The sequence below is a fragment of the Methylobacterium sp. Leaf89 genome (genome assembly GCF_001422215.1).
Classification (GTDB): domain Bacteria; phylum Pseudomonadota; class Alphaproteobacteria; order Rhizobiales; family Beijerinckiaceae; genus Methylobacterium.
The window spans coordinates 27,771-85,441 of sequence record NZ_LMML01000004.1 but is presented as its reverse complement, the minus strand read 5'-3'; the positions used below and the strand labels follow the sequence as shown (position 1 = coordinate 85,441).

The 57,671-nt window shown below is 67.3% G+C and carries 42 protein-coding genes and 3 pseudogenes; 26 read left to right on the top strand and 19 right to left on the bottom strand.

All coding sequences use genetic code 11. The features are described 5' to 3' along the window. Positions 1-118 precede the first annotated feature (118 nt). From ASF18_RS01795 to ASF18_RS01780, 4 genes are read right to left on the bottom strand one after another with little or no spacing between them, the layout of a single operon-like run. Entirely contained in the window at positions 119-667 is a 549-nt protein-coding gene (locus ASF18_RS01795) for a cytochrome b (RefSeq protein ID WP_056348813.1), read from the bottom strand. Beyond that, positions 664-1,776: a catalase family peroxidase gene (locus ASF18_RS01790; protein WP_056348810.1), complete on the bottom strand. Its 1,113-nt coding sequence runs from the start codon at positions 1,774-1,776 to the stop codon at positions 664-666. The genes ASF18_RS01795 and ASF18_RS01790 overlap by 4 nt, the downstream gene beginning before the upstream one ends. A gap of 9 nt (positions 1,777-1,785) precedes the next feature. Further along, the gene (locus ASF18_RS01785; protein ID WP_056348807.1) at positions 1,786-2,559 is read right to left on the bottom strand and encodes an anti-sigma factor; all 774 of its coding nucleotides are present in this window, start codon (positions 2,557-2,559) and stop codon (positions 1,786-1,788) included. Further along, complete coding sequence (locus ASF18_RS01780; RefSeq protein WP_056348805.1) at positions 2,556-3,086, bottom strand: sigma-70 family RNA polymerase sigma factor; 531 nt, start codon at positions 3,084-3,086, stop codon at positions 2,556-2,558. The genes ASF18_RS01785 and ASF18_RS01780 overlap by 4 nt, the downstream gene beginning before the upstream one ends. A 290-nt stretch (positions 3,087-3,376) precedes the next feature. Between ASF18_RS01780 and ASF18_RS01775 the strand changes: the two genes are divergently transcribed. Continuing rightward, positions 3,377-3,640, top strand: a complete 264-nt coding sequence (locus tag ASF18_RS01775) for a hypothetical protein (protein ID WP_156649587.1) — start codon at positions 3,377-3,379, stop codon at positions 3,638-3,640. A gap of 88 nt (positions 3,641-3,728) precedes the next feature. On the opposite strand, the pseudogene ASF18_RS22715 reads toward ASF18_RS01775, so the two are convergent. Continuing rightward, positions 3,729-4,064: pseudogene (locus ASF18_RS22715) on the bottom strand (alpha/beta fold hydrolase); the annotation flags it as partial. 527 nt (positions 4,065-4,591) lie between these two features. Here ASF18_RS22715 and ASF18_RS01770 point away from each other — a divergent pair. Next, positions 4,592-5,626: an adenylate/guanylate cyclase domain-containing protein gene (locus ASF18_RS01770; RefSeq protein WP_056348799.1), complete on the top strand. Its 1,035-nt coding sequence runs from the start codon at positions 4,592-4,594 to the stop codon at positions 5,624-5,626. A 165-nt stretch (positions 5,627-5,791) separates the two neighbouring features. Here the strand turns inward: ASF18_RS01770 and ASF18_RS01765 are convergent, their stop codons facing one another. Then, a complete protein-coding gene (locus ASF18_RS01765; protein ID WP_056349294.1) occupies positions 5,792-6,766 on the bottom strand; it encodes a GlxA family transcriptional regulator in 975 nt (324 codons plus the stop codon). A gap of 119 nt (positions 6,767-6,885) precedes the next feature. Here ASF18_RS01765 and ASF18_RS01760 point away from each other — a divergent pair, with 119 nt between their 5' ends. The 8 genes from ASF18_RS01760 to ASF18_RS01725 all read left to right on the top strand — a co-directional run bounded on the left by ASF18_RS01760 (position 6,886) and on the right by ASF18_RS01725 (position 16,081). After that, entirely contained in the window at positions 6,886-7,680 is a 795-nt protein-coding gene (locus ASF18_RS01760) for an SDR family oxidoreductase (RefSeq protein WP_056348796.1), read from the top strand. Positions 7,681-7,870: 190 nt separating this feature from the next. Then, positions 7,871-8,818: a helix-turn-helix domain-containing protein gene (locus tag ASF18_RS01755; protein WP_056348794.1), complete on the top strand. Its 948-nt coding sequence runs from the start codon at positions 7,871-7,873 to the stop codon at positions 8,816-8,818. A gap of 104 nt (positions 8,819-8,922) precedes the next feature. Then, on the top strand, positions 8,923-9,369 hold the full coding sequence (locus tag ASF18_RS01750; protein WP_056348791.1) for a (2Fe-2S)-binding protein: 447 nt from the start codon (positions 8,923-8,925) through the stop codon (positions 9,367-9,369). 14 nt (positions 9,370-9,383) lie between these two features. Then, the gene (locus tag ASF18_RS01745) at positions 9,384-11,633 is read left to right on the top strand and encodes a xanthine dehydrogenase family protein molybdopterin-binding subunit (RefSeq protein ID WP_056348789.1); all 2,250 of its coding nucleotides are present in this window, start codon (positions 9,384-9,386) and stop codon (positions 11,631-11,633) included. Positions 11,634-11,696: 63 nt separating this feature from the next. Then, positions 11,697-12,701: an SLAC1 anion channel family protein gene (locus ASF18_RS01740; protein WP_156649583.1), complete on the top strand. Its 1,005-nt coding sequence runs from the start codon at positions 11,697-11,699 to the stop codon at positions 12,699-12,701. Positions 12,702-12,851: 150 nt separating this feature from the next. After that, positions 12,852-14,468 (top strand): FAD-dependent oxidoreductase, encoded by a 1,617-nt coding sequence (locus tag ASF18_RS01735; RefSeq protein WP_056348782.1) that lies wholly within the window; start codon positions 12,852-12,854, stop codon positions 14,466-14,468. Positions 14,469-14,952: 484 nt separating this feature from the next. Beyond that, entirely contained in the window at positions 14,953-15,687 is a 735-nt protein-coding gene (locus tag ASF18_RS01730) for a Crp/Fnr family transcriptional regulator (protein ID WP_082486924.1), read from the top strand. Between the two features lie 154 nt (positions 15,688-15,841). Continuing rightward, complete coding sequence (locus ASF18_RS01725; RefSeq protein ID WP_055954265.1) at positions 15,842-16,081, top strand: hypothetical protein; 240 nt, start codon at positions 15,842-15,844, stop codon at positions 16,079-16,081. A gap of 216 nt (positions 16,082-16,297) precedes the next feature. Here the strand turns inward: ASF18_RS01725 and ASF18_RS01720 are convergent, their stop codons facing one another. From ASF18_RS01720 to ASF18_RS01705, 4 genes are all read right to left on the bottom strand, one after another. Then, positions 16,298-18,388 carry a family 2A encapsulin nanocompartment cargo protein cysteine desulfurase gene (locus ASF18_RS01720; RefSeq protein ID WP_056348779.1) on the bottom strand — a complete coding sequence of 697 codons (2,091 nt, stop codon included), beginning with the start codon at positions 18,386-18,388 and terminating at the stop codon, positions 16,298-16,300. Further along, positions 18,375-19,763, bottom strand: coding sequence for a family 2B encapsulin nanocompartment shell protein (locus tag ASF18_RS01715; protein ID WP_056348776.1), 1,389 nt, complete (start codon positions 19,761-19,763; stop codon positions 18,375-18,377). The genes ASF18_RS01720 and ASF18_RS01715 overlap by 14 nt, the downstream gene beginning before the upstream one ends. Positions 19,764-20,222: 459 nt before the next feature. Then, positions 20,223-21,086 carry a serine O-acetyltransferase gene (cysE, locus tag ASF18_RS01710; RefSeq protein WP_056348773.1) on the bottom strand — a complete coding sequence of 288 codons (864 nt, stop codon included), beginning with the start codon at positions 21,084-21,086 and terminating at the stop codon, positions 20,223-20,225. Positions 21,087-21,140: 54 nt separating this feature from the next. Then, positions 21,141-21,332 carry a hypothetical protein gene (locus tag ASF18_RS01705; protein WP_056213034.1) on the bottom strand — a complete coding sequence of 64 codons (192 nt, stop codon included), beginning with the start codon at positions 21,330-21,332 and terminating at the stop codon, positions 21,141-21,143. Between the two features lie 956 nt (positions 21,333-22,288). On the opposite strand from ASF18_RS01705, the gene ASF18_RS01700 reads away from it, so the two are divergent. Genes ASF18_RS01700 through ASF18_RS01680 form a run of 5 tightly spaced genes read left to right on the top strand, consistent with a single transcriptional unit; the run spans position 22,289 to position 26,067 of the window. Beyond that, on the top strand, positions 22,289-23,326 hold the full coding sequence (locus ASF18_RS01700) for an ABC transporter substrate-binding protein (protein ID WP_056349291.1): 1,038 nt from the start codon (positions 22,289-22,291) through the stop codon (positions 23,324-23,326). Between the two features lie 10 nt (positions 23,327-23,336). After that, complete coding sequence (locus tag ASF18_RS01695) at positions 23,337-24,248, top strand: ABC transporter ATP-binding protein (protein ID WP_082486921.1); 912 nt, start codon at positions 23,337-23,339, stop codon at positions 24,246-24,248. Continuing rightward, complete coding sequence (locus ASF18_RS01690) at positions 24,245-25,162, top strand: ABC transporter permease (protein WP_056348770.1); 918 nt, start codon at positions 24,245-24,247, stop codon at positions 25,160-25,162. Before ASF18_RS01695 ends, ASF18_RS01690 begins: the two co-directional genes overlap by 4 nt. A gap of 51 nt (positions 25,163-25,213) precedes the next feature. Further along, a complete protein-coding gene (locus tag ASF18_RS01685) occupies positions 25,214-25,627 on the top strand; it encodes a hypothetical protein (RefSeq protein WP_056348766.1) in 414 nt (137 codons plus the stop codon). Continuing rightward, the gene (locus ASF18_RS01680) at positions 25,624-26,067 is read left to right on the top strand and encodes a YeeE/YedE family protein (RefSeq protein ID WP_056348763.1); all 444 of its coding nucleotides are present in this window, start codon (positions 25,624-25,626) and stop codon (positions 26,065-26,067) included. Before ASF18_RS01685 ends, ASF18_RS01680 begins: the two co-directional genes overlap by 4 nt. A 3-nt stretch (positions 26,068-26,070) precedes the next feature. Here the strand turns inward: ASF18_RS01680 and ASF18_RS01675 are convergent, their stop codons facing one another. Together ASF18_RS01675 and ASF18_RS01670 are read right to left on the bottom strand one after the other, a co-directional pair. Then, the gene (locus ASF18_RS01675; RefSeq protein ID WP_056348761.1) at positions 26,071-27,114 is read right to left on the bottom strand and encodes an LLM class flavin-dependent oxidoreductase; all 1,044 of its coding nucleotides are present in this window, start codon (positions 27,112-27,114) and stop codon (positions 26,071-26,073) included. 4 nt (positions 27,115-27,118) lie between these two features. Next, complete coding sequence (locus ASF18_RS01670; RefSeq protein WP_082486918.1) at positions 27,119-28,108, bottom strand: ABC transporter substrate-binding protein; 990 nt, start codon at positions 28,106-28,108, stop codon at positions 27,119-27,121. A 500-nt stretch (positions 28,109-28,608) separates the two neighbouring features. Here ASF18_RS01670 and ASF18_RS01665 point away from each other — a divergent pair, with 500 nt between their 5' ends. From ASF18_RS01665 to ASF18_RS01655, 3 genes are read left to right on the top strand one after another with little or no spacing between them, the layout of a single operon-like run. Beyond that, positions 28,609-29,706, top strand: a complete 1,098-nt coding sequence (locus ASF18_RS01665) for an ATP-binding cassette domain-containing protein (protein ID WP_056348758.1) — start codon at positions 28,609-28,611, stop codon at positions 29,704-29,706. Next, positions 29,696-30,361 (top strand): methionine ABC transporter permease, encoded by a 666-nt coding sequence (locus ASF18_RS01660; protein ID WP_056348755.1) that lies wholly within the window; start codon positions 29,696-29,698, stop codon positions 30,359-30,361. The genes ASF18_RS01665 and ASF18_RS01660 overlap by 11 nt, the downstream gene beginning before the upstream one ends. 51 nt (positions 30,362-30,412) lie before the next feature. Then, on the top strand, positions 30,413-31,207 hold the full coding sequence (locus tag ASF18_RS01655; protein WP_056348752.1) for a MetQ/NlpA family ABC transporter substrate-binding protein: 795 nt from the start codon (positions 30,413-30,415) through the stop codon (positions 31,205-31,207). A 47-nt stretch (positions 31,208-31,254) separates the two neighbouring features. On the opposite strand, the gene ASF18_RS01650 is transcribed toward ASF18_RS01655, so the two are convergent. From ASF18_RS01650 to ASF18_RS01630, 5 genes are all read right to left on the bottom strand, one after another. Further along, the gene (locus ASF18_RS01650) at positions 31,255-32,010 is read right to left on the bottom strand and encodes an ABC transporter ATP-binding protein (protein ID WP_056348748.1); all 756 of its coding nucleotides are present in this window, start codon (positions 32,008-32,010) and stop codon (positions 31,255-31,257) included. Between the two features lie 39 nt (positions 32,011-32,049). After that, entirely contained in the window at positions 32,050-32,847 is a 798-nt protein-coding gene (locus ASF18_RS01645) for an ABC transporter permease (protein ID WP_056349283.1), read from the bottom strand. A gap of 71 nt (positions 32,848-32,918) precedes the next feature. After that, positions 32,919-33,923, bottom strand: coding sequence for an aliphatic sulfonate ABC transporter substrate-binding protein (locus ASF18_RS01640; RefSeq protein WP_082486915.1), 1,005 nt, complete (start codon positions 33,921-33,923; stop codon positions 32,919-32,921). A 35-nt stretch (positions 33,924-33,958) separates the two neighbouring features. Continuing rightward, positions 33,959-35,323 (bottom strand): LLM class flavin-dependent oxidoreductase, encoded by a 1,365-nt coding sequence (locus ASF18_RS01635; RefSeq protein ID WP_056348745.1) that lies wholly within the window; start codon positions 35,321-35,323, stop codon positions 33,959-33,961. A gap of 12 nt (positions 35,324-35,335) precedes the next feature. Beyond that, the gene (locus ASF18_RS01630) at positions 35,336-36,553 is read right to left on the bottom strand and encodes an acyl-CoA dehydrogenase family protein (protein WP_056348740.1); all 1,218 of its coding nucleotides are present in this window, start codon (positions 36,551-36,553) and stop codon (positions 35,336-35,338) included. Positions 36,554-36,817: 264 nt separating this feature from the next. Here ASF18_RS01630 and ASF18_RS01625 point away from each other — a divergent pair, with 264 nt between their 5' ends. The 6 genes from ASF18_RS01625 (at position 36,818) to ASF18_RS01600 (ending at position 46,042) form a co-directional block, all read left to right on the top strand. Then, the gene (locus tag ASF18_RS01625) at positions 36,818-38,215 is read left to right on the top strand and encodes an LLM class flavin-dependent oxidoreductase (RefSeq protein ID WP_056348737.1); all 1,398 of its coding nucleotides are present in this window, start codon (positions 36,818-36,820) and stop codon (positions 38,213-38,215) included. An 835-nt stretch (positions 38,216-39,050) separates the two neighbouring features. After that, on the top strand, positions 39,051-39,920 hold the full coding sequence (locus ASF18_RS01620; RefSeq protein WP_156649545.1) for a zincin-like metallopeptidase domain-containing protein: 870 nt from the start codon (positions 39,051-39,053) through the stop codon (positions 39,918-39,920). 2,170 nt (positions 39,921-42,090) lie between these two features. Beyond that, entirely contained in the window at positions 42,091-42,324 is a 234-nt protein-coding gene (locus tag ASF18_RS01615; RefSeq protein ID WP_056271967.1) for a hypothetical protein, read from the top strand. A 140-nt stretch (positions 42,325-42,464) separates the two neighbouring features. After that, complete coding sequence (locus ASF18_RS01610; RefSeq protein ID WP_056348733.1) at positions 42,465-43,283, top strand: cytochrome b/b6 domain-containing protein; 819 nt, start codon at positions 42,465-42,467, stop codon at positions 43,281-43,283. Beyond that, positions 43,280-44,206 (top strand): molybdopterin-dependent oxidoreductase, encoded by a 927-nt coding sequence (locus ASF18_RS01605; protein ID WP_056348730.1) that lies wholly within the window; start codon positions 43,280-43,282, stop codon positions 44,204-44,206. Before ASF18_RS01610 ends, ASF18_RS01605 begins: the two co-directional genes overlap by 4 nt. A 447-nt stretch (positions 44,207-44,653) precedes the next feature. Then, positions 44,654-46,042, top strand: coding sequence for an MFS transporter (locus ASF18_RS01600; protein ID WP_082486914.1), 1,389 nt, complete (start codon positions 44,654-44,656; stop codon positions 46,040-46,042). A 33-nt stretch (positions 46,043-46,075) separates the two neighbouring features. On the opposite strand, the pseudogene ASF18_RS22710 reads toward ASF18_RS01600, so the two are convergent. Next, a pseudogene (locus ASF18_RS22710) lies at positions 46,076-46,389 on the bottom strand (IS3 family transposase); the annotation flags it as partial. 276 nt (positions 46,390-46,665) lie between these two features. Between ASF18_RS22710 and ASF18_RS22705 the strand changes: the two are divergent. Continuing rightward, positions 46,666-46,809: pseudogene (locus ASF18_RS22705) on the top strand (integrase core domain-containing protein); the annotation flags it as partial. Between the two features lie 68 nt (positions 46,810-46,877). Here ASF18_RS22705 and ASF18_RS01595 read toward each other — a convergent pair. Then, positions 46,878-48,230, bottom strand: a complete 1,353-nt coding sequence (locus ASF18_RS01595; protein WP_056216468.1) for a TAXI family TRAP transporter solute-binding subunit — start codon at positions 48,228-48,230, stop codon at positions 46,878-46,880. 625 nt (positions 48,231-48,855) lie between these two features. Between ASF18_RS01595 and ASF18_RS01590 the strand changes: the two genes are divergently transcribed. Then, positions 48,856-57,671 (top strand): peroxidase family protein (locus ASF18_RS01590; RefSeq protein WP_200917479.1); only part of this gene is annotated, 8,816 nt, incomplete at its 3' end.

Genomic DNA, 57,671 nt, shown 5'->3' with positions numbered 1-57,671 from the left:
CGACGCGAAAGTTGCAGGGGTCATAGGTTGCTTGCGATGGTTTTCGATACCCGGGCCTACGGCTCGCGTCCCCCCTGAGGTGCTCCTTGGCCCGACGTGGATCGCGGCGGCAATCGCTTCAGCGGGACCGGTATGGGATCGGGTGCGAGGCCATGCTGGAAAAGACCCCGTCCCGGCGGATCAGCCCGTGCATCAGAGCTGCGCCGAGATGGGCGAGGATGACCCCAAATAAGGCATAGGCCAGGAGGGTGTGAAGCGACCGTAGCCACGCATAGAGGCTCGGATCGAGCGGCAGGATCGGCGGAAGCACCACCGCGCCGCCGAGCCCGATCGGGTAACCGGCGGCCGACAGCATTGCCCAGCCGACCAGCGGCAGCCCAAGCATCAAGCCGTAGAGCAGGATGTGCGAGGCGTGTGCCGCCCGACGCTGCCAGGCCGGGAGGTCTGAAGGCAGCTCCGGCGGCGGATGGCGCCAGCGGTTCGCAAGGCGCAGCAGTGCGAGGACCAGGATGCCGATGCCCAGCGGTCGGTGTAGGGTGACGAGGGCATGATAGTGGGCCACGGAGGTCACCATCGCCACGCCGATAAACAGCATGGCCAGGATCATGCCCGCCATGGTCCAGTGCAGCAGCCGGGCCGGCCGGTTGAAGTGCGTGGTGTTGCTCACAATCCGGCTCCTGAAGCGGGGGCATCGTGGACGGCGCTCGGCGCCTTCGGCTCGCCGGCGCGTCGCGTGAAGGATTGCACGTAGGCCGCCGAGCGCGCGCTCAGCAGCGGATCGTCCGATCCCACGATGCCGGCGGGCAGGACCAGGGGGTCGAAGTTCACGTCGCGGCAATTGCCGCTGGCCTCCGCCTCCGTCGCGGTCACGATCACCGTCCCGAGGTCGACGCTCGTCCGCTCGGCCGGCCAGGGACGCGTCGCGTCCGCCGTGGGATCGCCTGCTTCGCCGAGGGAGGCGACGAGGTGCCACCGCACGGGCGCCCGACGGACCGCGGACTCGAACTCGTCGAACAGGTAATTCTTGTCCGCGCGTGCGGTCTGGGCCGCACTCTCGGTTGTGGCGGCCTGCTCCGGCACGAACGCCCAGCGAACGGGCGTTTCCGTGCCGTCTCCGGCAACGAACCGGAAGGCGTTCAAGCCCCGGAAGGTGTCGTCGGCGAACCCGGAGGTGATCGCGCGCGCCTTGATCAAGGCCGCCGCCGTCGTGCTCTCGGGGTTCGCGGCGAAGAAGGCTTTAAGTGCCTCCGGATCGGGCTTGCCCGTGGCCGGATCGGGCTTGGCGGCGAGAAGCTGGGCATAGAACGCCTCCGGGGTTCGCACCGGGAAGACCGGGATGTCGTTGTTGCCGGTGCGCCATTCCTCGCCGTCCGGAAGTTGGAAACGGAGTGCGAGGCTGCGGACCGTGGTCGATGCATCCGCTGCGTAGGGCTGGCCGCCTGCGAGGGCGATGCGTCCGGCGACCGGGGTAATCTGGCCCGCCGCGAACAGCGACGCCTTCGACAGGCGCGCGCCCCGGCCGGTGCTCTCGAAGCGGCCGGCGAGGCAGAGCCCCTTGGCGTGGTTGCGCCGGAACCCCGGATGTGGGCCGTTGACCCGCTCGAAGCGGTCGACGATCCGCGCCTGGGTCAGGGCGCCTGGCGAGAACCAGCCGCCGACATAGGCGAAGGCCCCGGCAGCGCCGGAAACGATCGCCCCAATGGCACCGAGGCGCAGGAGGACGGCGCGCGAGTTCAGAGCCAGACTAGCACCGGTGAGGTCGTTCAGGAGAGACATAGCGGGCCTTCAGATTCTCTTCGCGGTGGCGCGTCGGAACTCATTGGCGAGTGGGTGAAGGATTGCCGGGTCGGCCGCTCCCACGAGGCTGTAGCCGAGCCCGTCCTGAGCCCAGGCATAGCCGTTCGACGTCCCGGAGGTGTGCGGCTGCATCGGCGCGTCGCCGGGCACGGACATGGGCCGCATCAGCATCACGAAGCGCGCGCCGTGCCCGTCATCGTACATCAGCAGGCCGGCAGGCCCCTGCTGCGTCGCGACGAGGCGTCCGCCCATGAGGTGATAGCCAGAGCCACTGAGGTCCGGCACGCCCACCGGCCGTTTGAGCCGGGCCGAGAACCAGCCGGCGAGTTCGTCCCGATCGGCTGCGGCGAGCTCGACGGGCCGGGTGTGGTCTGGGGCATAGACCGCGTAGTTCATGCTCGCCGCCTGGGCCAACGCCTCGATCCCAGTCGGCACCGGCGAGACCGCATCGCGTAGGCCCCAGCCTCCGGCGCCGCCGAGGAGAAGTAGCAGCCCGGCTGCCATCGCCTGCCAGACGGGACGTTGCGGGCGACGGCGTGCCTTGACGATCCGCGTCAGGTTCAGCTGTGCAGGGACCGGCTCCGCAGCGATGGGCGCGAAGGCGGCACGCATCTCCTCGCCAAGGGCGACGAGGCGGTCGACCCGTGCTCGCGCTTCGGGATGTTCGGCGAGATAGGCTTCAACCTCGCGCCTTCGGGCGGCATCCAGCCGCTCGTCTACGAGGCCCTGGAGATCATCGTCGCTGATGGGACGCATTGTCATTTCACCCTCCGCAGGAGCGGGCGCTTGGCTGGAACGGCGGCGTCGGTGCCATCCATGAGCTGGATTATCCGATCCCGGGCGCGGGAAAGGCGGGACATCACGGTGCCCATCGGGATGGCGAGGATGTCGGCGGTTTCCGCGTAGGACAGCCCTTCCACCGTCACGAGGAGGAGGACGCTGCGCTGCTCCTCCGGGAGAGCATCGAGCGCGCTCATCAGGTCCTGGTGGCGCAGGCCGCTCTCCTGGGTCGGCGCCACCGCGAGGTTGGCCTCCGCCGTGTCCTGGATCGGCATGTGGGCGCCGCGCCGCGCGCGCTGGCGCATCTGCGTCACGGCAAGGTTGTGGAGGATGGCGAAAAGCCAGGTCCGCGCGTCGCCGTCGACTTGGCGCTGGTGCCAGCGGCCGACGGCGCGCTCAAGGCAGTCCTGAACGAGATCGTCGGCATCGGTGGGATTGCGCAGGAGTGCTCGTGCATAGCGGCGCAAGGCCGGGATCAGCGGTTCGATGAGGCGCATCATGTCCGTCATGTCCGGTCTCCTGGCATGGGCGGGACTCCTCCGTGTGCAGGCCAAACGATGCGAGCCTGCTCTGAGCTTGGCTTCGGGGGCATGGACGCTGCCAATCCGGGATTATTCCACGCACGCAGCGATCTTTTTCAGCCTCGCGTTACGTACCCATACTCGGCGATGTGGCTATGAATATGAGAGTCAAAGTTCTTGGATGCGAGGTGGAATAAGCAGCCGAAGACGTCGTCTATCCGGCATCCCTGCCTGGCGTTGGTCGATCAGGCAGGAAATACTGGAGATTGGACATGACGATGCTCAAGACTGTTTCTTCCGTCGCTTTCGCGTCTGCCTGCACTCTTGCCGCCTTTACCGGCGCCTCCCAGGCTCGGACTGTTTCGCATCCCACAGAGAGCCCGGCGATCACGGGCTCGATCCTGCCGCAGGCGCGGTCAGCCTACTGGCTCGGCGGCCCGGACACCGACAGCGGCAATGCCCGGAACCCAGCCCTGCCGGGCTACGCTCAGGCCCGCGGCCAAGAGACGGGCGGTCCCGCCCGTGAGCTGATCCTAAACTAGTTCGGCTTTCCCCGAGCGCGCATCAGCCCGCGCTCGGGGCTTCTCGGTGTTATCCAGCCCACGGACGGGGCACATGCACTGTCGCCGTCATCGGTAGTCCGCCGAGATTGGCTGGCGACTGCACCATGATCGGCGGCACGGCACTGATCAGCACGAGCTTGGCGGGTCGGCCATGCGCATGCTGTGCGACTTAGCGCAACGCTTCACAACCGCCGGTCGAATGGCCGACATGGACCGCGTTCGTCGCGCCGAGGGCTCCGACGACGGCCGCGAGATCGGCCGCGTAGGTGTCCATGTCGTGGCCCGACCACGTCTGGCTCGAGCGGCCATGCCCGCGCCGGTCAAGGGCGATGCAGCGAAAGCCTTGATCCGTAAGGGCCATAATCTGGTCTTCGAAGGCGTCCGAGGACAGCGGCCAGCCGTGGCCCTCAATCCTCGCAGAAAATGTGCTTTTCGGACAATCCAGTGTTCTTCTACCCGGCAGAGACGGAGCATTCCACGGCGTTCCGGAAAAGGATGAAAGTACAGAACCGCCTCGGCACAATAAGCGAGATCACGCCGATCATCGCATTCCTGGAAGGGCCGGGCAAAGGTTGGTAACGGCGGAGCCAGTTGATCGACGGCGGTTTCATCGCGCGTTAAGGCGCGGAAACCATCAGGTGTCGGTCCTAAACCTGCGGGCTGTTCATGATGCGTGGCTGTCGTCCCTTTTTGGTCAGGAGGATACCCATGGCTTCATGGCTCGCCGGCAAGACCGGTCTTTGAATCAGAGAAGGCCGATGTTGCGCGGATCTGACAACCGAGGCGGGGGCCAGACTTCGCGAATAGGGTGCGATTGACTTCAGGGAATTGGCAAAAATAATCAGATCCGCCTACTCTGCCTACGATTCAATTTGGGGGGGGTTCGCAGTGGGGTATGACCTAACGTCCTCGCCAATGACATTCGTTGGCATGCAGGCGAGGGTTGGCGGCCTTTTTCAAAGCCGCAAGCCTCTGGGCTACGTGGTGCTTTCAGCAGCCTCAATCTTCTTATTCGACACGTGGAGTCCGTTGCATTTCGCCGTTGCCGTCCTTTACATTGTCGTCATTGTCCTTGCGGCCCTATGGTTCAAACAAGTTGGCATACTCAGGACTGCGGCGCTTTGCGCGGCGCTGACATTCTTAAGCTTCATCATCACCCATGGCTCGGACCCGGACAGTGGCGCCGCAGCCCGTACAATGATCAGCCTCGCCGCAATCGCGATCACCACGAAACTCGCTTTGTTCAACATCGCAACTCGTGAGCGATTGATCGCAGTTGGTAAGGAAAAGGACAATCTGGCCCGCTTCTTCCCGCAGGCTATCGTCGAACAAATCGCGACGAACGACATCGCGCTATCGACGACCAGATATGAGCCTGCTGCGGTCCTGTTCGTCGATATGATTGGATTTACGAAGTTCTGTAGCGTTCTGCAGCCGCAACACGTGATCGCCATGCTTCGGGAACTGCTGTGCACTCTGAGTTCCAGTGTGTTCGAGCATCACGGCACCGTCGACAAGTTCACGGGCGACGGTTTGATCGCAGTGTTCGGCTTGCCTGTTTCGAGTGATTCGAGCGCAACGAATGCCGTACGGTGTGCACTGACAATGCAGGCGAGGCTTCAAGCATGGAACGATGAGCGTGCGGCATCGGGACAGGAAGCGGTCACAGTTGCCATCGGCATCCATTATGGCGATGTCGTGCTCGGCGATGTTGGATGCGAGAGCCGGCTCGAACTGACGGTCCTCGGCGATACCGTGAACGTTGCGAGCCGTGTCGAGAACCACTGCCGGGAAGCGAAGGCTTCGATCCTGATCACAGACGCCGTGGTCCGGCGCATGCTGAACGAGGGGAGCGAGGGGACGGTGCGCAGATTCACCGACCGTGGTTTTCACGCGATCCGTGGGCACTCAGAAGCCATACGGCTCTTTGCAATTCCAAGAGATGCGGCGCTAAGCATCGATTAGTGTCATCGGCACAGCGAAGATATCTGGTTTGCCACATAGTTTGCCGCCGGTGCAGCGCGTCTGTCGATGTCCGTCGTAGATCTTCGAAGTGCCAAAGCGGTCGGACCGCATTCCATCCAACCCGGTCGTAGAGCGGGCTGCCAGGTGTGAACCTAACTCGGCCGCTCAGTCCGTTGTCTCGGTTATCTGTAAGCGTGTATCGGACGGCTCTACGACGCGCGTGCCGCGACGCAAGCTCTGCGGCGTTTGACCGAACATGCGCAGGAAAGCTCGCCGCATCCGATTGCGATCGGCAAAGCCGGTGTCGCGGGCGACGACATCCATCGCATGGCGTCCGTCTTCGAGCATGCGTTGCGCAGCCTCCAGGCGGAGGCGCTCTACGGCCTTGGCCGGGGACTGTCCGGTCTCCTCGCGAAAGATCCGGCTGAACTGTCGGGGACTTACGCTCGCGGCGTCAGCGAGCTCCTCGACGGTCAGCGGATTGGCCAGATGCTCTCGGGCGTAAACCAGCGCGCGGCGGACGCGGTCGGAGCGGGGCTCCAATTCCAAGAGCGCCGAGAACTGGGACTGGCCGCCCGGGCGGCGGTGGTAGACGACGAGCTTGCGCGCCACCATCCGCGACAGGTCCGCGCCGTGATCGTCTTCGATCAGGGCGAGGGTCAGGTCGATGGCCGCGCTCATCCCGGCGGATGTCCAGATGTGTCCGTCGGAGACGAAGATGCGGTCGTCGTCGACGCGGACGCGGGGAAACCTGGCCTGCAAGTCCCGGGCATGGGCCCAGTGCGTGGTCGCGGTACGGCCATCGAGCAATCCCGCCTCAGCCAGCGCGAATGCCCCCGTGCATAGTCCTGCGACCCGTCGGGAAGTCTGGCCCGCCTCAGCGATATAGCTGCGCAGGGCAAGCGTGAGGGGGCGGGGAAGCAGCTCGCCGACGACCATCAAGGTGTCTGGCACGAGGGTGAGTGGAACCGTCTCAATCCGGATGCCCAGCGACGACCGGATCGTTCCACCACACTCGGACATCACTGTCAGGCGGTAGGCTTCGTATCCGAGTTCCACGTTGGTGAACTCGAAGGCCGATAGCGCGGCCAGTCCCATAACCTGGAACCCGTCCTCAAGAATGAAGCCGACCTCTGGCATCGAAACCACCACCGCTTGTGTCCCGAATTGACACTTTTACGTCATTTGAGACATTGCCGTCCAGTCCTAGTATCGCGACGTCGCAAACAGCCACCGACGTATGTCGAAGGACCAGGACCATGAATATCAAGCCAGGAACCGTGCTCATCACTGGAGCCTCCTCGGGCATCGGTGCAGTCTACGCCGACCGCTTCGCTGCGCGCGGCCACGATCTCATCCTGGTGGCACGCAACAGGACGAGGCTCGATGCGGTCGCCGAAACACTGTCGGGTCGCTATGGCGTCACGGTCCGAGCCGTCGCGGCTGATCTGGCGGGCGCCGAGGGACTCCGCGAAGTCGAAGCGATCCTGAAGACCGATGCAAGCATCACCCATCTAGTCAACAATGCCGGCTTCGGCAGCGCCGCGCCCCTGGCATCCGCCTCGGTGGACGAGATGGAGCAGATGATTGCGATCAACGTCACTGCCCCGACGCGCCTGACTTATGCGGCCGTACCACGTTTCACAGCACGCGGTAGCGGCACGATCATCAACATCGCCTCGATCGTCGCCATTGGCCCGGAGGTACTCAACGGTGTTTACGGCGGCACGAAGTCCTTCGTCCTCGCCTTCAGTCAGTCACTGCGCAAGGAACTCGCCGGCACCGGGGTGGCCGTGCAGGTCGTCCTGCCTGGGGCGACCGGCACGGAGTTCTGGGACATCGCCGGGCTTCCGGCCAGCAACCTTCCCGACGGGTGGGTCATGTCCGCTCCCGATCTCGTGGACGCAGCCCTAGTCGGCCTCGACCGGGGTGAGTTCGCCACTGTTCCGTCGCTGATGGATGGGGCCGAATGGGAGGCATGGGAGGACGCTCGCCAAGCGATGCTGCCACACCTGTCGAGCGCCGTGGCAGCGGACCGGTATCGGGCGGGTTGAGACGATTCACGCCGAGTCGCTCGCCCGGACATCGCGGTTCTGAGCGCAGCAGGTTCAGGTCGGCCCGCCAACACGGGCCTGCCGAGAACTTGGTCGCGAAGCCGGTCTCTGTCGCGAACCGGGGACCGCCTCTGTAAAATCTGTTAATCTCGCCCAATACTTCCGCGAAACCGAACGCAGGGAGAAGGCCATGGTGACCATCGGCGTTCTGGCGATCCCCGAGTTAAAGCTGATGTCGCTTTCGGCCATGGCGGTATTCCAGGTCGCGAACAACGTGGCCGGCGAACCCTTCTACGACCTGCATCTCATCTCCGAAGCGGGCGGTCCGGTTCAGACGAACGCGGGCTTTGCCGTGATGACCGAGCCACCCGGCGAGGCGGCGTTCGACACCCTCATCGTCGGAGCCACTACTAGCGCGGGGGCAGACTCGCCGGTCCTCCTCGTGTTCGTACGCCGGGTCGCTGGGCAGGCGCGGCGTGTCGCATCCTTCTGCCGGGGCAGCTTCGTACTGGCGGAGGCGGGCCTTCTCGCGGGCCGTCAGGTCACGGCCCATTGGCGCGACAACGCGGAGCTGGCGGCGCGCTTTCCCGACCTGCGGGTGAGAACCGACCAGCTCTACGTTCGGGATGGGACGATCTGGACCTCGGCCGGCATGACGGCCTCCGTCGACATGGCCTTGGCGCTGGTCGAAGACGACCTCGGGCCGGGGGCGGCCCGCGAAGTTGCCCGCCGGATGCTCCTCGATCGGCGCCGCTCCGGCGGTCAGCCGCAGGCCTCCGACCTTCTGGACCTTGAGCCGAAATCCGATCGGATTCAGCGGGCCTTCACGTTCGCGCGCGGCCATCTGCGGGAATCGCTTAGTGTGACCCGCCTCGCCGATGCCGCCCGCCTCTCGCCCCGGCAGTTCAACCGGGCAGTCCAGGCGGAATTCGGCCTGTCGCCGGCCAAGGTGATCGAGCGCCTGCGTGCCGATGCCGCCCGCGTGCTGTTGGTGCGAAGCCGGCACTCCCTCGATGTGGTCGCCATGGAATCAGGATTCGCCGACAGGGAGCGGATGCGCCGCGCCTTCCTGCGGATCTACGGGCAGACTCCGCAGGAGATCCGGCAGGGATTGCTGCGAGACAGGCACGCCGCGTGAAGCCGCCGCATGTCCGAAAACGCTGCGTTTATGACGTTTGCGACCGCGTCGGCCAGACTTATCCATAATGCAGTGCGGGGCGAACCTCTCGGAGAAACGCGGCCATGGTGAATCTGACGGTCAATGGCCGGCCACATGCTGTCGAGGCCGAAGCCGATACGCCGCTCCTTTTCGTCCTGCGCGACACCCTTGAGCTGAGCGGCACTAAGTATGGCTGCGGCATCGGACAGTGCGGTGCCTGTACGGTCCTCCTCGACGGACAAGCGACGCGCTCCTGTCAGATCCCGCTGGAGAGCGTTGGGACGCAGAGCGTCACCACCATTGAGGCGATCGAGCGGGATCCGGTGGGCGCGAGGGTCGTCGCGGCCTGGATCGGCATCGAGGTGCCACAATGCGGCTACTGCCAGTCGGGCCAGGTCATGGCGGCGACCGGCCTCTTGAAGGGAACACCGAAGCCGACCGAGGACGACATCGCCTCGGCGATGACCAATCTCTGCCGCTGCGGCACCTATAACGCGATCGCTGCCGCCGTGCGGCAGGCCGCGGTCTGAGGGGAGATGGCATCATGAACGACCTCACGCCCTCCCGGCCGACCACCGGCCGCCGCGAGCCCATCCGCAACCTGTCGCGGCGAAACTTCCTCGGTGCCGCCACCGGCGCCCTTGTGCTCGGCGTCAACCTTGGTCCCGACCCCGTCGGCGCCGGGGAGCGGCCCGAGGGCGCGGCCGCGATAGCGCCCAAGCCCGGCACGCGGGTCGCGGCCTTCCTGGAGATGCGGTCCGACGGCACGGTGCGCCTGCTGAGCCCGTTCGTGGAGGGCGGCCAGGGCATCAATACTGGTCTCGCTCAGACCATCGGTGAGGAGTTCGACCTCGACCCGGCGCGCTTTGACGTCGAATGCGCGCCGCCCGGGCCCGATTATGCCGTTGTCAACGGCCTGCGCATGACGGGGGGAAGCTTCTCGACCCGTTCCAGCTACGCGGCCATGCGGCGCCTGGGCGCCACGGCCCGCGAATTGATGCTGCGCTCCGCCGCGGCCAAGCTCGGCGTCCCTCAGGATCAGCTCACCACCGATGACGGCCGGGTGATCCACGCCACATCTGGCCGGTCGCTCGGCTATGGTGAACTCGCCTCCGCCGCGCTCGCCCTCCAGCCACGGGACGACGTGCCGCTAAAGGACCCCAAGAGCTTCCGATGGATCGGCAAGCCGGTCGCGCGGCTCGACATGCGGGATAAATCCACCGGCCGCGCGGTCTACGCGATCGACTTCCGCCTCGATGGGATGCTCCATGCGGCGATCCAGCACGCTCCGCATCTCGGCACGGAGCCCGAGACCATCGCCAACGAAGTGGACATCCGTGCGATTCCCGGGATCGACTCGGTGCATCGCCTGCCTGGCGCGGTGGCGGTCGTGGCGGATTCCTGGTGGCGGGCGCGCAAGGGCGCGGAGGCGTTGCAGGTAACCTGGACGAGCCCCGCTCAGGACGGGGTCGCCACGGTCTCCAAATCCTTCTCGTCAACCGCGATGCTCGCGGCCCTAAAATCCACGACGGAGCCGGGCATCGCCGCCGAGCAGGAGGGCGATGTCGCGGGCGCCTTCGCAATGGCGGCGAAGATCGTCGAGGCGGAATACGATGCGCCCTACCTCGCGCATGCACAGCTCGAGCCCCCCTCGGCCGTCGCCCGGTTCGAGGCGGACGGTAGCCTCGACCTCTGGCTGCCGAACCAGATGCCGGAACTGTTCCAACAGATCGCGGCCGGCACGGCGGGAATTCAGCCGGCGCAAGTGCGCATCCATTCGCCGATGCTCGGCGGCTTCTTCGGGCGCCACTTCTACTACGGACCCGCCAACCCGTTCCCACAGGCAATCCTCCTCGCGAAGGCGACCGGACGACCGGTCCGGGTGCTGTGGTCCCGCGAGGAGGAGTTCGGCATGGATGCGGTGCGTCCCCTGAGCTTCGCCCGATTCCGCGCAGCCCTCGGGAACGACGGGATGCCGGTCGCCATGCAGACGACGGCAGTGGGCGAAGGCCCCATCGGGCGCTGGTTCGGTGCTCTGTTCAAATCGCCGGTGGATTCGTCTGTCGTGGAAGGTCTCGACAAGAAACCCTACGCCATTCCGAACCGGCGCCTCGATTACGTGAAGGTGCCGCACCCGGTCACGATCGCTTTTTGGCGCTCTGTCGGACATTCGATGAACGACTTCTTCTACGAGAGCTTCCTTGACGAGGTCGCGGCCGCCGGAGCCAAGGACCCGTTCGCACTCCGCATGGCGCTTCTAAAGGACAGTCCGCGCCACCGAACCCTGCTTCGGGCCGTCGCCGATTTGGCCGGTGGCTGGAAAGGCGGGACGTTCCAGGCAGCCGACGGCACGCGTCGGGCACGCGGCGTCTCCATGGCCTCGCCCTTTGGTTCCGAGACGGCGACCATTGCCGAAGTCTCGCTGAAGGACGGCGAGGCGCGGGTGCATGACCTCTGGATCGCCATCGATCCGGGCAGCGTGGTCAACCCCGCCATCGTCAAGCGGCAGGTGGAGGGCGCAGCCGCCCTAGGGCTCTCCTCGACGCTACTGGAGCAGGTCGTCTACGAGGACGGGCAGCGTCAAGCGCGCAACTTCGACGCCTATCCTATCCTCGACCGCGAGCGCATGCCGCGCGTGCACGTCGCCATCGTCGAGAGCGGGGCGCCCATGGGTGGAATTGGCGAACCGGGGCTGCCCGGCGTACCCCCGGCCGTGGTCAACGCCGTTGCGACGCTGACTGGGCAGCGCATCCGCAGCCTGCCACTCGCAAAGACCCGGCTGTCTGGTGCCTGATCCTGATCACTTCGCCTCGGTTGTCCCCCCGGGTGCCTGCATGGAGAAAGCCCGGCGATGACGATGCCTGCGGCCGTCGACGAGATACAGCTTGCCTCCGCGGCGCGCAAACCCCTGTTCGATTACCTGCCGGTGAGCTTGTTCGGTTCCGTGATGGGACTGACGGGGCTCAGCATCGGATGGCGGCTGGCGAGCGCCCGGTATGGTCTGCCCGCGGTCATCGGCGATGGGATAGGCTGGAGCGCGCTCGCCGTATTCGGTCTCCTGGCAGTGGCTTACGGCGCCAAGGCGGTGACCGCGTGGACGAGCGTCCAGAGCGAGTTCCGGCATCCGATCGCCGGGAACCTCTTCGGGACGGTGCTCATCAGCCTGCTCCTGCTGCCTTTCGTGCTTCAGCCACTCAGCCCGTTCCTGGCGGCGGCGGCCTGGATGCTCGGCGCCGGCGGGATGATCCTGTTCGCCTTCTTGATCGTCAGCCGCTGGATGGGTAGCCGGCACCAGCTTGCCCACGCAACGCCGGCCTGGATCGTGCCGGTGGTTGGCCTTCTCGACGTGCCACTGGCGGGGCCGGCGCTCGGACTGCCGCACACCCAGACCCTGATGATGTTCTCATTGAGCATCGGGTTGTTCTTTGCGGTCCCCCTCTTCACGCTGGTTTTTGCCCGGCTCGTGTTCGAGGAGCCCTTGGTCCCGGCCCAGCGGCCGACCCTGATGATCCTCGTGGCCCCCTTCGCGGTCGGTTTCTCCAGCTACGTCGCGACGTTCGGCCGGGTCGACGCCTTCGCGGAGGCACTTTTCCTCATCGCCCTGTTCGTCTTCGCTGTGCTTATAGGCCGACTGTGCGATCTCCCGCGGTGCTGCCCGTTCCGGATCTCGTGGTGGGCTGTGAGCTTCCCGATCGCCGCCATGGCGGTCGCAGCGTTGCGTTATGCCGGGCATGCTCAGGCCATCGCCGCGGATGCGGTGGCCCTGCTGTTGCTCGGCCTTGCCACGGTGATCGTCGTCGGCCTCGCGATGCGCACGCTCGTCGGCATTGCCCGGGGCGAACTCCGTCAACTCGCCGGTTAGTCCACGTACTCCGTCGGCCGGCGAACGCGGAGAAGACTGTTCGAGCGCCGGTGCGCAGGCGGACCAGTGTGGTACCCGTTGCAAGACCGCGCGCCTGCTCGACTGAGACGCGCGCTCGATGCTGCTTCTGATCGTACGATGGGGGAACACATGGAAACCATCGGCCGCGACCTGAGCGAGATGCAGCGCGTACCCCTGGCCGCCGCGCATGTCGCCGCGCTCCGAGCCGCCGGTACCCAGCGGCTCTATCCGGCCGGGACGTTCCTCGCCCGCGCCGGCGAACCGGCCGACCGCTTCGTCTACGTCGTCGCGGGCGAGGTCGAAGTGGTGAACCCGTTCACCGACGAGCGCCACCTTCCGTCCACCCTCGGGCCGACGCAGTTCATGGGCGAAATCTCGATCCTGAACGGCGGCACCTGGTCGATGCCCATGCGGGCGGTCACCGAGACCTGCGTCATCGAGGTGCCGCGGGCCGACATGCTGCGGCTGATGTCCGAGATTCCCGAAATGTCGGACATCGTCATCACGGTGCTGGCGGCACGGCGGCGGCGGCAGCTCGATTCGCGCGACGGCACGCTGGTCCTCATCGGCGAGGATGACGACCGGGCCGTCCGGCGGATCGCGGAATTCGCGAGCCGCAACCGCTTCCCCTATCGATCCTACGCGCTCGGCACCCCGGAGGCGGGGGCCATCGCGAAGAGCTGCGCGATCTCCTCCGCTCGGCCGGCCGTGATCTTCGGCCGGGACGTCGTGGTGACGGACCCGACCCCGGACAAGGTCGCGCAGCTGCTCGGCCTGAACTACGACCTCGTCGACGACGAGGCCTTCGACGTGCTCATCGTCGGCGGCGGCCCCGCCGGCGTGGCGGCCGGCGTCTATGCCGGGGCGGAGGGGCTGCGCGCCCTGGTGATCGAGGATCTCGCGATCGGCGGCCAGGCCGGCACGTCCAGCCGCATCGAGAACTACATGGGCTTCCCGACCGGCATCTCAGGCGCCGACCTCGTCTGGCGCGGCGAGGTCCAGGCGATGAAGTTCGGGACGCGGTTCGCGATGCCACGCCGGGTGGTGAAGCTGGAGCGGCTCGAAGACGACGCCTTCTGCGCGACCTTCGACAACGACCAGCGGGTTCGCGGGCGCGCGGTCATCGCCGCGACGGGCGTGCAGTACCGGCGATTGCCGATCGACCGCCTCGAAGCCTTCGAGGGCGCGGGCATCTATTACGCCGCGACGGAAATCGAGGCGCGCTACTGCAGGAACACCGAGACGATCATCATCGGCGGCGGCAACTCGGCCGGTCAGGCGGCGATGTTCCTCAGCCGCTCGGCGGGCCACGTGCGCCTCCTCGTGCGCGGACGGTCCCTCGCCACCTCGATGTCGAGCTACCTGTCCAACCGCCTGGAGGCGGAGCCCGCGATCACGATCGAATACGGCGCCGAGGTGACCGCCCTGCAGGGTGCGGATCACCTCGAAGCGGTGACGATCCGCAACGTCGCCGACGGCACCCTGCGCACGGTCTCGACCTGCGCCCTGTTCGTGATGGTGGGTGCCGCGCCCAACACCGGCTGGCTTTCCGGCCTCGCCAAGCTCGATGCCCACGGGTTCGTGCTAACCGGGGAGGCGATCGGCGAGACCTCGCCCTACGCGACGTCGCAGCCCGGCCTCTTCGCGGTGGGCGATGTGCGCGCCAACTCGGTCAAGCGCGTCGCATCCTCGGTGGGCGAGGGGTCGGTCGTCATCTCCAAGGTTTGGGACTACGTCCACGCCTGATCGCATCGCATTCCCCCGTTAATGAACGTCGGTTTTGCGGATTTTTCATCCGAAAGCGGACTGGAAACAATCCACCCGACCAAGTCGTAGAGCAGACCGGCGGTTGACGAACCGGACCTGTCCGTCCGCTCTACGACCCTGACGGGTGGAATTCGGCTGGTCCGCTCCAAAGCGACGTGGCAGCGAATCGGACGTAGCCGCCGGAGCCGCTCCCGACCTTTCTCGGAAACTCGGAAGGTCTGCTTCGAGGTAGGTTGGCGCAGGCTGACCTACGCCTGGGCAGGGTGGATTGCGGAAACCCAATGCTCTCTCGCCAAATGTCCGGTTTAAGAAATCGATTGGCAATTCGTTCGCGCTAAGACGTACTGGCCCAATTATCATTTTGGCATGGCGAAGGAATTATATTCCAAACCGCAGCGCAATCTTCTAGATAATCGCAGCTAAGGTTTGCATACTGACGGTTGGGCATGGCCCGGGAGGGTACATGCTCAATCCATTTATCCAGAAACTTGGACGCCGTTTCGTACTTTCTGGATCCGAAGAAAAGGCCCTGATGGGAGCGAGTGAGCGCCTTCGCGATGTCCAAGCTCGGACTGCGCTTATCTTGGAGGGAGACGTGCCCGATCACGTCCACCTGATCCAGAAAGGCTTCGCCTGCCGCTACAAGGTGCTTCCAGACGGCGGGCGGTCGATCGTTGCCTTCCTGATCCCGGGAGATTTCTGCGACCTAAACGTGTCGATCCTTGGGACTATGGATCACTGCATCGGAGCGATCAGCTCCTGCGATGTGGTTCGTATTCCGCGCTCAGTTATGAATGAACTCAGTAGGAACTATCCGATCTTAGGCCGTGCCCTGCAGTGGGCTGGCTTGGTTGATGAGGCGATCCTCCGGGAATGGCTGGTGTGCATGGGCCGTCGTTCAGCCGACAAGCAGGTCGCACACCTGTTCTGCGAGTTCTTGATCCGCCTCCAGGAGGTTGGGCTTGCGACAGAGAACAGCTACCATTTCCCGCTAACCCAGGCAGACCTCGGCGACGCCACGGGGCTCTCGAACGTACACGTCAACCGGGTGCTGCAAGAGCTGCGAGGCCTAAAATTGGTTGTTCTCAAGGAGCGACGAGTTACCTTGCCCAATGTCGCGGCCATCCAGGCCTATGCAGGCTTCAATCCGAACTACCTTCATCTGCATCCGAAGGCTCCGCCGTACCCCGCCATGTAGGCGGTATCAGACGTTACCCCAGTGACAAGAGAAAAACCCATTTGTTAAGTTTTTCGTTGGGTACTGTGCTACGCTGAGGTATCGCGGCCATATCCCAGGCCTTCCGCGCTTGAGAGACAGATTGTGCTCCCGCCTTTGATGCGTGGAGAGCCCTGTGCCTCGCTATTTTTTCGACATCCATGACGGCAAAATTCTTCGCGACGAGGAAGGTACAGACCTGCCTGGTCCTGAAGAGGCGGCTTGTTACGCGAAGACAGTCCTGCCTGAAATCACAGCACATGAGGTGCCCAGGGACGGCGAACATCAAGCCTTCTCTGTGCTGGTGACGGACGAGGATGGGCATCCGATCTACTCGGCTGCCATGACCTACACGGGCACCTGGCTGATCCGGTGAACAGATTTCCATCTACCGAGCCGGATGGGACGCCACATCCTTTGGTCGGAAGCGAAACGTCCGCTTCGAGGTGACAGGCTAAGGTCCGCTCCCCACCCTAAACGGTCATTCCGCCTCCGACCCAACCCGGTCGTACATGCGTTCGTAAAGGCTGCCGAATTGCGGACTTCAGCGGACCGGTCATTTTGTAACTCGGCCAAGGCAAGACCGGCTTTCCTATCGCCTCGGCAAGCGGTGCATCGCCGTCAGGAAGGCATCCACGTCCGCGCGGGTGTTGTAAAAGGCGAGCGAGGCCCGCACCGACTGGTCGACGCCGAAACGGCGCAGGGCCGGAAGGGCGCAATGGTGACCCGATCGCACCGCGATGCCGTGGGCATCGAGATGCTGGGCCACAGCCTCGTTGGCGTGCCCGTCGATGACGAAGGACATCACGCTTGCCTTCTGGCGGGCGGTACCGATCAGGCGTAGACCCTTCACATCGGCGAGGCCGGCCTGCGCGTAGTCCAGCAGGTCGTGCTCGTAGGCGGCGATGCCAGGCAGGCCGACACCTTCCAGGTAGTCGAGGGCGGCGCCGAGGCCAACCGCGCCGGCGATATCGGGCGTGCCGGCTTCGAACTTCTCCGGCGCGCCTTTGTAGACGGTCTTCGCGAAGGTGACGTCCTCGATCATGTGGCCGCCGCCCTGCCAGGGCGGCATCGCCTCCAGGAGGTGCTTCTTGCCGTAGAGGGCACCGATCCCCGTCGGCCCGAACACCTTGTGGCCAGAGAAGACGAGGAAGTCGGCATCGAGCGCCTGCACGTCGAGGGGGATGTGCGGCGAGGACTGCGCCGCATCCACCAGCACCGGCACGCCGTAGGCGTGGGACAGCGCGATGATCTCACGGACCGGGTTGATGGTGCCGAGGGCGTTCGCGACGTGGGTCACCGAGACGATCTTCGTGCGGCCCGAGAGTAGGGCAGCGAACTGCTCGAAGATGATCTCGCCGCGGTCGTCCACCGGGATAACCCGCAGGGTCGCGCCCGTGGCCTGAGTCAGGAGCTGCCAGGGCACGATGTTGGCGTGGTGCTCGATCTGAGAGACGATGATCTCGTCGCCCGGACCGATGTTGGCGCGGCCATACGAGTTGGCCACGAGGTTAATCGCCTCCGTGGTGCCGCGCAGGAAGACGATGTCGTCCTTGGAGGGCGCGTTGAGGAAGCGCCGGACCTTCTCGCGCCCGCCCTCGAACAGGTCGGTGGAGCGCGCCGCCAGGGTGTGGGCGGCCCGGTGGATGTTCGAGTTGTGGCGCGCGTAGAACTCGGATGTGGCGTCGATGACGCTCTGCGGCTTGTGGGTGGTGGCCGCGTTGTCGAGCCAGACCAGGGGGTGCCCGTTGACGCTCTGGTGGAGGGCCGGGAAGTCCTTGCGGACGCACTCGACATCGAAGGGCGCCGCCACCGGGCTCGATCCGTGGGAGGTCACGCGCGGGGCCGGCCCGCCGTGCCGCGAGGGCTCGGCGCGTGGGGCGGCGTGCGGCCTTGAGGCGCGCCGGGACTGCGTCGGGGAAGAATCGGACAGGAAATAATAGTCGCCCGACGCGGACGCTGCGTTACCGCCCGGCTGCGCCGAGTGGACGGGCTCGCCCGGGAGGCGCCCTGTGCGCTGGAAGGTTGCCTGGGCGACGTCCCCGCCTCGCTTCGAGGGATCGGCCGGCACGAGGCTCGGTGCGATCGCGTGCGCGAAGGCGTTTGCGCGCGGATGGTCTCTCGCGATCGTCCGGTGCAAGTCCTGGCCGCTGGGCAGGAAGGCAGCCACTTCCGGCACGGTGGGGACGAAGAACTCCGGCAGGCCGCGTCTCGTCGACAGGGAGTCGGCGAGGGGATGGACTGAGGGGATCGTCGCCGTGTCGAGGAAACCGGCGCTCGCCGGCGCGGGCGTTGCGCCGAACGAGTTGGCGGCCGACGGCCCGGTCAGGCCCGGTAGCCCGATGCTCGGGCCACCGACGTTGCGCCCCCCGAGGGCCGCGGCGTTGGGCTGGAGGCCCGACGGTAGGACGCCCGAAGGTACCGAGGGCGTGCCGATGGCGGCGCCGGGAAGCGATGGCTGCCCGGGGACCTGGGGAAGGGTCTCGAGACCCTGGGGACCCTGCGGCGCGGCCGGCAGCGCGGGGGCCAGCGGCGCGGACGCCGCTTGGCTCTGGCCGTAGATCTCGCGGGCGAGGCGTCCGACGAGGTCGGCATGCGCCAAGGAACCAGCGGAGTCGCCGGCCGCGCCCGTGGGCAGGCCGAAGCCGGACGAGCCCAAGACACCGGCCTCAGGCGTAGTCATGGTAGTTGCCCAGCAGAACGTTATCGAGGCGTGCGATGGCGTCCTCCACCAGCACGGCGGCGGAGAAGTAGCGGGTCACCAGGTGCGAGGCGATGGAATGGTCGTTGGTGCCCATGTAGCGCACCGACAGGCCGGGCTCGATCTCGCCGGTAACGCCGGACTTCTGCAGGCCGACCACGCCCTGCTCGCCCTCCCCGACACGCAGCAGCAGGATCGAGGTGGTCTGGGCACCGCTGACCGGATCGATGTCGATCGGCAGCTTGTCGCTCGGCACGAGCGGCACGCCGCGCCAGGTGATGAACGGCGCACCGAACAGGTGGATCACCACCGGGGGCACGCCGCGGCGGGTGGCTTCCCGGCCGAAGGCCGCGATGGCGCGGGGATGCGCCACGAAGAACGCCGGCTTCTTCCAGACCAGCGTCAGCAGTTCGTCGAGGTCGTCCGGCGTGGGCGGGCCGCCGCGAGTGGGGATTCGCTGGCGACCGCCGACCTCGTTCAGCAGGCCGAACTCCGAATTGTTGAGCAGCTCCCACTCCTCCCGCTCCTTCACGGCGTCGACCGTGAGGCGGATTTGCTCGCGCAGCTGGTCGATCTCGTTGGAGTAGAGGTCGGTAACGCGGGTATGGGTGTTGAGGATCGTCTGGATCGTGGAGAGGTGGTACTCGCGCGGGTCGATCTCGTAATCCACGAAGGTGGTCGGCAGGCGCGGCGCGCCGGTCTGCACTGCGAGCAGCTCGATGCCCTGCTCGCCGTGGCTGTTGGTGTGACCCCTCAGGCGGTCGCGCTCCTCGACATACTGCGCGATGCGATTCTTGACGGCGGCGTCGTCCAGGGCCGCCCGTTCGAGGGTCAGCAGCGTGACGGCCGAGAGTGCCTTGACGGCGGGAGCGGGCTGCCCGGCGCCCGTGAGGGTGTCGTCGCCGAAAAAGTCGCCGCGGGCGGCGAGCCCTGAGCGCAGGCGGTTCTGGTAGGGGCCGGACAGGGACAGCTCGACGGTGCCGTCGGCGACGATGGTCAGGCTGCGATCGCCCGCGCCACCGTCCGAGATCGTCTCGCCGGCGCTGTGCTTGCTCTCGGTGAACCGGTCGGCGAGGGCCGCGAGTTCGGCATCGCCCAGCCGGCTGAACGGCGGCACGGCGCGAAGGGAAGCCGGGCTGATCGCCCGCGCCTTGTCGGCGGCGAATTCGATGCGGCCGGGCTTGGCCAGCACGATGGCGCGCCGGTTCACGCGGTAGACGCCGCCATCCACGTTGACGAAGGGTAGGAGCCGCAGGAGCCAGCGCGGGGTGTTGGCGAGGTTCTGGACCGACGTGACGGTCGCCGTCGATAGATTGCGTGCTGCGGATGCGCCCACGCTCTGCCCCTGTCCGCTCATAGTTGGTCGTCTCCGTCTGGATTGTCGGGTGATGCCGCGCGCATCCGGCCGTGGATCGGCGTGCGTGCAGTCGAGCGACTACGCGTTCAAGGACAGCGCTGCGGTGACCACCGCATAGTCCTGTCGCTTTCGGCATAATGACTGGCACAGTGCCGGACGCGATGCGGTTCTAACCGTGACTATGAGCGGGCGTCAACGAAACGATATTCTATATTTGAATGCTTATGAGAAGTAATAAGTCTATAAATCGATGATAGCGAAAAAATAGATTGTATTACTGCAAGATTGGAGAAAACTGTTGTCCGAGATAAGGGGGCGGAAAAACGGTTGGAGCGACTTGGTCCGAAATCCGGTCCGCCCGGCAAGGGAAACCCGCTTGTGCGGCCAGGTATGGGGACCGGCCGGAGATCGATAGACGGGTCTGTCGCTGCCCCTGGGGACGTCCGGCCCCCGCACCCGTCAGATCCCATCGCCGAAGAATTGGTCCATGGTCTGAGCGGGGTCCTCGGCCGAACTGATGCGCGACACGACGCGGGCCGGCACGCCCGCCACGGTCGTGTGGGCCGGCACGTCGTGCAGGACGACGGCCGCGGCGGCCACCTTCGCGCCTTCGCCGACCCGGATGTTGCCGAGCACCTTGGCGCCGACGCTGAGGAGCACTCCGCGCTCGATCTTCGGGTGGCGGTCGCCGCTCTCCTTGCCGTTGCCCCCGAGCGTCACCGATTGCAGGATCGAGACGTCGTTGGCGATCACCGTGGTCTCGCCGATGACGACGCCGGTGGCGTGGTCGATAAAGACGCCCGAGCCGATCCGCGCTGCCGGGTGGATATCGGCGCCGAACACCTCGGAGATCCGGCTCTGGATGTGCAGCGCCAGAGTGGCGCGGCCCTGGTGCCAGAGCCAGTGCGCCACCCGGTAGCCTTCCAGGGCGGCGAGCCCCTTGTAGAATAGGAAGGGGTCGAGGTAGCGCCGGCAGGTCGGGTCGCGCTCGCGGATGGCCACAAGGTCGCGCACGGCGTGCTCACCCGCATGCGGGTCGGCCTCGAAGGCCGAGAGGCAGAGGTCGCGGGTGGAGAGCCGCGCGAGGTCGCCGTCGCCGAGGCGATGGGCGAGGCGGTAGGCGAAGGCATGGACCAGGCTCGGTTGGTCGAGCACCGTCGCCTGGATGATTCCGGCATAGAGCGGCTCCTCAATGAGGGCTGCCTCCGCCTCAGCGCGCATCGCCCGCCAGACATCGGAGCCGGCCGTGGTCTGGCTCACGCTGCGCAGGGGCGGGCGCAAGAGGTTGCTGGGACCGCGCGAGGCCTGGCTGCCGGCGGTCATGCGGATCGGCTCATGTGGATCGCGAGGTCCGGGCGGTGAGCGGCGGCATCGGCCTCACCCGACGCGCTGGAAGAGGGCGGCGATGTAGCCCACAAGGAGGCCGTGTCCGTCGAACTGCACGTCCACGACCTGCGCCCCGTCCCGGGCCGGCAGGACGTCGACGATGCGCCCGGTGGCGTGGCGCCAGATCCCGAGGGCATCGGCTACGTCGAGCCGGGCGAACACTACCTGATCTCCGAGAACCATCGTTTTCTCCGGTCTGTACGTCGTCGCGCGAGGAGGGTGGCGAAGGGGGACCGGCGGCGCGGTCCGAGGGCCGCGGACGGACCTTTGCGGGGCACGGACGGGAGGCGCCGCGCCTTGGGGAAGTGTGCCGATCCGGGGCCTCCAGGGTCAATGAGAGCGGTTTCCAAAGATCGGTGGCCTGCGGGCACAGCCTTCCTCCCGGACGGGTCCTGAGAGCAGGCTTCTCCTGCGCGGCCGATCTTACCGACTCAGCGAACTGTCACCGGGATGTCGGGGCGTGCGTCCCCGGTGAAGCCCTGCCGGTTCGGCAACGCCACCGCCGGGAGCGCACCGGAGTGCTCCGGCAGAAGCCCGTCGGGGTAAAAGACTTAGGCGCTTAGGGGGTAGGTCTCGTCCGCACCGAGGGATTGCGGCGCGTCGAAGGGTCCGGCGCAGCAGATGTAGTCGAACAGGGGTGGGGAATGATTGCGAGGCGGAGCCGCATGACACGAAGTGCGTGAAGGCAGAGTCGACAGCGCCTCCGAGAGCGAAATTCAAATGTATTCGGCCGTGACTATCAGCGCAAAGATCTCTCCATATGTGGCGTACGGCAAGAGAAACAGCCTCCAGATGCGCCGGTTCCAGGGAGAAATTCTTGCCAGGACGTTCGATCAGACTCCGGTCCCCGCAGAGGGCGCAGCGCCTGCAGAGATGACCGGCGGAAGAAAGTGGCACTTCCCCGCATCGAAGCGGGGTTTCCGGCGCTAAATTGCCTGTCTGGAGAAATACTCTCTGGAAGCCCTAACGTGAAACACGAACAGTCTCCGATGCGATCCGAATAAAGACGGCGCTTTTATTGACCCGCCCCGGACACAGGATACCATCTTCGCCAGCTATCTCGGGCTCTCTATCGACCCGGATCACTTGGATTGTCTTCGGAAAAGACAGCTTCTCCAGACATGTCGGCGGCGCACACGATGACGATTAGGCAACACATCTTCCTCTCGCGGCGCTTGGCGGGAGCCTTGCTCGGCGGGCTGGCCCTGTGCGCGTCGCTCGCCGGCGGCGCGGCGGCGGCGGCCGAGGGACAGTTGCGGATCGCCAAGCAGTTCGGCGTCGTCTACCTGCTCCTCAACGTGGTCGAAGACCAGAAGCTCATTGAGAAGCACGGCAAGGCGGCTGGCCTCGACATCAAGGTCGACTACGTCCAGCTCTCGGGCGGGTCGGCGGTCAACGACGCGCTGCTGTCCGGCAACATTGAGGTCGCGGGGGCCGGCGTCGGGCCGCTGTTTACCCTATGGGACCGCACCCGGGGCCGGCAGAACGTCAAGGGCATCGCCTCGCTCGGCAACTTTCCTTACTACCTCGTCACCAACAATCCCGAGGTGAAGACCATCGCTGACTTCGGTGAGAAGGACCGGATCGCGGTGCCGGCGGTGGGCGTCTCGGTGCAGTCGCGTATCCTGCAATGGGCCTCGGCCAAGCTCTGGGGCGACAAAGACTTCGCCAGGCTCGACCGGATCAGCGTCGCGGTTCCGCATCCGGAGGCGGCGGCCGCGATCATCAAGGGCGGCACCGAGATCTCCGGGCATTTCGGCAATCCGCCCTTTCAGGATCAGGAACTGGCCGAGAACCCCAAGGCCCGCATCGTCCTGAATTCGTACGACGTCCAGGGCGGCCCGTCCTCCTCGACGGTGCTCTACGGGACGGAGGCGTTCTACAAATCCAGCCCGAAGACCTACAAGGCCTTCCTGGACGCGCTCGACGAGGCGGCGAAGTTCATCACTGAGAACCCCAACAAGGCGGCCGAAATCTACATCCGGACGACCAACAGCAAGCTCGATCCGGCGCTGCTGAAGACGATCATTACCAACCCGGCCGTGACCTTCAAGGTAACGCCGGAGAATACCCTCGGGCTGGGCCAGTTCATGCATCGGGTCGGGGCGATCAAGTCCGCGCCCCAGGCCATCGGCGATTACTTCTTCGCCGATCCGCGCATCGATACCGGCAGCTGAGCCGCCCGCGATGATCTGCGCCGCCACCCTGTCCGACCTGTCCGTTCTCGAACTGGCCGAGCCGCGCCCGCGCGACGGCGTTCGGCGCGAAGCCGCGCCCGCCCGGCCAGCACCGGAGCCCGCGCCTCCCCCCGCGCTCGCCCCGTCGCCCCTGCTGCAGATCCGGGGCGTCACCCTGGAATACCGCACGCCGCAGCGGGTGGTACGGGCTACGCACCGGATCGACCTCGACATCCATGCGGGCGACCGCTTCGTCTTGCTCGGGCCGTCGGGCTGCGGCAAGTCCACCCTGCTGAAAGCGGCGGCCGGCTTCATCACGCCGGTGGAGGGCGCGATCACCCTGGCGGGCGCTCCGGTACGGGCGCCCGGGCCCGACCGCATCGTGGTGTTCCAGGAATTCGATCAGCTGCCGCCCTGGAAGACGGTGGCGCAGAACGTCGCCTTCCCGCTGCGCGCCGCCAAGGCGCTCGGCCGGAGGGAGGCGCAGGAGCGCGCCCGCCACTACATCGACAAGGTCGGGCTCACGCCCTTCGCCGACAGCTACCCGCACCAGCTCTCGGGCGGCATGAAGCAGCGGGTCGCCATCGCCAGCGCCCTGGCGATGCAGCCCCGGGTACTGATGATGGACGAGCCCTTCGCGGCGCTCGACGCCCTGACCCGGCGGCGGATGCAGGAAGAGCTGCTCGCCCTCTGGGACGAGGCCCACTTCACCCTGCTCTTCGTCACGCATTCGATCGAGGAGGCGCTCGTGGTCGGCAACCGGGTGGCCCTGCTCTCGCCCCATCCCGGCCGGGTGCGGGCCGAATTCAACAGCCACGCCTTCGATCTTTCCAGCATCGGCAGCGAGGCCTTCCAGGGAGCGGTGCAGCGGCTGCACGCGCGTCTGTTCGAGACCGACGCCCCTGCGGAGGCGGCCCGATGAGCGCGTCCGCGACCCGCTCCGATCTCTTCACCCACAATCGCAGCTCGCACGAGCTGGGGCCGCCGATCCGCCCAGAATACGACCGGGTGCTCGCGCCCTTCGTTGAGGCTCCGGTAGAGCGCACGCTACCGCTCCGCGCGCGGCTGTGGCAGCAGGACTGGCTGCGCAAGGGCCTGATCATCGCCGCTCTGGCGCTCCTCTGGGAGGGGCTGGCGCGCTGGCAGGACAACGACCTGCTGCTGCCTGGATTCCTCGCCACGATGTCGGCCCTCGTCGACGGCCTCGCCAACGGTGAATTGCTGGATCGGGTGCGCATTTCCCTGACCGTGCTGGTGCAGGGCTACGTCGCCGGCATCGTGCTCGCCTTCGGGCTGACGACGCTCGCGGTCTCGACGCAGTTCGGCCGGGATCTGCTCTCCACCCTGACGGCGATGTTCAATCCGCTGCCGGCCATCGCCCTGCTGCCGCTCGCCCTGCTCTGGTTCGGCCTCGGCTCCGGCAGCCTGATCTTCGTGCTGATCCACTCGGTGCTGTGGCCGATGGCGCTCAACACCTATGCGGGCTTCCAGGGCGTGCCCGAGACCCTGCGGATGGCGGGGCGCAACTACGGCCTGCGCGGGCCGTCCTACGTCCTGCAGATTCTAATCCCAGCCGCCCTGCCGGCGATCCTGTCGGGCTTGAAGATCGGCTGGGCCTTCGCCTGGCGCACCCTGATCGCGGCCGAGCTGGTGTTCGGGGCTTCCTCAGGGCGGGGTGGCCTCGGGTGGTACATCTTCCAGAACCGCAACGAGCTCTACACCGACCGGGTCTTCGCTGGTCTCGTCCTGGTTATCGTCATCGGCCTCGTGGTCGAGAATCTGGTGTTCGCGGCCTTCGAGCGGTTGACCGTGCGGCGCTGGGGCATGGCCCGGTAAGGGATGGCGCGCCAAGGGGCGACATACGGTGGCGGAGCACGGACGATTCCCATGAACACCTATGCGTCCGGGTTCGCGGGCGGCGCGCTGATCGGCCTGTCGGTCGCGCTCCTGATGCTCCTCAACGGGCGCATCGCTGGGATCAGCGGCCTCGTAGCCGGCCTCGGCCGGGATCGCGGTCTCCGCCGGTGGGTTGACGCCGCCTTCGTCGCCGGGCTCATCGCTGGCCCGCCGGTCTTCGCCCTCGCCACCGGGGCCTGGCCGGCGATGCGCTTCGTCGCCTCCCTGCCGGTGCTCGCCGTCGCCGGCTTCCTCGTCGGGTTCGGCACCCGCCTCGGCTCGGGCTGCACCAGCGGCCACGGCGTCGCCGGCCTCGTCCGGCTCTCGCCGCGCTCGCTGGCGGCGGTCCTGACCTTCCTGGGGTCCGGCATGCTCACCGTGGCGCTACTGCGGGGCCTGGCATGAGCGCGCCGCTCCGCCTGCTCGTGGCCCTCGCCGCCGGACTAAACTTCGGCTTCGGCCTGTCGCTCTCGGGGATGCTCGACCCGGCCCGGGTCCAGGGCTTCCTGGACGTGACCGGCGCCTTCGACAGGCGACAGGCCTGGGACCCAACCCTCGCCTTCGTGCTCGGCGGCGCGGTGAGCGTCGCCGGGCCTGGCTACGCTCTCGCCCGGCGCCTGCCGCGCCCGGCGCTGACAGTCGCCTTCGAGCTGCCGACGAACCGCCGGATTGACCGGCCATTGATCGGCGGCGCAGCCCTATTTGGAATTGGCTGGGGTCTATCAGGTCTATGCCCCGGCCCCGCCGTGGCGGCCCTGTCGACGGGAGCGCTGCCCGTGGTGGTCTTCGTCGCCGCCATGCTGGTGGGCATGGCCGTCTACCAGCGGTTCGTCGCCCGCACCTGAACCTCAGCGCACCCGTGGCAGGACCTCTAAGGCGAAGCGCCGCATCTCGGCCTCGAATGGCTGGAACTGCAGCATGAAGAGCTCGATGCCGGCCCTGTGGAAGGCACGGATACGGGAAGCGACGGTTTCGTAGCTGCCGACGAGACCGGCCGCCGTGCCGCCATTGGTCCCGACGTGGCGGGAGGCCGCCGCGTCGGTCTTGGCGAACATCACGCTGGCCGCATCGGTGCGCGCCCGGGTGTCGGCGCGCAGCTCCGCGTCGCGGTCGGCCAGGCCCAGTAGGCGCGCGTGCTCGCGCTCCGCCTCCACATCGGTCTCACGAGCGATGACGAAGGCCGAGAGTCCGTAGCGCAGGGGGCCGTTGACGGCGGGCCGACGGGCCACGTCGGCGATCAGCGCCGCCACGTCCGCGAGGGGCTGGCCATTGATGAACCAGACGTCGGCCTGCTCCGCCGCGAGGGTGCGGGCCGGCTCGGATTCACCACCGAGATAGATCGTCGGGCGCGGCCGGAAGCTGCCGGCCGGGCGCAGCTGGTAATCCGTCACCTGGAAGTGCGAGCCCGCATGGGTGACGCGCTCGCCTCGCATCAGTCGGTCGACGAGGCCGATCCACTCGGCGCCGTAGGCGTAGCGCGCGTCGTGGGCGGGAAAGGGTAGTCCCGCCCGCTCAAATTCGGCCCGGTTCCAGGCATTCACGAGGTTCAGGGCAAACCGCCCCCGGGCGATGTGCTCGATCTGCAGGGCCATCTTGGCCAGCACCACGGGGTGGTAAAGCCCGGGCTTGATCGCGGCGATGATCTCGATGCGCTGCGTCAGCGCAGCCAGCGCCGCCGAGGCGGTCCAGGCTTCGAGCTGGTCGCGCCCGTCGTCGTAGGGATTGGCGGTGTGCTGGGCGACCAGAACGGCGTCGAAGCCGAGAGCTTCGGCCTCCAGCACCAGGGCGCGGTTGCGGTCCCAGCTGGCGTCGTCCGGCTCGTCCGGATCATGGTGGGAGGCGCGGGAGCCGTGGACGGCCGCCCATATTCCGAAGCGGATTGGATGGGTCATGCGCTCAGCCCCGCTCCGCCGGCGGCTGCCAGGTATTCACCGCGGTCGCGTCGAGGTCGCGCGGAATTAGCCTGGCCTCACGGAAGGTGTCGGCGATGGCCTGCTGCTCGCCGAGCTCGGACCGCACCACCGGGGTGACGTCGTAGGTCCGGCGCCGGTTCACCGTGGCGACCACCTCGGGGGAGAGGTCGCCCCAGATCGGCGCGAGGAGCGCTACCGCCGCATCCGGCTCGGCCTTGACCCAGCGGCCCGCCTGCCGGAGCGCGTCGTAGACGATCCCGACCACCTGCGGGTTCTCGGCCACGAAGCGGTCGTTGGCGAGGTAGTAGCGGTGATAGCTCGATAGGCCGGTCGCGTCGGCCAACACCCGCACCGGCCGCTTGGCCTGGGCGATGGCGAGGAACGGGTCCCAGATCACCCAGGCGTCGAGGCTGCCCTGGCCGAAGGCCGCCAGCCCCTCCGGTGCCTGGAGATAGGCCGGCTTGATGTCGGAAAAGGCGAGGCCCGCCCGCTTGAGGGCGGCTGCGAGGATGAAGTGGCAGCCCGAGCCGCGCGAGACGCCGACGGTGCGACCCTTCAGGTCGGCGATGGAGCGGATCGGCGATTCATCGGGAACGATGATGGCCTCGGCCGCGGGGGAACCGACCTCGCGGGCATAGAAGGTGAGCGGCGCATTCGCCGCCTGGGTGAAGATCGGCACCGCGTCCGCGACGTCCGCGTGGAGGTCGACGGCCCCGGCGTTCATCGGCTCGATCACGCTGGTGAAGAGGTGCCAGGACGGCGCGAAGCCCAGGGGCTTCAGGCGCTCGTCCAGGGTGCCCTTGGCCTTAAGGATGGTGAGCAGGGTCGAGGAGCGCTGGTAGCTCAGGCGGACCGTCCGCTCGGCGGCCCGGACCGCCGGCATCCCGAGAGGTGCCAGCGCGGCGGCCCCGAGGCCGGCGCGCAGGATCGTCCGGCGCGAGGGGGCATCCCCGCGCGGCGTGTCGTCGGTCATGGATCGTCTCCGGAGAAGTGTCGCCCGCCGTGCACCCGACGGTCTGCACGGCCCGGATCGCACATCGCCGACGACGTCGCCGCACGATCACGATCCCGTGCCGATGATGTACGAAAAACTCCCAAGATTTCGCAAGGAAAGGGATTTTCGAATTTCGATGGTTTTTAGGACGATTGTTTTCGTATCTGGCGGAATAGCCAGAATGACCCCACGAAAGATCGCGCCCAAGTCCCGAGAGCAAGCCTCAAGAGGATGAAAACGCGGGCGTCGCACGCTCGGCGGGCTCATCTACAGCATCGAGGGAGAACCTTCTCGCGCGCCCGGCCGTCACGACGGCCTTCATCCTCGTCGACGCCGCAGTTTGGTCTATGCTTTCATTGACTGGGGGCACATCGGGCGCAGATAAATATAGCAGCCTTCTCTGCTTCAAGAGACCTGCTCTCGTCTTCCGTATCTTGAGATCGGCAAGCGCGCGACCGGGCCGAGGATCATCCCCGTCCATGCCGTCGACCAGCAACCCCGCCGAATCGGTGATCCGCTTCGAATCCGTCTCGAAGACCTACGCGACCCGGCGCAACGGGAAAGCGGTCGCTGCCCTGGAGGGCATCGACCTCGCGGTTCCGGCCGGGTCGATTTTGGGCATCATCGGGCGCTCCGGCGCCGGCAAGTCGACCCTGATCCGCCTGATCAACGGCCTGGAGCAGCCCAGTGCGGGCCGCGTCTGGGTCGGGGATGCCGAGGTATCGGCCCTGCGCCCGCGGGAGCTGCGCGCCCTGCGGGCCCGGGTCGGAATGATCTTCCAGCACTTCAACCTGCTCTCGTCGCGGGATGCCGCCGGCAACGTCGCGCTGCCCCTGGAGATCGCCGGCTGGGCGCCGGCCGCGATCCGGACGCGGGTCGCCGAGTTGCTCGATCTCGTGGGGCTCGCGGATCAGGCGGGGCGCTATCCCGCCGAGCTGTCGGGCGGGCAGAAGCAGCGCGTCGGCATCGCCCGAGCCCTGGCGACCCGGCCGGAAGTGCTGCTCTCCGACGAGGCGACCTCGGCCCTGGACCCCGAGACCACCCGGTCGATCCTGGCGCTCCTCGCGCGCATCAACCGGGAGCTCAGCCTCACCATCGTGCTCATCACCCACGAGATGTCGGTGATCCGCGCCGTGGCCGACCGTGTCGCTGTGATCGAGAACGGCGCGATCGTCGAGGAGGGCTCGGCCTTCGACGTCTTCACCCGACCGCGGGCCGAGATCACGCGCTCTCTCCTCGCGGGAGAAATGGGCCATGGGCTGCCCCAAGCGCTGGCGGCGCGGATCGGAGCCGGCCCACGCCCGGGCGCGACGGTCGTGCTGCGCATCGCCTTCGAGGACGCCCCGAACGGCACCGCGATCCTGGCGCGGCTCGCCCGCGACACCGGCATTGAGGCCGCGATCCTGGCCGGCACCGTGGACGAGATCGGTGGGCGTCCGTACGGCTCCCTGGCGATCGGGCTGCCGCCGGCACCCGACGTGGCGGCACGAGCGCGGGCCTACCTCGCGCAGCACGGCATCAACAGTCAGGTCCTGGGATACCTGCCGCCGGCCCAGGAGGCGTCCCGTGTCGCCTGAACTGATCCGCCTCCTCGTCCAGGCCACCGGCGACACCCTCACGATGGTGGCGCTCGCCGCCTCCCTCGGAACCCTGTTCGGCCTGCCGCTGGGGATCTTCCTGGCGACGAGCCGGCAGGGCGAACTCTTCGCCGCGCCGATCGCGAACGCGGTGCTGGGCTTCGTCGTCAACGCGACCCGCTCGACGCCCTTCATCATTCTAGTGGTGGCGATCATCCCCTTCACCCGGCTCATCGCCGGCACCTCAATCGGGACCTTCGCCGCGACGGTCCCGCTCACGGTGGCGGCGACGCCCTTCCTGGCGCGCCTGATCGAGGCGGCGATCCGGGAGGTCGATCCGGGCCTCGTGGAGGCGGCCCGGGCCTTCGGGGCGAGCCCGGGGCAGATCGTCGTTAAGGTGCTGATTCCCGAGGCGCTGCCCGGCATCGTGTCGGGCCTGACCCTGGCGGTGGTCTCCCTTCTCGGCTTCTCCGCCATGGTCGGCGCCGTCGGCGGCGGAGGGCTCGGCGACCTCGGCATCCGCTATGGCTACCAGCGCTTCCGGCCCGAGATGATGCTGGCCGTGGTCGTCGTCCTCGTGGTCCTCGTCCAGGCGGTGCAGACCGTCGGCGAAGGCCTGGCCCGGCGTCTGAACCGGCGCATCCGCCCGGTCTGACGCGCCTCTCTCCTGTCCCGCCCTCCCACTCCCGAACCCGGACGATCCGCCATGCTGCGCGCCTTGACCCTTGCCGCCCTCCTCGCCGCCTCTACCCAGCTCCCTCCGGGGCCAGCGCGGGCCGAGCCCCTGACGCGGGTCCGCATCGGGGCGACGCCGGGGCCGCACGCGCAGATCCTCGAGGCGGTGAAGCCGATCGCGGCGAAGAACGGGCTCGATCTCCAGATCATCGAGTTCTCCGACTACGTCGTGCCGAACGAGGCGCTCTCGGCGGGTGAGATCGAGGCGAACTCGTTCCAGAATCAGCCCTTCCTCGACAATCAGAAGGCCGACCGGGGCTACCGCATCACCGGCGTCGGCCTGACGGTGAATTTCCCCCTCGGCATCTATTCGAAGCGCCACAGGAGCTTCGACGCGGTGCCGAACGGCGGCACCGTGGCGATCCAGAACGACCCGACCAATGGCGGGCGCTCGCTGCTCCTCCTGCAGGACAAGGGCGTGATCAAGCTGGCCCCCGGCACCGGGTTCAAGCCGACGGTGGCCGACATCGTCGAGAATCCTCGCAAGCTCCGCTTCATCGAGGTGGATGCGGCCCAAACGCCCCGCGCCCTCGACGACGTGGACGCCGCGGCGGTCAACACCAACTACGCGACGCCCGCCGGCCTCAAGCCCTCCGATGCACTCCTCAAGGAGGAGCCGAAGGGCCCCTACGTCAACATGCTGGCGGTGCGCGAGGCGGACAAGGACAAGCCCTGGGTCAAGGCCCTGGTGGAGAGCTACCGCACGCCGGAGACCAAGGCTTTCGTGGAGACGACCTTCGGCGGAGCGGTGCTCACGAGCTGGTAAAGACGCGCGAGCCCGGACGCGCCGATGGCGTCCGGGCCGCAGGCCCCTCAGACGGCGAGGGCCGCCCGGCCCGCGGGTGGGGCGAGGGACGCGTCCAGCAGGGCGCGCAGGACCTGTGAGGTCCGCAGATGGTCCGCCGCATCCCCGGAACGGGGCGCGTCGATCGCAATCGTCTCGTGGATGCGGCCGGGATGGGGCCGCATGACCACGACGCGGTCCGCTAGGGCGGCGGCTTCGGCGACGTCGTGGGTGACGAGGAGGATAGTCGGGCGGGTCTCGGCCCAGAGGGCCAGCAGGTGGCGGTGCAGGTCCTCGCGCGTGACGGCGTCGAGGGCCGAGAAGGGCTCGTCCAGCAGGAGAACCCGGGGGTCGGCCACGAAGGCCCGGGCGATGGACACGCGCTGCTGCTGGCCGCCGGAAAGCGCGCGCGGCCAGCGCCCTGCATGGTCGGCGAGGCCGACGCGGGCGAGGGCCCGGGCGACGCGGGTCCGGCGCTCGGCCGCCGGCCGGTGCGCGAGACCGAAGCCGACATTCTCGGCGATGCTGAGCCAGGGCAGCAGGCGCGGCTCCTGGAAGACCAGGCCGAGGCCGGGATGCGGACCGTCGAGAGTGGTGCCGTCGAGCCGGATCAGGCCCGCCGTCGCGACGTCGAGGCCCGCCACAAGGCGCAGGAGGGTGGTCTTGCCGCAGCCCGAGCCGCCGACCACGGCGACGATCTCGCCCGGCGCGAGGGAGAGGGTCAGGCCGGAGAGCGCCTGCGTCCCGTCCGCGTAGGTCTTCGAGAGGTCCTGGATCGTCAGCATCGCTCTGTGTCCGAAGCCATGGTTTCGGCGGGGCCGGTCCTAGAGGACGCCGCGGCTGACATCCTGCCAGCGCAGCAGCGGGCGGGTCGCCAGGACGAGGAGGCCGTCGGCGAGCTTGCCCAGACCCGCAAAGGCCAGGATGGCCGCCAGGATCTGGTCCGGCTTCCCGAATTGCTGGCCGTCCACCAGGAGGTAGCCGAGCCCCTCCGAAGCCCCCATCAGCTCGGCCGCGACCACGAACAGGAAGCCGAGCCCGAGGCCGGTGCGGAGCGCCACCAGGGTGCCGGGCAGCACTGCGGGCAGGAGGATGCGGCGGGCGAGCGCGAAGCGCGACAGGCGGAAGATGCGCCCGACCTCCACGAGCTTGCGATCCACCGATGCGATCGCGCCGGAGACCCCGACATAGACCGGGAAGAACACCCCGACGGCGATCAGCACCACCTTCGGCGTCTCGAGGATGCCGAGCCAGAGGATGAAGAGCGGCACCCAGGCGAGCGAAGGCACCGCCCGCAGGGCCTGCAGGCTGGGGTCGAGGAGGTGCCGGGCGAGCGGGAGCGTGCCGGTAAGGGCGCCCACGAGGATGCCCGCCCCGGCGCCGGCCGCGAAGCCGAGCGCGACGCGCAGCAGCGTCGCCTGGACGTGCAGGCGGAGGTCCCCGGACTGGGCCAGCGCCAGTAGCGTCCCGAGGACCCGGCTCGGCGGCGGTAGCAGCCGCCCCTGGGCGAGGCCGGACCGGATGGCGAGTTCCCAGCCCAGGGCGAGGGCCAGGGGGATCAGGATTCCGAGGATGAGCCGGCCGCTGGTGCGCCCGGCCCCCCGTCGCCAGGAAGGGTTCAGCCCTGCCGTTGCAGGAGCGGCGCCGTCGCCTCCCGCGCCGGACGCGAGGAGCGGGGACGCGGTTCCCGCGCTCACCGCTCGGACCCGGCGGTGAAGCGGGGATCGATAAGCTCGTCGACGGCCGCGGCCACGTCTGTCTCCGCCGGGATCACGCCGGCCTGCTGCAATGCGAGGCCCGCCGCCCGGATGCTCTCGGCCTGGACCCGGCCGATCTCGGGCCGGGTCAGGTCGGTGCGGGCGAGCTGGCGGGCGATCACGGGTTCGGGCAGCTTCGTCGCGGCGACGAGGGCGCGCGTCACGGCCTCCGGGTTGGCGATCGCGTAGGTGCGCGCCTGCTCGTAGGCGGCGATGACGACCTTCACGAGGTCCGGATGGGCCTTGGCGAAATCCTCGCGCACGTCGAGGACGCCCCAGGTGTTGGCGGCCGGGTCCCGGAAGAACAGGCGGGTGCCGCCCTCGATTTCCGAGGCCGCCATCATCGGGTCGAGGCCGGCCCAGGCGTCGACATCGCCGCGCTCCAGGGCCGTGCGGCCGTCGGCATGCTGGAGCAGGACGAGCTTGGCGTCCTTCTCGGTGAGCCCGGCGCCCTGCAGGGCGCGGATGAGGAAGATGTGCGGATCGGTGCCCCGCGTCACCGCGATCCGCTTGCCCTTGAGGTCGGCCGGCGTCCGGATGCCGCTGTCCTTATTGGTTACCAGGGCGGTCCATTCCGGCTGCGAGTAGGCGTAGATCGCCTTGACCGGATTGCCGTTGAGACGCGCCAGCAGGGCAGCCGCTCCGGCCGAGGAGCCGAAATCGATGGCCCCGCCGTTCAGGAACTCCAGTGCCTTGTTCGAGCCGAGCGACTGCGTCCAGCGCACGGCGATTCCCCGCTCCTTCAGGGCGGATTCGAGGAAGCCCTTCTCCTTCAGGACGAGGCTGACCGGGTTGTAGGTCGCCCAGTCGAGGCGGACCTCCGTCACCTCGGCGGCCTCGCTCCGCCGGGCCGCGGCCAACGGCAGGAGGGCCGCGCAGGCGAGGGCGAGGAGAGTGCGGCGGGTGGGCGAGGCGTGGCGGCGCCGCTGGCGGATCGTCATGGGCTCAGGGTCCTGGTGCGGGGAGGAGGCAGGAATCACGGGGCGGCCGGCACCCGGATCGCGGCGGCGGGGTGGCGATGGGGCGGGCGCGGCAATCCGAGGTTTTCGCGCAGGGTGCGGCCCTCGTAGTCCGTGCGGAACAGGCCGCGGCGCTGGAGCTCGGGGATCACCAGGGTGGCGAAATCGTCGAGGCCGCCGGGCAGGGTCGGCGGCATGATGTTAAAGCCGTCCGCGCCGTGGGCCTCGAAACGCTCTTGCAGCGCGTCGGCGATCCGGCCCGGGGTGCCGACCAGGGTCCAGTGCCCGCGGGCGCCGGCGATGCGCAGGTAGAGATCGCGGATGGTCAGCCCGTCGCGCCTCGCCAGCGTCAGCATCAGGGCCTGCCGGCTCTTGCCGCCCTCGGTCTCGGGCAGGTCGGGCACCGGGGCGTCATCCGGATAGGCCGACAGGTCGGCGCCGGCGAGCTGTTCGAGCAGCGAGCGGCCGACTATGGGGTGGATGAGATCCTGCAGTTCCCCGTAGCGGTCCTGAGCCTCGCCCTCCGTGCGCCCGACGACCGGGAAGGCGCCGGGCATGATCTTACAATGGTCGGGGTCGCGCCCGAAGCCGGCCATGCGGCCCTTCACGTCGGCGTAGAAGGTGGTCGCGTCCGCCAGGGTCTCTTGCGCGGTGAAGACGATTTCGGCGGTGCGGGCGGCCAGCGCCTTGCCGGCCTCGGAGGAGCCCGCCTGCACCACCACCGGGTGGCCCTGCGGCGGGCGCGGCACGTTGAGGGGTCCGCGCACCGAGAAGTGCGCGCCCTCGTGGGCGAGGAGGTGCAGCCGGTCCGGGTCGAAGAACCGGCCCGAGTCCCGGTCGCGCACGAAGGCGTCGTCCGCGTAGGAATCCCACAGGCCCCGGACCACGTCGACGAATTCCTCCGCCCGGGCGTAGCGGTGGGCATGGGCGAGGTGGCTCTCGCGGCTGAAGTTCCAGGCTTCGCGCGGATCGGCCGAGGTCACGAGGTTCCAGCCGGCCCGGCCCTCGCTGAGATGGTCGAGGGAGGCGAACTTGCGGGCGACGTGGAACGGCTCGTTGTAGGTGGTGGAGGCGGTGGCCACGAGGCCGATCCGCTCGGTCACCGCCGCGAGGTGGGATAGCAGCGTCAGGGGCTCGAACTGCCCGACGTAGCGGATCGCCGTTCGGCTCAAGGCGTCGATGTCCTCGCCCCGGACGGCGACGCCGTCGGCGAGGAAGATCAGGTCGAACTTCGCCGCCTCCGCGGTTCGCGCGATGTGGCGATAATGCGTCGCGTTGACGCCGGCATCCGCCTGAGCGGACGAATGGCGCCAGGCCGCGACGTGGTGCCCGCCGGGATACAGGAAGGCGCCGAGGCGCATGCGGTCGGAGCGGGCCGGCATGGCGGGCGTCCGTCAGGCCGAACCGACGCGGTACTCGCGCGGCGGCGCGGTGCCGTTGACCGCGAAGGCCCCGACGATGCGGTCGCGGTAGATCCGCGGATTGTGCGAGGCGATAGTGCGGGCGTTGCGCCAGTACCGGTCGAGGCCCAGGCCCTCCTTCACCGCCGAGGCGCCGAGCGCGTCGAACAGGCCGGTGGTCGCCTCCAGCACGAGGTTCGTCACAACTGTGACCGCCTGGTTGACCTCGACGTCGGCGAGCGCGGTCGGGGCCGTCGGATCGGCCCCGTCGCGGCGGGCCTCGAACACCCGCTGCACCGCCTCGGCCGCCTTCAGCACGATGGCGCCGGCCGCGTAGGCGTTGCCCCGGACGCGGCCGACCACCGCCTGGATCTGCGGGTCGTCGCCGCTGCGCCCGGCATTGCCATGGCTGTAGACGCGCCGGCGTTCGGCCACCAGCCGGGCGACGTCCTCGGCAGCGGCCCGGCCGATGCCGGCGAGGGTGGCGAGGTGGACGAGCTGGAAGAACGCCATGGCGTAGGGGAAGCGCGCGGGGTCCGGCTTGATCCAGTCGGGCTCGACCACGACCCCGGTGAAATGCGCGGTGCCGCTCGCGGTCAGCGCCTGCCCGAACCCGTCCCAGTCGTCGACGATCTCGACGCCCGGGGCCTGGGTCGAGACCGCCGCGACCACCGGCGCGCCGTCCTCGTCCTGGGCCGAGAGGTGGATCCAGTCTGCGAAGAGCGAGCCGGTCGTGTAGAACTTCCGGCCGTCGACGACCCGCTCGGCCCCGTGCCGGCGGAGGATGGTGTCGAACTGGCCGACCTTGGCCTCACCGGTCTCCGAGACACCGCTGCCGACAGTCTGGCCCGCGGCGATCCGCGCGGTCCAGCGCGCCCGCCATTCGGGCGAGGTCGAGCACAGCACGTCCTCGGTGAACCCGAAATGCGCACGCAACGCGTTGGTGACGTTGGAATCCCCCTGCGAGAGCTCGATCAGCAGGTTGAACAGTTCGGGCAGGCTCGCCCCGTGCCCGCCCGCCGCTTCCGGTAGCCGAAGGGTGGTGAAGCCCGCCTCCTTAAGCAAGCCGATCTCGGCATGCGGCAACCGGCGTTCGCCGTCCCGGGCCACGGCGGTCGCACGGATCTCGGCGAAGGCCGGTCGGAAGCGTGCGGCGAGGTCCTCGTAGCGAGCGCTCGGGCCGGCACCCCAGCCCGCATCCGTTTGCGACATGATCCTGCAATCCCGTCCTGAGCCGCGTCCGAACCAGCAGACCAGACGCGGCGGCAGCCGATGGAATCCGGGATTATCGCTCAAAACTCAAGTCTTCATGCCGAGAATATCGTGATATCATACCAGTTTGGGACGCATATCTCTTCGATCATCTATGGATGAACGATCCTGCTCCTGCAAAGGCCTTGAGAAAAAGAACGTTCTTGTTGACCGGAGGGACGGGACCAATACCCTGACCTTCCCACCCTGCGGACGGATCCTCCGATGACGACGCGCCGAGAACTGCGGCTGAACGCCTTCCAGATGGCCTCGCCGGGCCATACCTGGGCCGGCCTGTGGCGGCATCCGCGCGACACCGGCAGCGCCTATAACAGCCTCGACTATTGGGTCGATCTGGCGCGCACCGCCGAGCGCGGCCTCTTCGACGGAATTTTCCTCGCCGACGTGCTCGGGCAATACGACGTCTACGGCGGCAACGCCGACGCGGCCCTGGCGCGGGCCGCGCAGGCGCCCAATCTGGATCCGTTCCTGCTGGTGCCCGCCATGGCGCAGGCGACGCGTCATCTCGGTTTCGGCGTCACCGTCAACCTGACCTACGAGCATCCCTATCCCTTCGCCCGCCGGATCACGACCCTCGACCACCTCACCGGCGGCCGGGTCGGCTGGAACATCGTCACCGGCTATCTCGAGAGCGGCGCCCGCGGCATGGGCCAGGACACGGCCCGGGCGCACGACACCCGCTACGAGGCGGGAGACGACTTTCTGGAGGCTGCCTACAAGCTGTGGGAGGGCAGCTGGGAGACGGGCGCCGTGCGGCGCGACCGGGCCGGCGGCGTCTTCACCGATCCAGGACGGGTCCACCGCATCCGGCACGACGGTCCTTACTACCGCGTCGACGGCCGCCACCTCGCCGAGCCCTCGCCCCAGCGCACGCCAGTGCTCTACCAGGCGGGCACCTCCCGGCGGGGCAAGCTCTTCGCGGGGCGCCACGCCGAGGCCGTGTTCCTCAACGGCCAGACGAAGCCGCTCGCCGCCAAGGCCGTGCGCGACCTGCGCGAGGCGGCCCGCGCCGCCGGGCGTGACCCTTACGACATTCGCATGTTCCTCGGCGCCACGGTGATCGTGGCGCCGACCCGCGCCGAGGCCCTGTCCTTACGCGACGAGTATGCGCGCTATATCGACGTCGAGGGCCAGCTCGCCTTGGTCTCGGGTTGGACCGGCATCGACCTCTCGACCCTGGGGCCCGAAGAGGGCCTCGCCTATGTCCAAACGAACGCCATGCAGTCCCTGGTGGAGACCCTGACGCAGGCCGTCGAGCGGCCCTTCACCCGGGCGGACTTCGCCGCGTTCGGCCCGCGAGGGGCCCGGGCGCCCTTCATCGTCGGCGCGCCCTCGGAAGTCGCCGACGAACTCGTCGCCTGGGCCGAGGCCACCGACGCCGACGGCTTCAACCTGACCCGCGCAGTAGCGCCGGAAACCCTGGAAGCTTTCGTCGACCTCGTCGTGCCGGAACTCCAAACGCGTGGCGCTTTCAAGACTCAGTATGCGGAGGGCACGCTGCGCGAAAAGCTATTCCCGGGCAGGGGGCCGCTTCTCAAGGAAAGCCATCCCGGCGCGGGCTTCCGCCGCGGGAAGCCGGAGGCCTTGCTGGCCGCGTCATGAGAAGAGCGGAGGCTTGCGGCTCGCTGCGAGCCACCTCACGGTGTCTTCGAAACATGCGTCCGCTTTCTCAATTCGCGCACCCCAAAACTGACAGGCCGAAAACCACCCAACCCGGTCATATAAGTCAGTTCATCAAGCCGACTGGAAGCGGACGCTCCAAGGCCCACTGCTGACTTGGACTTCATAGCAATACCCACCGATCGCGATCTCTGAAGTGCTGAAACGCTCCTCCAACTGCAGAACGTAGGGCAGAGCTCCTACCCGGCTTAGGGAAAGAGCCACGCTCCCTATGAGCTCCGAGCCTCCACCGCTAGCCAGGCGGGATGGGGAACGCCGGGTGGACTAGCCGAAGGGCATCGGCAGCAAGCAGCTCAAGTTTCCTAGAGTGAGCTGCAGGACAGAGGGAACGGGTAGCCCCAAACCTCTGGAACGACCCCGATGTATGCGGATCGAGCAACGGGGTCCGTTAGCGCTGGCCGTCCAAGCTGACGGGAAGCGGTGCGTAAAGGCCGATCGCGCAGCCCCGGCCTGCCTGTCACAAGGTTGCACTTCGATCCGCCGGTCGACCGACGGCGTGGCTCCGAGATCCACTTCCTTCGGGATGATGCGATGCTTTGCCCTCACCGGCAAAGCCTTGCCCTAGAGGCAAGCCGGTCTCCCTCAAACGTTCACCAAGATCCAGAACGAGACGGACCAAAGGCGCCACAACCTTGGACCGAGACTGGGGCAGGCTGCGAGTGTCCCAACGGAAAACTCGGCAGACACATTGGTGAAGAACAGCTGCCGCACCGGGAACCCAGACTGCCGCCCCACGTGGGGTCCCGGAGCAGCACCGATGCCCAACGACCTGCATGAACGCATCGCCGCCGCCATCCTGGAGCAGCTTGAGACCGCTGGCCCCGCTTCGTGGGCCCCGCCCTGGGACGGCGCCGCCCCGCTGCCCCACAACGCCCGCACAGGGCGCCGCTACCGCGGCATCAACGTGCTGGCGCTGTGGTGCGCGGCGCAGGCCCATGGCTACGCCGATGCGCGCTGGGCGACCTACCGACAGTGGGCGGCGCTCGGAGCCCAGGTCCGTCGGACTGAACGCGGAACGCTGGTGCTGTTCTACAAGGACCTGCCACGCCGCGCCCGCGCCGAGACCGGCGACAGCGACCCGCCAGACGGTGCACCCTTCGTCGCCAGCGCCGCCCACGTCTTTAACGCCGCCCAGGTCGACGCCGCCCCGCCGACTGCGGACATCGCTACGGTCACGTCGCAACCCGAGCCGCTGCCAGCCTTCGACGCCTTCGTCGCGGCCACCTGCGCGACAATCCTCGAAGGTGGCATCCGCGCTTGCTACATCCCGGCCACAGACACGATTCATCTACCTCCCGGTGCGGCCTTCCACACGGGTACAGGCTACGCCGGCACGCTCGCCCACGAACTCATCCACTGGACCGGCGCTCCCCACCGCCTCGCCCGCGACCTCACGGGCCGGTTCGGAGCCCGCGCCTACGCTACCGAGGAGCTCGTGGCCGAGCTCGGCGCCGCCTTCGTGCTGGCCGACCTCCGACTCGCGCGCACGCCCCACCCTGACCACGCTGCCTACTGCGCCTCATGGGCGCCGCTGCTGCGCGCCGACTCCCGCGCGCTCAGCCACGCTGCCGCGCAGGGCTCGCGCGGCCGACTACCTCGCTGGGCTACAGCCCGCGGCTCTCAATGATTCTTCGTACGAGCTAGTCAGATCCGCTGCGCCAACGGCTGACACCATACTGACGGATGCCAAGGCGCGTGTCGCTCAAGAACAGGCCGCCGCATAAGCGCAACCGTCCCACCCCCTCGCGCCGAGTCCTGGACGCGCTGCCCGGCGACGTCGCCCAGATCAATCAGAACACCCTGGTGGCCATCCGACCTGATGGACATGCTCAAAAGCCTCGCCGACACCTGGCTTCGGTGCATCGAGGAACGCGCGCAATCGACAGCATGAGGTAGCAAGGAGCGGCACACGCGGTACTGACACCCGAGGAGGCACATCGACGAAATCGCGCCCATTCACGCCCTCCCAAGTGTCTGAAAGTTGGCACGTCTGACCACACGACTTCTACCGACATGCTGCCTCAGACCCACCCAACGACCTGTAGCTCGCCCCCAACCCCAAGTCGGCCTTCACGCATATTTTTTAGCCCAGGAAAAAAGTCGGGCGCGCTATCCGAGATGCGCCACCACCGGACCTTGAGCTCCGATCAGAAAGCGAACCTTCAACTCTGCGTCCATTCAGGTTGGCATTGGGATGCGTCTCGCAGAGCAAAAGCGAGCGATAGCACGCAACCACCCGGGCGAGCACATCGCCCAATGCACGTCGGTTCACGCTCGGCCAACCGGAACAGCGAGTTGGAGCGTGAGAGATAGTGCGGGAAATCGACAGGAGGGCTCAACTAGCGGGCTTGCCGGGGAGGGCAACCAGTACGCCGCGGGGGGGGGAGGCGGCGCGACCGATCCTCCTTGCAGCCGCTCCACCCTACTGCTACACATCCTGTGGCGGCAGCGAAGCTAACCGCCTGTAGCGGCTTATGTTTTTATGCGGCAGTCTCGTGGGTCAGTATCCTGGTCCCCCAGCCACTGATTTGACTACTTATCGGCCACCTCGGAAAGCGGCTCATTTCAGAGCTAGACTGGTGCAGTATTAAACATCCGATTAAACAAATTATTCGGAAGCGCATTAGAAGTAGAGTCTTAATATTGGGCACTTGGAAAATGCGCTCTCCAATTTAAACCTGCGACTTATGCCGTAGATCTTAATAATCGAGCAAATATTCTAAAACATCGTTCCGGCTACAAGCTAAGACTGAGTTAATTCGGCCCTCCGGCGCGGCACATCAAGCCTGCATCAGAGTCGGCAAACACGCCGCCGGCAGTCCCCACGCGATCATTGATTCGCTCCAACAGCCACTTCAACGCGCGCGGTCGACAGGCATAAGACGCATGTCGAGTGCGCCCGCACGTATGCGCGCGACGCACTTTGAGCCCGCCCCCAGCGGCATTCCGACAATGTTCGGTTCGACCGGTTCGATGCCATGGGAGATTGTCGTGACTGCGGATGCGGACGGTGCGGTGGATGTCGCGCATCTCAAGTCCTGGTCGGTCGATTAGGCGGAGAAGATCGCAGCCGCGCAGCTTGCTGTCCATGGCTGAGTTGAGCTGGGCGCGGTCCCCAGTGCGGCCCTCGTGCTGCAGGCAGGTGTGGATTGCCGAGATGTGCTTGGGCTCAAACGGCGACTCGGGTCCGACGAAGCAGCCGAGGTTCCACGGTCGGCGGGTCGTGTCACTGGTCGACGGGATGATGGAACTCTCGCTTGAGGAGCCAACAGCATCTCACCCCGGCCGCGATCCGCCCGCGCCGCAGCTGCGCACCAAAAGCGGAAGTCAGCCATCGGCCTGTAAGCGGCCGTTCTGCATCCGACCGGACCTTGCCGGACAAACCATTCTCCGCCCTCCGCCGAAAGCGGTCGTTCGTCGATCGGTGAGGTGAGCAGCATCGCCCCATCTGCGGGCCCTGCCCCCCGAGCGGGAGAGGGGCCGCCTCCGGTGCAAGAGTGGGCCCCGATACGGCGAGCATTGATATTGTCAGGTCGAAGTCGCCCGCGTGCATAAGGTCGAGATCCGACTCGGCGGCTTCCCGCCGGGGGCCTGAAACTTTTCGCCGGCCCGTTCCGTAACGATGCGCGAGGATAGGAATCGTGCCCAGGCCAAAAGCCTTGATGTGAGCGCGGGCTGTCTCTTGCTAAAAAATTGCAGTATATAAAAGTAATTCTTTATTTTTCGAGGAACAACGACATAATCATACTGTTACCCTGTGGGTTGAATATGATGTTCACCTCTACAGGAGATTCCACATGAAGAAATTCACGCTTGCGCTGACCGCCTTGACCGCCCTCGGCGGCATCGCCCTCGCCGCCGGTTCGGCCATGGCCGCCCCGGTGTCCGTCAACGGCCTTCAGTCCGAGAGCGGCGTCACCCAGGTCCGCATGGACCGCAGTGAGCGGATGATGATGAAGAAGCGCATGATGCGGAAGCAGATGATGAAGCGCCGCATGATGAAGAAGCGCATGATGAACCGCGGCATGTGATTTCAAGCCGTTGACGCTTCCGGAGGTCCCGACGCAGGGGCCTCCACCCTGACGGCGACGACTTCGAGGAAGACCATTTGGCGCGCACTGACCCGATCCGCTCTACGCCCGAGATCTGTGAGGTCGAGCGTCGCCGATGGATGTTCAGGCATCCCGTAGCCATCCGCATCACGCATTGGGTCAATGCGGTGTGCCTCCTGGTCCTGCTCATGAGCGGCTTGCAGATCTTCAACGCTCACCCGGCCCTGTACTGGGGCAACGTCTCGACCTTCGACACACCGCTGATGGCAATGGCGTCGACGGAGGACGATCCGCCCAAAGGGGTGACGACGGTCTTCGGACAAGGCTTCGAAACGACGGGCTGGCTCGGCTCATCGACGGGCTCCAACGGCGAGCCGGCCGACCGTGGATTTCCCGCCTGGGCGACCTTGCCGAGCGACCAGGATCTGACGGGCGGCCGAAGCTGGCATTTCTTCTTCGCCTGGGCCTTCGTCCTGAACGGCCTCGCCTACCTGCTCTACGGGCTGGTCAGCGGACAGCTTCGAGTCCGCCTGATCCCGTCGCGCGATCAGGTTCAGCACTTCGGCGCGTCGGTGTGGGAGCACCTGACATTGCGCTTCCCGCAAGGGAACGAGGCCAAGCGCTACAACGTCATTCAGAAGCTCACCTATTTCGTCGTTCTGTTCGTGCTCCTGCCGGTGCAGGTCCTGGCCGGCCTCGCGATGTCGCCGGCGATGAACGCGGCCTTCCCGTTCCTGCTGACGGTGTTCGACGGGCGCCAATCGGCCCGCACGGTGCACTTCGTCGTGGCGGCACTGCTGGTCCTGTTCGTCGTCGTGCACGTCGCCCTGGTCCTGCTCTCGGGCTTCTGGAACAACATGCGCGGCATGCTCACCGGTTGGTTCGTCATCGAGCGCCAAATCGAACCGACCGGCGCCCCGGAGGAGCGTCGGGCATGAGCCCTTTTCCCAGCCGACGCACCCTCCTGACGGGGGCGTCCGCGACGGCCGCTGCGGCCATGCTCGGCGGATGCGACCGCCTCGGCAACGCGGCGTGGTTCCAGCGCATGCTCAAGACCGGCGAGGATGCCAACCTGTTCGTCCAACGCCTGCTCCTCACCGACCAAGCGCTGGCACCGGAATATGCCGAGGCCGACATCTCCCCGTGGTTCAAGCCGAACGGCACCGAGGATCCGCCGGACAGGGCGTACAAGGCCCTGGCGACGGGCAAGTTCGCCAAGTACCACCTGGAGGTCGGCGGTCTCGTGGAGGCACCCTTCCGGCTGTCCCTGGCGGATCTCCGCACGCTTCCCGCCCGCACTCAGATCACGCGGCACGATTGCGTCGAGGGCTGGAGCGCCATCGGCAAGTGGACCGGGGTGCCGCTCGCTGACCTCCTGATCCGGGCCAAGCTCAAGCCGGAGGCACGCTACGTGGTGTTCCACTGCGCCGACACCATGGACCAGGGCAATCCGCTCGAAGGTGGGGGCGACGACGCGGAGACGGACGAGGCGGCGCCCGCGGGCAACGCCAACCCGGCCATGACCAAGCAGTCGGGCGGCGGCGAGAGCAGAAAGGATTCCGGCGGCCAGCAGGCATCGGACGAGTCTGCGGCCAGCGCCGGATCGCCGGTCCGGTACTACGAGAGCATCGACCTCGTGGACGCGTTCCACCCGCAGACGATCCTCGCTTACAACATGAACGGGCAGGCGCTACCGGTGTCCAACGGCGCACCGCTGCGCCTGCGGGTCGAACGCAATCTCGGCTACAAACAGGCCAAGTACGTGATGCGTATCGAGGTGGTCGAGAGCTTCGACCATCTTGGAGAGGGCAAGGGCGGCTACTGGGAAGACCAGGGCTACGCTTGGTATGCCGGCATCTAACCCGTTCGCTGCTGTCGGCTTCGGGAGGTGAACGCGATCAACGTCTGACGGGCGCCATCGGAAGGTCAAAGCTTGCCGAATAAGAATAGCTGTTCGCTTCATTCTCTGTCCAGGAGCGGACGGGCAGAACTCCAGCCGAAGCGGTCATGGAACGGACAAATGGGTCCCGTCCCAACCTCGCCGGACAATCCGGTCCGGACCGTCCTCGCGAGCGAAGGTTCGGTGTTTGAGCGCTACGAAACCTGCTCAGGCAACCGGTGGAAGGGCTGCTCACCACCGTCTCAGTCAAGCTCAATTCGGAAGCTTCAGGCCGCGCGCAGCGACGGCGCCTGTCCGATCACCGGCATAACATCCGGAGTGTTGTTGTGAAGCCCAGCCACAAACTGGGATTGCCATCGGCCTGCAGCGCACGCATTCAGACCCGCCTCTCTGCGAGATTGTCTTCCGATGCCAACGCCAATCCTCACGCCGGACGTGCCGCCGCGCGACGGCTTGCCGCCGGGCCAGCGCGGGCGCGCGATGATCGCAGTGCTGATGGGCGTCGCCCTCGCAACCCTCGATACCGCGATCGCCAACACAGCCTTGCCGACCATCGCCGCCGACCTCGGTGTCGATCCGGGCGCGTCCATCTGGATCGTCAACGCCTATCAGCTCGCCGTGGTGGCGACGCTGCTGCCGATCGCGGCGCTGGGCGAGATCGTCGGCCAGCGAAAGATCTACCTCGGTGGCCTCGTCCTCTTCACGCTCGCCTCCCTGGTCTGCGCGCTTGCCTGGTCCCTGCCGACGCTGGTGGCTGCGCGTGTGCTGCAGGGCGTCGGGGCGAGCGCCCTGATGGCGGTCAACATCGCGCTCATCCGCTTTATCTATCCGGCCGCTCAGCTCGGGCGCGGGGTCGGGCTCAATGCCTTCGTCGTCGGCGTCGGCTTCGCCGTGGGGCCGACCGTGGCTTCCCTGATCCTGGTCGCCGCGCCTTGGCCGTGGCTGTTCGCCGTCAACGTACCGATCGGCCTCGCTGCCCTCGCCCTTGCCTGGACAGCGCTGACGGAAACCGGTCGCTCCGGCCACAGCTTCGACGGAGCCGGCGCCATCCTCAACGCCGTGGCCTTCGCTCTGCTCGTCCTGGGACTCGGGGATGCAGCCCACGAGGGACCGGTCTGGCGCATCCTGGCGGAGTTCGCCGGCGCGCTCGCCTGCGGCACGCTGCTTCTGCGCCGACAGGCCGGACATCCCGCCCCGATGCTCGCAGCCGACCTTCTGAAGCGTCCGCTCTTCGCGCTGTCCGCGTTGACCTCAGTCTGCTCCTTCGCGGCCCAAGGCCTCGCTTTCGTCTCCCTGCCGTTCCTGTTCCAGCACGCGCTCGGCCGCTCGCAGGTCGAGACCGGCTTCCTGATGACGCCGTGGCCGGTGGTGGTCGCGTTGATGGCGCCCCTCGCGGGTCGCCTGTCCGACCGCTATCCTCCTGGCCTGCTCGGCGGGATCGGGCTCGCCGTCCTGGCTTTGGGCATGGCGCTCCTGGCAGCGCTGCCGGCGGATCCGAGCGTTTTCGACATCACCTGGCGCATGGCGATCTGCGGCGCAGGCTTCGGTTTCTTTCAGGCGCCGAACCTGCGCGCGATCATGACGAGCGCCCCGTCCACGCGTTCCGGAGGCGCGAGCGGGATCGTGGCCACCGCACGCCTCCTCGGCCAGACGACGGGGGCGGCCCTTGTGGCAGCATGCTTCGCCATCGCGGACGCGCGCGGGCCGGCGCTGGCGCTCGGACTCGGCGGCGCCTTCGCCGGGATCGCGAGTGCAGTGAGCTTCCTGCGCCTCGCCGTGCGCGTTCAGCACACATAGTGGGCGTCTGAGTGCGGAACGGCTGAGGGCGAGCTATCGGTGCGATCCTCCCCCGACCTCACGGACACGGGATTGGCCCGCATTCCGTTCGACCTGCTCGGGCGTGATGTCACCGAGTGCCGCGCGGATGCGCTGCCGATGTCATAGCCCTCGCTGTCGACGAACAAGTCGCCTCGGACCTCGTCTCGGGTCGCCCATCGTCGTTGATGGACGAGTTCGACCTTAAGGGTGTGGAAGAAACTCTCCATCGGGGCGTTGTCGACGCAGCAGCCCGTCCGGCTCATGGAGGGCGTCGCCGTCATGTCGGCGAACTGCGTTCGGTAGGCCTCGGCGGCGTACTGGCTGCCTGATGGGAGGGGAAGTCACCGGGCCCGCAGCCGTGGCTCCTGGTGATCCTGCTGCCCGTGGTGGGGAAGAGGCTCCGATCAGCGCCCTTCGGCACTGTCTCGGCATCGAGGGTTGGATCCCGCGTTCGGCCGCGGTCTGCATCTGCGGCCGGCCGCTGCTGTCCAGCAGGGCCACCGCCTCGCGTTTGAACTCGCTGTCTCGTCTTCGCCATCGAACATCTTCCCCGCCCGTAACGAGCGTATCGGAGGTGTCCGTGAAACCGAGAGAGGGTCACCTCTTGGTTCCTATCGCCGGCGGATGCTCATGAGCGCATCGAGGAATGGAGGTGCCACGACAATGAAGATCGACCCCACACGGCCCTGGGTGGCTTGACGCCCCGAGCCTTCGCCAACCACGCTGTCACGGCCCGAGAACTTGCATGGGTCCTGGACCACAAACCAAGTCAACTCCGAACAGGCTCAAAAGCCATACCAAAGGGCGGCCCCCTTCAATCGGGTCGGCTCACCATCGCACGCCTGACCGTCGAGCGCGTGGCGTCGATGGCCACGTTGGCCGCCCCGAGCATCCGAAGCTCGGTCGGTCGATTGAGGGCCTGTCGGGCGATGCTCGCGGCCAGATCATCCACCTCGGCCGCCATGGCCTCCAGACGCGCGCGGTCGGTCTCCTGCCGCGCCGCCCCACGCAGTTCGAGCAGGCGGCTCGTCGCCACCTCGATCCGCTCCCGCCGGATGCGGCCCAGACGCTGGCGAAGCCAGGCTACCGTTGAGCCGACGCCGCCGGCCAGGATGGCCACGAGGTAGATCCAGCTCTCGTAGCGCTCGATGAAGGTCTCCTGCTCCCGCTCGTAATAGTCGATCGCCCCGGGATGGATGGGGAGGTGCGCGCTGGTGGCGTCGGCCGTGTCCTCGTAGGCGGGATTGTCGATGGCGTTGGCCGCCGACACCGTGTCGGCCAGCGCGCTGCGCATCTCGAACAGATGCTGAGTCACCTCGGCGGCGAGACTGCGCGACAGGTCGGCCCGGGCCACGAGCCGATAGGACGAGCCGACGGTGACCACGTCCTCGGCGGGGAGCCGGGGATTGCCGCCGAACAGGGCCGCCGGGAGCGTGACCGCTTGAAGACGTGGCCAGCGCGCCAGGACGGCCGTAGAATCCGGCACCCCGAACAGGGCGATCTCGTCGTCCTCGCTCTCGTCCTTGACGAACGCGACAAGCCGCCTGGCGATGGGCGAGGTGGGTGTCGTGACCATCACCAGCGCGTCGATCCGATGCTCGCGCAGGGCAGGGCCGACGTCGGCTTCCTCCAGGGGCACGAGCGCCACGGCTTTCTTCGGGAGGGCCCCGGTCTGTGGCTCCGTCAGGAGTTCCAGGTCGTGGTGGGCCACGAGCGTGCCGACGAGGGTTCGGTCGGCGGTGCGGCTCGCGAGCATGCCGAGGCGCTTGCCGGCCAGGTCCGAGAAGCCCTTGATGCCCGCGTTGGAGGGCGCCGCGACGAAGGCCGAGAGTTCGCGCAGGACGGCAAGCGTCAGGGCGTTCCCGGGCAACGCGACGTCGGGCCGGACCACGGCAAGGTCGGCCTTACCGGCCTTCAGAGCCTCGGCGCTCTCGCGAACGCCGTCGAAGGCGATGACCTTCAGCCGAATCCCGAGCTTTCTTCGGGCCAACTCGTCCGCGTAGGCCTGCAGCAAGGCTGGCTCGCTTCCGCCTTTCGGGGCAACTGCGACGGTCAGCGTCGTCGGCCGCGTCAGGTGATATGTGGCCAGAGTAACAAGGAGGAGCACGGCCAACAGGCCCACCAGGAGCCATTGTTCACGGCCACCGGGGATTTTGATCCTGGACACGCCTGCTCCTCGTTGCCGACGGCTTCGCCCGCGGGTCGGGAATCCATCGCGGGATCTTTCCTGTTCGAAGGACAGCACCGGACCGACCGCCCACGCACTCGGGCGCCCATCCAAGACGGTTGTTTACGCAGGGAGCCCCGCAAAGGCGATGGCCGCGTCCTTTGAAGACCAGGCTGTCGAAACCGTGGTCGACGAACTCCCGTAGGGTCCCGCCGCCCTTCGTTTCGACCGATGGCACGTCCGCGGCACGGAGCTTACGAATCGCTCCATGGATCGGGGTTCGACCTCATTACGTCGGTAAAAATAGACTGAGCACCAAACCCTATTGCCGCGGATTTTTATGGGCTGTCTGACGTGCCACGGGACTCGAATGCAGTACGCAAGTCGACCACCAAAGCACAAAAGAGGAAAAGATAACTCCGAAGCAGTACCCGCGAAGTTGCATCCTGTAGGAAAAACCCACACGCGAGGAAATTTCCTATGTCCTTAAGGGTTTTTTAACTCTTCCGGCAGGGTCACAGGCATGGAACCTTCGCGGAAGTGGAGGAGGCGTCCCGGAAAACAAGGGAACTCCTCGCATCCGATCAGGGCCGGCCATCGCCGCCCATGTCGTGCGGAGGGTGTCATGGCGGTTCATCTCAATCAGCAGGATCTGACCTTCATCCTGAGGCAGATCAGGATCGCCGAGGCCCACGCCAGCGGCATCGACCTGACGGAACTCAGGGTCGACCCCGCCACCGGCGACATCCTGACGGATCGCAGCCTCTACAACCCGGATGGCCTCTGGCTGGGTGCGGCCGACGCACCGCGCGCCATCCCCGATCCGCACGTGCCCTACGGGCTCCGCACGGTGGACGGGACCTTCAACAACATCGTGCCCGGCCGCGAGACCTGGGGCTCGTCCGGCCAGCCCATGCCCCAGCTTCTCGACAAAAGCTTCGTGAACGATCAGGACGGCGACGCCTTCGACCCGGACGGCCCCGGACCGGCACCGGCGGTCACCAACACCGACTACGGCACCGGTGGCAGCGTCGCCGACGCCGACCCACGCATCATCTCCAACCTTGTCGTCGACGCCTCGCTCAACAATCCGGCGGCCATCGCGGCCGCGCTCAGGCTCGCGGGCTCCACGGACATCCTCGGCGACCAGCGACTCATCACGGCGGCCTACGAGGCTCTGCGGACGGCGCAAGGGGCGGATCCCGCCGGCAAGCATGCAGAGCTGCAATCCGCGCTGGATACCATTCTCCAGCGGACGGGCGTCACCGTCACGAACGGCTCCATCGATGTCCTCAACGTCGCTCCGGACGAGGGCCTGTCCAAGCCCTTCAATGCCTGGATGACGTTCTTCGGGCAGTTCTTCGACCACGGGCTCGACCTGATCACCAAGGGCGGCAACGGCACGGTCTACATCCCGCTCACGGCGGACGACCCGCTCGTCACCCAGGGCCCCGACGGCATGCCCGGCACGGGCGACGAGGTGACCGCGCAGACCCAATTCATGGTGCTGACCCGTTCGACCCCCGTCGAGGGCTCGCAGCGCAACGTCACGACGCCCTTCGTCGACCAGAACCAGACCTACACCTCCAACGCCTCCCACCAGGTCTTCCTGCGTGAGTACGCGCTGGTCGACGGGAAGCCCGTCGCGACCGGGTTCCTCCTCGGCGGCGTGAACGGCGGGCTCGCGACCTGGGCCGACGTCAAGGAACAGGCGCGGACGATGCTCGGCATCAACCTCGTCGATGCCGACGTCTCGGCGGTCCCCCAATTGCTCACAGACCCCTACGGCGCCTTCATCCCCGGCGCCGACGGCATGCCCCAGGTCATGGTCGGGATCACGCCCGGAGGGCAGCCGGTCTATGCCAGCGGCACCCTCGCGGCGCCGCTCTCCCTCTCCGCCATCCAGTTGCCGGTCGGCACGGTCCTCGCGGGCCCCAACGGCACCCAGAACACCATCGAGGCGGGCGAAACGGTCGCGGCCGCCCGCACCTTCAACGCCTTCCTCGACGACATCGCCAACGACGCCGTGCCGACCACCTCGCGGGGGATCGCGCTTCCCCAGGACGGAGACACCGCCCTGGGCTTCGCCAACGCGGACGGTTCCACGACGGGCCTGACCGCGCAGGGGCGCAATCTGGCTTACGACAACGAGCTCCTCGACCGGCACTTCATCACCGGCGACGGACGCGGGAACGAGAACATCGGCCTCACCGCCGTCCACCACATCTTCCACTCCGAACACAACCGACAGGTCGAGGCCCACAAGCTGACCATCCTGCGCTCGGGCGACCTCGCCTTCATCAACGCGTGGCTGGAGACGGACATCACCGGGTTACCCGCGGGCTTCGCCCAGCTTTCGGCCCTGGAGCAGACCACGATTGCGAACGGCCTCGATTGGGACGGCGAGCGCCTGTTCCAGGCCGGACGCTTCGCCACCGAGATGCAGTACCAGCACCTCGTCTTCGAGGAGTTCGCCCGGAAGGTGCAGCCCCAGATCGACCCGTTCGTGTTCAACGCGGTGACGGAGATCAATCCGGCCATCTTCGCGGAGTTCGCCAATACGGTCTACCGCTTCGGACACTCGATGCTCACGGAAAACCTGCCGCGCGTCGGGGTGGACGGGGCTGCCCTCGACGATGGCCTCGGGCTGATCGAGGCCTTCCTCAACCCCGTGCTGTTTGACAGCCCCGGCGACCTCGCGCCCACGGGCACACCAAGGCTGAGCCACGACGAGGCCGCGGCCGCCATCATCCGGGGCATGACGGTCGAGCGTGGCAGCGAGATCGACGAATTCGTGGTCGACGCCCTGCGCAACAACCTGCTCGGATTGCCCCTCGACCTCGCCGCCCTCAACATCGCCCGCGGTCGCGAGACCGGGACGCCCACCCTGAACGAGGCGCGCGCGCAGCTCTTCGCCGCCACCGGCTCGACCTTCCTGACGCCCTATACCAGTTGGGCGGACATGGCCGGCAATCTCAAGAACGCGATGTCGGTCGTGAACTTCGTGGCGGCTTATGGGACACATCCGTCCGTGGTTGCGGCGACGACCCTCGACGGCAAGCGCGACGCGGCTCTTGCGCTCGTCCTGGGTGGGGTGGGGGCTCCGGAGGACCGCCTCGACTATCTGAATTCCCGGGGGACCTGGGCGGGCCGGGAAACCGGCTACAACGCGGTCGACCTCTGGATCGGCGGCCTCGCGGAGAAGCAGATGCCCTTCGGTGGCCTTCTCGGTTCGACCTTCAACGCCGTGTTCGAGGCGCAGATGGAGAACCTGCAGGACGCGGACCGCTTCTACTATCTCACCCGCACCCAGGGGCAGAACTTCCTGGTCGAGTTGGAGCAGAACTCCTTCTCCAAGCTGATGATGGCCAACACGAACCTGGCGGAGCCCGGACCGGACGGCATCCGCGGCACCGGGGACGACATCGTCCCGCGCCACATCGGCGTCGACGCCTTCGCGGATTACGACTTCGAGCTTGAGGTCAACGCCGCCAACCAATCCGACCAGAACGGATCCGCCCCCGGTGTCGACCCGACCGGAGCCGATGCCATCCTGGAGGCGATGGGCCTCGGCAAGGTCATGCGGGACGATCCCGGAAGCGCGGCCGTCGAGGCCAACTATCTCCGCTTCACCGGCGGCGAGCACGTCCTCGTCGGCGGCACCAACGGCAACGACACCATCGTCACCGATTTCGGCGACGACGGGATCTGGGGCGATGCCGGCAACGACCGCATCGAGTCCGGTGCCGGCGTCGACCTCGTCAACGGGGGCGACGGCGACGACATCATCACCGATTCCGGCGACAGCGGCGACTTCCTCAAGGGCGAAGGCGGCAACGACGTCATCGCCAACTCGAACGGCATCGACATCCTGATCGGAGGCACGGGCAAGGACGTGGTCTTCGTGGGCGTGGACTCCACGGAGGTGTTCTCCGGTGACGGCGACGATTTCGTCATCGGCGGCGACGGCGCCGACCTGCTGATGGGCAACGAGGGCGACGACTGGCTGGAGGCCGGCGGCGGCTTCGACACCACGGCCGGCGACAACTCGGAGCTGTTCTTCAACTCCGCCATCAAGGGCCACGACGTGATGTTCGCCGGCGGCGACGAACACGACTTCGACGGCGAGTCCGGCGACGACATCATGGTGCAGGGCGAGAGCGTCATGCGCAACGAGGGCATGTTCGGCTTCGATTGGGCCATCTTCAAGGGCAACGCCCGCGACGCCCACGCCGACATGCGCATCCCGATCTTCACGACCGAGGAAGCCGACATCCTGCGCAACCGCTTCGACAAGGTCGAGGCCCTGTCGGGGTGGAAGAACAACGACACGTTGATCGGCGACGACCGGACCGCCGCTGACGGGCTTGCGGAGGAACCCGGTGCCGCGACCGTGGGCGCCAACGAGGGCGTGTTCTTCAACGACGGTCTCGACGCGGACGGCCTCGCCCGCATCGACGGATTGAACCGGATCGTCTCGCTCGGCTCGAACGGGCTCTTCGAGGCCGGCAACATCTTGCTCGGCGGCGCGGGAAGCGACGTCCTCCAGGGCAATGGCGGCAACGACATCCTGGACGGCGACCGTTGGCTCAACGTCCGCATCCGCATCACCCGGCCGGACGATTCCTCGACCCCGGCCATCGAGTCCGCCTCCAACACCCAGGCCAACCAGCTGACCTCCGTCGACAGCCTGCGCCACACCTTCACCCAGGGCCAAGTCACCACCGACGGCCTGCCGGCTTCGTGGGTGGGCAAGTCGCTGTTCGAGCTCCTGCTCTCGCGGGACGTCCGGCCGGACCAGATGCACATCGTGCGGGAGATCGTGTCGCCTGACGCGAACGCGTCCGATGTCGATACGGCCGTGTTCAGCGATGCGCGGGCCAATTACAGCATCACCCGCGGCACCGGTGCGGAAGCGGGGACGCTCACGGTCCGGCACGTGACCCTGAGCGATCCGGCGGTCGATGACGGCACGGACACCCTGCGCAACATCGAAGCCCTTCAGTTCGCGGACGGGCCGGTCGCCGTCGCGCTCATCCTCAACCAACCCTTCGACCGCTTCAACATCGTCGCATCCGATGGAGACATCGGCCGGTTCGACGCCGTGTTCACCGGCCTCGTCGCCGGGCGCCCGGTGACGGTCCAGTGGCAAGTCCTCGACGCCAACGGCACCTGGCGGAACGTCGGACCCGGGGACGGTCTCGTCGGCAACGCGCTGGGAGGCCCTTCAGGCGACCGTTTCACGCCGGCCAATCCGAACGTCGAGGTCCGGGCCGTCGCGAACTGGACGAGCACGCTTCCGGGCGTCACGCAGTCCCAGCAAACGCTGTCCGTCGAGACGGCCTTCGTCGGCACCGCCGGCGACGACGATCTTCCCGGTTCGACGGCTGCGAACGTCATCCTGGGTCTTGCCGGCGACGACGACATCGAAGGCGATGTGGGCAACGACATCATCGACGGCGGCGACGGGAATGATCGGGTCGACGGAGGGGCCGGCGACGACGACCTCCGAGGCAACGACGGCGACGACGTCCTCATCGGCCGGACCGGCGACAACACGCTCCGGGGCGGGGCCGGCGACGACCAGCTCTCGGGCGGACACGGCAACGATGCCATCGACGGCGATGCGGGCACGGATACGGCCATCGTGACCGGCCCGGTCGAGGCCTACGCCTTCGAGCGCACCGGGGCCGTCATCACCGTCACCGACAACCTCGGCTTGGAAGGCGACGGCCGCGATACGCTGACCGAGGTCGAGTTCCTGCAGGTCGGCGACACCGACGTCTATGCCATCGGCGCGGCCGGGACGGCCGGGGCCGACATCGTGGTGGGTACCGTCGCGTCGGAGACGCTGGCGGGCGGCGCAGGGGACGACCTCGTCTTCGCGGGCGGCGGGAACGATTCCGTGACGTGGCGCCCCGGGGACGGACGCGACTTCGTCGATGGCGGCGCAGGGACCGACACCTTCCGGATCCTCGACGGCGCGCTTCCGGTCCAGCAGCTCGGGCTCGCTGCCGCGCGCGCGCAGTTCCCGACCCTGACCTTCCGCGACGACACACAGTCGGTGGTGGTCCGCGGCGGCGTCGTGATCGCGGAGCTGAAGAACGTCGAAGCCGTCAGGGTCAACACCGCGGCGACCGGCGTTCCGGCCATCGTCGACCCCACGCCGACGAACGGGCTGGTGTCGCCGACCGAGGGCCAGGCCCTCAGCGTCTCAACGGTCGGCATCGCGGATGCCAACGGCCTCGGCGCCTTCGCCTTCCAATGGCAGGTCCTGGCCGCCGACGGCGTGACCTGGAACGCCATCGCGGGCGCCACGGGTCAAGGATTCACACCCGCCCAGGCCCAAGTCGGCGCAGTCCTGAGGGTCCGTGTCAGCTTCACCGATGGCGAGGGCAACCCAGAAGAAGTCTTCTCCGCACCGACCGGCATCGTGGGAGACAACTTTACCGGTGCCCCTCTCATCGGCCTGAACTTCGTCGGCACGGCGGGCGACGATATCGCCAACGGTGCCAACGCCCTCCTGTTCTCCAACGATACAATGGATGGTCGGGGCGGCAACGACATCATCAATGGCCGTGCCGGCAACGACCGGATCACACAACTCAGCGTCGACGGGCGCGACCGCGTCGACGGAGGGGCAGGGACCGACACCTACGTGCTGAACGGGGTCGCGGCGGCGGAAGCGTTCGGCATCTACGCGCTCACCGGTGGGCAGAACGCCACGCTCGCGGCCACGCTCGGAACGACCTTCGGGGCCGCGACCGAGATCGTGATCACCCGCACCGTGGGGACGACGACGACCGTGGTCGCCGAGCTCGACAACGTCGAGGAGATCCAGGTGAACACGCTTAACGTCACCGCCAACGATGGGGGCGGCCTGAACCAGGGTGCCGCCGGGAACGACACCGTCACGGTATCGGGCAACTTCACCGGGACCAGCCTGAACTTCAGCACCATCACCATCGACGGCGCTGCCGGCGACGATACGGTGGACATCTCCGGGCTCACCTCGGCCCACCGCATCGTCTTCCGGTCGAACGGCGGACACGACACCATCATCGGCACGCTGCGGCCTCAGGACGTCATCGAACTCGCCCCCGGCACGACGCGTGCCGACTACACGGCCACCCAGGCGAACGGCATGACGACCCTGACCAACGGGTCTCACACCATCACCTACGCAAGCTCGGGTACGCCGGCCTTCGGCACCACACCAGTCCAGGGCGGGGAGCAGCCGGGCGGCGGCGGAGCGTTCACCCTGACTGCGGCGGATCTCGCCGGCATCAAGAACCTCATCCAGGGACGTCCCGCCGTCGAGGGCGACGACGATACGGAGGGGGCGACCGGTGTCCGCACCCTGTCCGGAGCGGGCAACAACCTCGACCATCCCGAATTCGGCGCCGCGGACCAGCCGTTCATTCGGCTCACCGACGCCCATTACGGTGCGTTCGACCCGGCAACCAACAACAACGCCCTCAATCCGCTCTACGCCGGCCTCGATCCGCGCGCCATCAGCAACGTGCTGGGGACCCAGGAGGCCGACCTGCCGCACCAGGCCAACGGCTCGAACATCTTCTTCATGGCGTTCGGACAGTATTTCGACCACGGCCTCGACTTCCTCCCGAAGAGCGCCGCCAACGGAACCGTCCTGATCGACCAGCCAGGCTCGGGGCGCGCGCCCGGAACCAACAACCCGGCCGACCTGACACGGGGCGAAGTCTCGTCCATCGTGGACGGGGTGCCCCAGCACCTCAATAAGACCTCACCCTACGTCGACCAGAACCAGGCCTACGGCTCGCACGAACTCGTCGGCCAGTTCCTGCGCGAGAGCGACGGCAACCAGGGCGTCGGCGCGCGCCTTCTCGCGGGTGCTCCCGATCCCTCCAATCCCGCCTTCAACCTGCTCCCGACCCTCCGCGCCCTCATCCAGCACCATTGGGACGCGGACACGATCTTCCACGACCCCTCGCTCCCGGGCGGAGCGATCAGCTTCCGCACCTACTTCTCGAATTTCCCCATCTCCGAGACAAAGACCGGCTCCCTGTTCAATGCGGCCGGCGCGTATGATCCCGAGGCGGTGAGCGCCTTCGCCTCGAACTTCATGGGGAGCGGCAACGCGCTGCTGCTCGACACGAACCCCTTCGTCAGCCTGCTCGACCACTACGTGGCCGGCGATGGACGGGCGAACGAGAACGTGTCGCTCACCGCCATGCACACGATCTGGGCGCGCAACCACAACTTCCACGTCGAGAACCTCGTGGAGGCCGGCTTCCAGGGGACGCCGGAGGAGGTGTTCCAGGCCGCCAAAATGATCAACGAGGCCGAGTACCAGCGCGTGATCTTCGACGAGTTCGCGGATCAGCTCATCGGCGGCATGAAGGGCAGCGGAACGCACGGTCACAACGGCTACAACCCGGACGTCGACGCCCGGATCTCCCACGAGTTCGCCTCCGCCGTGTACCGCGTCGGCCATTCGCTGATCGGCGAGACCCTGACGGTCATTGGCCCCGACGGCGCGCCGCGGCAGGTCGCGCTCTTCGATGCCTTCCTGAACCCCTCGAACGCCCCGGACGTCTTCACGGCGCCCCTGCCACCCGGCTACGTGCCGCAGCCGGGTTACGCCCAGCTCGGGGCCAACGCCATCCTCGCCGGGGTCGCGACGCAACCGGCCGAGGAAGTCGACTTCAACATCGTCGACGCGGTGCGCAACGACCTGGTGCGGATCAACGCCGACCTGTTCGCCTTCAACGTTGCCCGCGGCCGCGATGTCGGTCTCGGTTCGCTGAACCAGGTTCGCGCCGACCTCATGGCATCCACGGATCCCTACATTCGGGAGGCGCTAGGCTTCGCGGGCGACCTGACGCCCTACGCTTCCTGGGAGGACTTCCAGGCCCGGAACGGACTGAGCGACACGGTCATCGCGCAGTTCAAGGCTGCCTACCCGGACCTGGCCCTGGCGACGGCCGACATGCGCGCGGCCTTCGTGGCCGCAAACCCCGACATCGCCATCCATCAGCGGCCGGACGGCACCGAATACGTGAATGGCATCGACCGGGTCGACCTCTGGGTCGGCGGCCTGGCCGAGCAGCACATCAACGGCGGCGTCGTGGGCCAGACCTTCTGGGTCGTGCTCCATGAGCAGTTCGACCGCCTGCAGGAAGGAGACCGCTTCTACTACACCGACCGGTTCGACAATTTCGACTTCTATCAGAACATCATCGATGACCAGAACTTTTCCGACATCGTCGCGCGCAACACCGGTCTGACCGGCCTGCAGGAGGACATCTTCGCCGTCAGCGACGAGGACGGGACCGCCGGAGGCGATGGGCCGGCTGACGGGGAGGGCGACGGCACCGGGCCCATCGACGACGGAGACGACGGCACCGCGGGCGGGGACGGCTCCGACGACGGGGACGACGACACCACGGGCAGTGGCGG

Coding starts and splice junctions, on each gene's coding strand:
- ASF18_RS01790 (WP_056348810.1), bottom strand. CDS start 1,776: ATGTCTCTCCTGAACGACCTCACCGGTGCTAGTCTGGCTCTGAACTCG.
- ASF18_RS01785 (WP_056348807.1), bottom strand. CDS start 2,559: ATGACAATGCGTCCCATCAGCGACGATGATCTCCAGGGCCTCGTAGAC.
- ASF18_RS01780 (WP_056348805.1), bottom strand. CDS start 3,086: ATGACGGACATGATGCGCCTCATCGAACCGCTGATCCCGGCCTTGCGC.
- ASF18_RS01775 (WP_156649587.1), top strand. CDS start 3,377: ATGCTCAAGACTGTTTCTTCCGTCGCTTTCGCGTCTGCCTGCACTCTT.
- ASF18_RS01770 (WP_056348799.1), top strand. CDS start 4,592: ATGCAGGCGAGGGTTGGCGGCCTTTTTCAAAGCCGCAAGCCTCTGGGC.
- ASF18_RS01765 (WP_056349294.1), bottom strand. CDS start 6,766: ATGCCAGAGGTCGGCTTCATTCTTGAGGACGGGTTCCAGGTTATGGGA.
- ASF18_RS01760 (WP_056348796.1), top strand. CDS start 6,886: ATGAATATCAAGCCAGGAACCGTGCTCATCACTGGAGCCTCCTCGGGC.
- ASF18_RS01755 (WP_056348794.1), top strand. CDS start 7,871: ATGGTGACCATCGGCGTTCTGGCGATCCCCGAGTTAAAGCTGATGTCG.
- ASF18_RS01750 (WP_056348791.1), top strand. CDS start 8,923: ATGGTGAATCTGACGGTCAATGGCCGGCCACATGCTGTCGAGGCCGAA.
- ASF18_RS01745 (WP_056348789.1), top strand. CDS start 9,384: ATGAACGACCTCACGCCCTCCCGGCCGACCACCGGCCGCCGCGAGCCC.
- ASF18_RS01740 (WP_156649583.1), top strand. CDS start 11,697: ATGCCTGCGGCCGTCGACGAGATACAGCTTGCCTCCGCGGCGCGCAAA.
- ASF18_RS01735 (WP_056348782.1), top strand. CDS start 12,852: ATGGAAACCATCGGCCGCGACCTGAGCGAGATGCAGCGCGTACCCCTG.
- ASF18_RS01730 (WP_082486924.1), top strand. CDS start 14,953: ATGCTCAATCCATTTATCCAGAAACTTGGACGCCGTTTCGTACTTTCT.
- ASF18_RS01720 (WP_056348779.1), bottom strand. CDS start 18,388: ATGACTACGCCTGAGGCCGGTGTCTTGGGCTCGTCCGGCTTCGGCCTG.
- ASF18_RS01715 (WP_056348776.1), bottom strand. CDS start 19,763: ATGAGCGGACAGGGGCAGAGCGTGGGCGCATCCGCAGCACGCAATCTA.
- cysE (WP_056348773.1), bottom strand. CDS start 21,086: ATGACCGCCGGCAGCCAGGCCTCGCGCGGTCCCAGCAACCTCTTGCGC.
- ASF18_RS01705 (WP_056213034.1), bottom strand. CDS start 21,332: ATGGTTCTCGGAGATCAGGTAGTGTTCGCCCGGCTCGACGTAGCCGAT.
- ASF18_RS01700 (WP_056349291.1), top strand. CDS start 22,289: ATGACGATTAGGCAACACATCTTCCTCTCGCGGCGCTTGGCGGGAGCC.
- ASF18_RS01695 (WP_082486921.1), top strand. CDS start 23,337: ATGATCTGCGCCGCCACCCTGTCCGACCTGTCCGTTCTCGAACTGGCC.
- ASF18_RS01690 (WP_056348770.1), top strand. CDS start 24,245: ATGAGCGCGTCCGCGACCCGCTCCGATCTCTTCACCCACAATCGCAGC.
- ASF18_RS01685 (WP_056348766.1), top strand. CDS start 25,214: ATGAACACCTATGCGTCCGGGTTCGCGGGCGGCGCGCTGATCGGCCTG.
- ASF18_RS01680 (WP_056348763.1), top strand. CDS start 25,624: ATGAGCGCGCCGCTCCGCCTGCTCGTGGCCCTCGCCGCCGGACTAAAC.
- ASF18_RS01675 (WP_056348761.1), bottom strand. CDS start 27,114: ATGACCCATCCAATCCGCTTCGGAATATGGGCGGCCGTCCACGGCTCC.
- ASF18_RS01670 (WP_082486918.1), bottom strand. CDS start 28,108: ATGACCGACGACACGCCGCGCGGGGATGCCCCCTCGCGCCGGACGATC.
- ASF18_RS01665 (WP_056348758.1), top strand. CDS start 28,609: ATGCCGTCGACCAGCAACCCCGCCGAATCGGTGATCCGCTTCGAATCC.
- ASF18_RS01655 (WP_056348752.1), top strand. CDS start 30,413: ATGCTGCGCGCCTTGACCCTTGCCGCCCTCCTCGCCGCCTCTACCCAG.
- ASF18_RS01650 (WP_056348748.1), bottom strand. CDS start 32,010: ATGCTGACGATCCAGGACCTCTCGAAGACCTACGCGGACGGGACGCAG.
- ASF18_RS01640 (WP_082486915.1), bottom strand. CDS start 33,923: ATGACGATCCGCCAGCGGCGCCGCCACGCCTCGCCCACCCGCCGCACT.
- ASF18_RS01635 (WP_056348745.1), bottom strand. CDS start 35,323: ATGCCGGCCCGCTCCGACCGCATGCGCCTCGGCGCCTTCCTGTATCCC.
- ASF18_RS01630 (WP_056348740.1), bottom strand. CDS start 36,553: ATGTCGCAAACGGATGCGGGCTGGGGTGCCGGCCCGAGCGCTCGCTAC.
- ASF18_RS01625 (WP_056348737.1), top strand. CDS start 36,818: ATGACGACGCGCCGAGAACTGCGGCTGAACGCCTTCCAGATGGCCTCG.
- ASF18_RS01620 (WP_156649545.1), top strand. CDS start 39,051: ATGCCCAACGACCTGCATGAACGCATCGCCGCCGCCATCCTGGAGCAG.
- ASF18_RS01615 (WP_056271967.1), top strand. CDS start 42,091: ATGAAGAAATTCACGCTTGCGCTGACCGCCTTGACCGCCCTCGGCGGC.
- ASF18_RS01610 (WP_056348733.1), top strand. CDS start 42,465: ATGTTCAGGCATCCCGTAGCCATCCGCATCACGCATTGGGTCAATGCG.
- ASF18_RS01605 (WP_056348730.1), top strand. CDS start 43,280: ATGAGCCCTTTTCCCAGCCGACGCACCCTCCTGACGGGGGCGTCCGCG.
- ASF18_RS01600 (WP_082486914.1), top strand. CDS start 44,654: ATGCCAACGCCAATCCTCACGCCGGACGTGCCGCCGCGCGACGGCTTG.